Origin of the sequence: Streptomyces sp. NPDC052052 (assembly GCF_040680455.1) — a bacterium.
Classification (GTDB): domain Bacteria; phylum Actinomycetota; class Actinomycetes; order Streptomycetales; family Streptomycetaceae; genus Streptomyces.
On sequence record NZ_JBFAWU010000028.1, the window covers coordinates 53,245 to 94,632 of the forward strand.

63 protein-coding genes and 2 pseudogenes are annotated in these 41,388 nt (G+C 68.9%); 8 read left to right on the forward strand and 57 right to left on the reverse strand.

The features are described 5' to 3' along the window. Positions 1 to 139 precede the first annotated feature (139 nt). From AB0L71_RS28300 to AB0L71_RS28520, 45 genes and pseudogenes are all read right to left on the reverse strand, one after another. The gene (locus AB0L71_RS28300; RefSeq protein WP_365248162.1) at positions 140 to 649 is read right to left on the reverse strand and encodes a hypothetical protein; all 510 of its coding nucleotides are present in this window, start codon (positions 647 to 649) and stop codon (positions 140 to 142) included. 34 nt (positions 650 to 683) lie between these two features. After that, entirely contained in the window at positions 684 to 1,199 is a 516-nt protein-coding gene (locus AB0L71_RS28305; RefSeq protein ID WP_365248164.1) for a helix-turn-helix domain-containing protein, read from the reverse strand. A gap of 153 nt (positions 1,200 to 1,352) precedes the next feature. Further along, positions 1,353 to 2,009, reverse strand: coding sequence for a nuclease-related domain-containing protein (locus tag AB0L71_RS28310; protein ID WP_365248166.1), 657 nt, complete (start codon positions 2,007 to 2,009; stop codon positions 1,353 to 1,355). Continuing rightward, positions 2,006 to 2,191 (reverse strand): hypothetical protein, encoded by a 186-nt coding sequence (locus tag AB0L71_RS28315; protein ID WP_365248168.1) that lies wholly within the window; start codon positions 2,189 to 2,191, stop codon positions 2,006 to 2,008. Before AB0L71_RS28315 ends, AB0L71_RS28310 begins: the two co-directional genes overlap by 4 nt. Positions 2,192 to 2,240: 49 nt before the next feature. Continuing rightward, entirely contained in the window at positions 2,241 to 2,435 is a 195-nt protein-coding gene (locus tag AB0L71_RS28320) for a hypothetical protein (protein WP_365248170.1), read from the reverse strand. Between the two features lie 107 nt (positions 2,436 to 2,542). Then, on the reverse strand, positions 2,543 to 3,082 hold the full coding sequence (locus AB0L71_RS28325) for a helix-turn-helix domain-containing protein (RefSeq protein WP_365248172.1): 540 nt from the start codon (positions 3,080 to 3,082) through the stop codon (positions 2,543 to 2,545). Beyond that, complete coding sequence (locus AB0L71_RS28330) at positions 3,079 to 3,522, reverse strand: hypothetical protein (protein ID WP_365248174.1); 444 nt, start codon at positions 3,520 to 3,522, stop codon at positions 3,079 to 3,081. Before AB0L71_RS28330 ends, AB0L71_RS28325 begins: the two co-directional genes overlap by 4 nt. A gap of 2 nt (positions 3,523 to 3,524) precedes the next feature. After that, a complete protein-coding gene (locus AB0L71_RS28335; RefSeq protein ID WP_365248176.1) occupies positions 3,525 to 3,962 on the reverse strand; it encodes a hypothetical protein in 438 nt (145 codons plus the stop codon). A 2-nt stretch (positions 3,963 to 3,964) separates the two neighbouring features. Continuing rightward, the gene (locus tag AB0L71_RS28340) at positions 3,965 to 4,333 is read right to left on the reverse strand and encodes a DUF4326 domain-containing protein (RefSeq protein ID WP_365248177.1); all 369 of its coding nucleotides are present in this window, start codon (positions 4,331 to 4,333) and stop codon (positions 3,965 to 3,967) included. Between the two features lie 14 nt (positions 4,334 to 4,347). Next, a complete protein-coding gene (locus AB0L71_RS28345) occupies positions 4,348 to 4,905 on the reverse strand; it encodes a hypothetical protein (protein ID WP_365248179.1) in 558 nt (185 codons plus the stop codon). After that, positions 4,902 to 5,228 (reverse strand): hypothetical protein, encoded by a 327-nt coding sequence (locus AB0L71_RS28350; RefSeq protein ID WP_365248181.1) that lies wholly within the window; start codon positions 5,226 to 5,228, stop codon positions 4,902 to 4,904. The genes AB0L71_RS28345 and AB0L71_RS28350 overlap by 4 nt, the downstream gene beginning before the upstream one ends. Before the next feature lie 11 nt (positions 5,229 to 5,239). Beyond that, positions 5,240 to 5,548 carry a hypothetical protein gene (locus AB0L71_RS28355; protein ID WP_365248183.1) on the reverse strand — a complete coding sequence of 103 codons (309 nt, stop codon included), beginning with the start codon at positions 5,546 to 5,548 and terminating at the stop codon, positions 5,240 to 5,242. Continuing rightward, positions 5,545 to 5,844: a helix-turn-helix domain-containing protein gene (locus AB0L71_RS28360; protein ID WP_365248185.1), complete on the reverse strand. Its 300-nt coding sequence runs from the start codon at positions 5,842 to 5,844 to the stop codon at positions 5,545 to 5,547. The genes AB0L71_RS28355 and AB0L71_RS28360 overlap by 4 nt, the downstream gene beginning before the upstream one ends. A gap of 115 nt (positions 5,845 to 5,959) precedes the next feature. Then, positions 5,960 to 6,139, reverse strand: a complete 180-nt coding sequence (locus AB0L71_RS28365) for a hypothetical protein (protein WP_365248186.1) — start codon at positions 6,137 to 6,139, stop codon at positions 5,960 to 5,962. A gap of 152 nt (positions 6,140 to 6,291) precedes the next feature. Then, entirely contained in the window at positions 6,292 to 6,801 is a 510-nt protein-coding gene (locus tag AB0L71_RS28370) for a single-stranded DNA-binding protein (RefSeq protein ID WP_365248188.1), read from the reverse strand. After that, complete coding sequence (locus tag AB0L71_RS28375) at positions 6,798 to 7,652, reverse strand: helix-turn-helix transcriptional regulator (RefSeq protein ID WP_365248190.1); 855 nt, start codon at positions 7,650 to 7,652, stop codon at positions 6,798 to 6,800. The genes AB0L71_RS28370 and AB0L71_RS28375 overlap by 4 nt, the downstream gene beginning before the upstream one ends. 209 nt (positions 7,653 to 7,861) lie before the next feature. Beyond that, positions 7,862 to 8,113: pseudogene (locus AB0L71_RS28380) on the reverse strand (WhiB family transcriptional regulator); the annotation flags it as partial. A gap of 29 nt (positions 8,114 to 8,142) precedes the next feature. Beyond that, positions 8,143 to 8,742, reverse strand: a complete 600-nt coding sequence (locus AB0L71_RS28385) for a hypothetical protein (RefSeq protein WP_365248192.1) — start codon at positions 8,740 to 8,742, stop codon at positions 8,143 to 8,145. Between the two features lie 214 nt (positions 8,743 to 8,956). Next, positions 8,957 to 9,322 (reverse strand): hypothetical protein, encoded by a 366-nt coding sequence (locus AB0L71_RS28390; protein ID WP_365248194.1) that lies wholly within the window; start codon positions 9,320 to 9,322, stop codon positions 8,957 to 8,959. Next, positions 9,315 to 9,590, reverse strand: coding sequence for a hypothetical protein (locus tag AB0L71_RS28395; RefSeq protein WP_365248196.1), 276 nt, complete (start codon positions 9,588 to 9,590; stop codon positions 9,315 to 9,317). Before AB0L71_RS28395 ends, AB0L71_RS28390 begins: the two co-directional genes overlap by 8 nt. Continuing rightward, complete coding sequence (locus AB0L71_RS28400; RefSeq protein WP_365248198.1) at positions 9,587 to 10,087, reverse strand: hypothetical protein; 501 nt, start codon at positions 10,085 to 10,087, stop codon at positions 9,587 to 9,589. Before AB0L71_RS28400 ends, AB0L71_RS28395 begins: the two co-directional genes overlap by 4 nt. Beyond that, a complete protein-coding gene (locus tag AB0L71_RS28405; protein WP_365248200.1) occupies positions 10,084 to 10,224 on the reverse strand; it encodes a hypothetical protein in 141 nt (46 codons plus the stop codon). The genes AB0L71_RS28400 and AB0L71_RS28405 overlap by 4 nt, the downstream gene beginning before the upstream one ends. Further along, positions 10,221 to 10,664 carry a hypothetical protein gene (locus AB0L71_RS28410; protein WP_365248202.1) on the reverse strand — a complete coding sequence of 148 codons (444 nt, stop codon included), beginning with the start codon at positions 10,662 to 10,664 and terminating at the stop codon, positions 10,221 to 10,223. Before AB0L71_RS28410 ends, AB0L71_RS28405 begins: the two co-directional genes overlap by 4 nt. A gap of 83 nt (positions 10,665 to 10,747) precedes the next feature. Further along, positions 10,748 to 11,107, reverse strand: a complete 360-nt coding sequence (locus AB0L71_RS28415; protein WP_365248204.1) for a hypothetical protein — start codon at positions 11,105 to 11,107, stop codon at positions 10,748 to 10,750. Further along, complete coding sequence (locus AB0L71_RS28420; protein WP_365248206.1) at positions 11,104 to 11,388, reverse strand: hypothetical protein; 285 nt, start codon at positions 11,386 to 11,388, stop codon at positions 11,104 to 11,106. Before AB0L71_RS28420 ends, AB0L71_RS28415 begins: the two co-directional genes overlap by 4 nt. Positions 11,389 to 11,426: 38 nt before the next feature. Continuing rightward, on the reverse strand, positions 11,427 to 11,867 hold the full coding sequence (locus AB0L71_RS28425) for a hypothetical protein (RefSeq protein WP_365248208.1): 441 nt from the start codon (positions 11,865 to 11,867) through the stop codon (positions 11,427 to 11,429). Between the two features lie 106 nt (positions 11,868 to 11,973). Beyond that, complete coding sequence (locus AB0L71_RS28430) at positions 11,974 to 12,315, reverse strand: hypothetical protein (RefSeq protein WP_365248210.1); 342 nt, start codon at positions 12,313 to 12,315, stop codon at positions 11,974 to 11,976. Between the two features lie 166 nt (positions 12,316 to 12,481). Next, positions 12,482 to 12,715: a helix-turn-helix domain-containing protein gene (locus AB0L71_RS28435; RefSeq protein WP_365248212.1), complete on the reverse strand. Its 234-nt coding sequence runs from the start codon at positions 12,713 to 12,715 to the stop codon at positions 12,482 to 12,484. 139 nt (positions 12,716 to 12,854) lie between these two features. Next, positions 12,855 to 13,391, reverse strand: a complete 537-nt coding sequence (locus AB0L71_RS28440; RefSeq protein WP_365248214.1) for a hypothetical protein — start codon at positions 13,389 to 13,391, stop codon at positions 12,855 to 12,857. 219 nt (positions 13,392 to 13,610) lie between these two features. Then, positions 13,611 to 13,901: a hypothetical protein gene (locus AB0L71_RS28445; protein ID WP_365248216.1), complete on the reverse strand. Its 291-nt coding sequence runs from the start codon at positions 13,899 to 13,901 to the stop codon at positions 13,611 to 13,613. A 715-nt stretch (positions 13,902 to 14,616) separates the two neighbouring features. Then, entirely contained in the window at positions 14,617 to 15,816 is a 1,200-nt protein-coding gene (locus AB0L71_RS28450) for a hypothetical protein (RefSeq protein WP_365248218.1), read from the reverse strand. Then, positions 15,816 to 16,562, reverse strand: coding sequence for a ParA family protein (locus tag AB0L71_RS28455; RefSeq protein WP_365248220.1), 747 nt, complete (start codon positions 16,560 to 16,562; stop codon positions 15,816 to 15,818). The genes AB0L71_RS28450 and AB0L71_RS28455 overlap by 1 nt, the downstream gene beginning before the upstream one ends. A 215-nt stretch (positions 16,563 to 16,777) precedes the next feature. Then, entirely contained in the window at positions 16,778 to 16,912 is a 135-nt protein-coding gene (locus tag AB0L71_RS28460; RefSeq protein WP_365248222.1) for a hypothetical protein, read from the reverse strand. Between the two features lie 46 nt (positions 16,913 to 16,958). Beyond that, positions 16,959 to 17,990, reverse strand: a complete 1,032-nt coding sequence (locus AB0L71_RS28465) for a hypothetical protein (RefSeq protein WP_365248224.1) — start codon at positions 17,988 to 17,990, stop codon at positions 16,959 to 16,961. 80 nt (positions 17,991 to 18,070) lie between these two features. Next, positions 18,071 to 18,634 (reverse strand): hypothetical protein, encoded by a 564-nt coding sequence (locus AB0L71_RS28470; protein WP_365248226.1) that lies wholly within the window; start codon positions 18,632 to 18,634, stop codon positions 18,071 to 18,073. 226 nt (positions 18,635 to 18,860) lie between these two features. Then, positions 18,861 to 20,096 carry a hypothetical protein gene (locus tag AB0L71_RS28475; protein ID WP_365248228.1) on the reverse strand — a complete coding sequence of 412 codons (1,236 nt, stop codon included), beginning with the start codon at positions 20,094 to 20,096 and terminating at the stop codon, positions 18,861 to 18,863. 376 nt (positions 20,097 to 20,472) lie between these two features. Beyond that, positions 20,473 to 20,952 carry a hypothetical protein gene (locus tag AB0L71_RS28480; RefSeq protein WP_365248230.1) on the reverse strand — a complete coding sequence of 160 codons (480 nt, stop codon included), beginning with the start codon at positions 20,950 to 20,952 and terminating at the stop codon, positions 20,473 to 20,475. 435 nt (positions 20,953 to 21,387) lie between these two features. Beyond that, positions 21,388 to 21,810, reverse strand: a complete 423-nt coding sequence (locus tag AB0L71_RS28485) for a hypothetical protein (protein WP_365248232.1) — start codon at positions 21,808 to 21,810, stop codon at positions 21,388 to 21,390. Beyond that, the gene (locus AB0L71_RS28490) at positions 21,807 to 22,232 is read right to left on the reverse strand and encodes a hypothetical protein (protein WP_365248234.1); all 426 of its coding nucleotides are present in this window, start codon (positions 22,230 to 22,232) and stop codon (positions 21,807 to 21,809) included. The genes AB0L71_RS28485 and AB0L71_RS28490 overlap by 4 nt, the downstream gene beginning before the upstream one ends. Then, the gene (locus AB0L71_RS28495) at positions 22,229 to 23,107 is read right to left on the reverse strand and encodes a hypothetical protein (protein WP_365248236.1); all 879 of its coding nucleotides are present in this window, start codon (positions 23,105 to 23,107) and stop codon (positions 22,229 to 22,231) included. The genes AB0L71_RS28490 and AB0L71_RS28495 overlap by 4 nt, the downstream gene beginning before the upstream one ends. Continuing rightward, on the reverse strand, positions 23,104 to 23,379 hold the full coding sequence (locus AB0L71_RS28500; protein ID WP_365248238.1) for a hypothetical protein: 276 nt from the start codon (positions 23,377 to 23,379) through the stop codon (positions 23,104 to 23,106). The genes AB0L71_RS28495 and AB0L71_RS28500 overlap by 4 nt, the downstream gene beginning before the upstream one ends. A gap of 28 nt (positions 23,380 to 23,407) precedes the next feature. Continuing rightward, entirely contained in the window at positions 23,408 to 23,647 is a 240-nt protein-coding gene (locus AB0L71_RS28505; RefSeq protein ID WP_365248240.1) for a hypothetical protein, read from the reverse strand. A 54-nt stretch (positions 23,648 to 23,701) separates the two neighbouring features. Beyond that, entirely contained in the window at positions 23,702 to 25,348 is a 1,647-nt protein-coding gene (locus AB0L71_RS28510) for a DNA cytosine methyltransferase (protein WP_365248242.1), read from the reverse strand. Continuing rightward, positions 25,348 to 26,742 carry an ATP-binding protein gene (locus AB0L71_RS28515; RefSeq protein ID WP_365248244.1) on the reverse strand — a complete coding sequence of 465 codons (1,395 nt, stop codon included), beginning with the start codon at positions 26,740 to 26,742 and terminating at the stop codon, positions 25,348 to 25,350. Before AB0L71_RS28515 ends, AB0L71_RS28510 begins: the two co-directional genes overlap by 1 nt. Before the next feature lie 78 nt (positions 26,743 to 26,820). Next, the gene (locus AB0L71_RS28520) at positions 26,821 to 27,327 is read right to left on the reverse strand and encodes a hypothetical protein (protein ID WP_365248246.1); all 507 of its coding nucleotides are present in this window, start codon (positions 27,325 to 27,327) and stop codon (positions 26,821 to 26,823) included. 229 nt (positions 27,328 to 27,556) lie between these two features. Here AB0L71_RS28520 and AB0L71_RS28525 point away from each other — a divergent pair, with 229 nt between their 5' ends. The 4 genes from AB0L71_RS28525 (at position 27,557) to AB0L71_RS28540 (ending at position 28,858) form a co-directional block, all read left to right on the forward strand. Next, a complete protein-coding gene (locus AB0L71_RS28525; RefSeq protein WP_365248248.1) occupies positions 27,557 to 27,949 on the forward strand; it encodes a WYL domain-containing protein in 393 nt (130 codons plus the stop codon). 9 nt (positions 27,950 to 27,958) lie between these two features. Further along, the gene (locus tag AB0L71_RS28530) at positions 27,959 to 28,165 is read left to right on the forward strand and encodes a hypothetical protein (RefSeq protein ID WP_365248250.1); all 207 of its coding nucleotides are present in this window, start codon (positions 27,959 to 27,961) and stop codon (positions 28,163 to 28,165) included. Between the two features lie 122 nt (positions 28,166 to 28,287). Continuing rightward, complete coding sequence (locus tag AB0L71_RS28535) at positions 28,288 to 28,485, forward strand: DUF6011 domain-containing protein (protein ID WP_365248252.1); 198 nt, start codon at positions 28,288 to 28,290, stop codon at positions 28,483 to 28,485. A gap of 190 nt (positions 28,486 to 28,675) precedes the next feature. Then, positions 28,676 to 28,858 (forward strand): hypothetical protein, encoded by a 183-nt coding sequence (locus tag AB0L71_RS28540; protein WP_365248254.1) that lies wholly within the window; start codon positions 28,676 to 28,678, stop codon positions 28,856 to 28,858. 123 nt (positions 28,859 to 28,981) lie between these two features. Here the strand turns inward: AB0L71_RS28540 and AB0L71_RS28545 are convergent, their stop codons facing one another. Genes AB0L71_RS28545 through AB0L71_RS28555 form a run of 3 tightly spaced genes read right to left on the reverse strand, consistent with a single transcriptional unit; the run spans position 28,982 to position 31,847 of the window. Then, positions 28,982 to 30,184 carry a hypothetical protein gene (locus AB0L71_RS28545; protein ID WP_365248256.1) on the reverse strand — a complete coding sequence of 401 codons (1,203 nt, stop codon included), beginning with the start codon at positions 30,182 to 30,184 and terminating at the stop codon, positions 28,982 to 28,984. After that, positions 30,181 to 31,341: a tyrosine-type recombinase/integrase gene (locus AB0L71_RS28550; protein ID WP_365248258.1), complete on the reverse strand. Its 1,161-nt coding sequence runs from the start codon at positions 31,339 to 31,341 to the stop codon at positions 30,181 to 30,183. Before AB0L71_RS28550 ends, AB0L71_RS28545 begins: the two co-directional genes overlap by 4 nt. Next, positions 31,338 to 31,847, reverse strand: coding sequence for a hypothetical protein (locus AB0L71_RS28555; RefSeq protein WP_365248260.1), 510 nt, complete (start codon positions 31,845 to 31,847; stop codon positions 31,338 to 31,340). Before AB0L71_RS28555 ends, AB0L71_RS28550 begins: the two co-directional genes overlap by 4 nt. Positions 31,848 to 32,441: 594 nt before the next feature. Here AB0L71_RS28555 and AB0L71_RS28560 point away from each other — a divergent pair. From AB0L71_RS28560 to AB0L71_RS28575, 4 genes are read left to right on the forward strand one after another with little or no spacing between them, the layout of a single operon-like run. Beyond that, positions 32,442 to 32,963: a hypothetical protein gene (locus tag AB0L71_RS28560; protein WP_365248262.1), complete on the forward strand. Its 522-nt coding sequence runs from the start codon at positions 32,442 to 32,444 to the stop codon at positions 32,961 to 32,963. Positions 32,964 to 32,970: 7 nt separating this feature from the next. Beyond that, on the forward strand, positions 32,971 to 33,261 hold the full coding sequence (locus tag AB0L71_RS28565) for a hypothetical protein (protein WP_365248264.1): 291 nt from the start codon (positions 32,971 to 32,973) through the stop codon (positions 33,259 to 33,261). A gap of 11 nt (positions 33,262 to 33,272) precedes the next feature. Next, positions 33,273 to 33,593, forward strand: a complete 321-nt coding sequence (locus AB0L71_RS28570) for a hypothetical protein (RefSeq protein WP_365248266.1) — start codon at positions 33,273 to 33,275, stop codon at positions 33,591 to 33,593. Between the two features lie 11 nt (positions 33,594 to 33,604). Further along, on the forward strand, positions 33,605 to 33,847 hold the full coding sequence (locus tag AB0L71_RS28575) for a hypothetical protein (RefSeq protein WP_365248268.1): 243 nt from the start codon (positions 33,605 to 33,607) through the stop codon (positions 33,845 to 33,847). A 52-nt stretch (positions 33,848 to 33,899) separates the two neighbouring features. Here AB0L71_RS28575 and AB0L71_RS28580 read toward each other — a convergent pair whose 3' ends face one another. The 9 genes and pseudogenes from AB0L71_RS28580 to AB0L71_RS28620 form a co-directional block, all read right to left on the reverse strand. Continuing rightward, a complete protein-coding gene (locus tag AB0L71_RS28580) occupies positions 33,900 to 34,127 on the reverse strand; it encodes a DUF6207 family protein (RefSeq protein WP_365248270.1) in 228 nt (75 codons plus the stop codon). 155 nt (positions 34,128 to 34,282) lie between these two features. Next, positions 34,283 to 36,184: a glycerophosphodiester phosphodiesterase family protein gene (locus AB0L71_RS28585; protein WP_365248272.1), complete on the reverse strand. Its 1,902-nt coding sequence runs from the start codon at positions 36,182 to 36,184 to the stop codon at positions 34,283 to 34,285. Beyond that, positions 36,181 to 36,552, reverse strand: a complete 372-nt coding sequence (locus AB0L71_RS28590) for a hypothetical protein (RefSeq protein WP_365248274.1) — start codon at positions 36,550 to 36,552, stop codon at positions 36,181 to 36,183. The genes AB0L71_RS28585 and AB0L71_RS28590 overlap by 4 nt, the downstream gene beginning before the upstream one ends. A 208-nt stretch (positions 36,553 to 36,760) precedes the next feature. Next, positions 36,761 to 37,051 (reverse strand): hypothetical protein, encoded by a 291-nt coding sequence (locus AB0L71_RS28595; protein WP_365248276.1) that lies wholly within the window; start codon positions 37,049 to 37,051, stop codon positions 36,761 to 36,763. Positions 37,052 to 37,091: 40 nt separating this feature from the next. After that, positions 37,092 to 37,448, reverse strand: a complete 357-nt coding sequence (locus AB0L71_RS28600) for a hypothetical protein (protein WP_365248278.1) — start codon at positions 37,446 to 37,448, stop codon at positions 37,092 to 37,094. A 44-nt stretch (positions 37,449 to 37,492) separates the two neighbouring features. Beyond that, the gene (locus AB0L71_RS28605; protein WP_365248282.1) at positions 37,493 to 38,836 is read right to left on the reverse strand and encodes a peptidoglycan-binding protein; all 1,344 of its coding nucleotides are present in this window, start codon (positions 38,834 to 38,836) and stop codon (positions 37,493 to 37,495) included. Continuing rightward, positions 38,833 to 39,657, reverse strand: a complete 825-nt coding sequence (locus tag AB0L71_RS28610; protein WP_365248284.1) for a hypothetical protein — start codon at positions 39,655 to 39,657, stop codon at positions 38,833 to 38,835. Before AB0L71_RS28610 ends, AB0L71_RS28605 begins: the two co-directional genes overlap by 4 nt. 159 nt (positions 39,658 to 39,816) lie before the next feature. Next, positions 39,817 to 41,163, reverse strand: a complete 1,347-nt coding sequence (locus AB0L71_RS28615; RefSeq protein ID WP_365248285.1) for a hypothetical protein — start codon at positions 41,161 to 41,163, stop codon at positions 39,817 to 39,819. Beyond that, a pseudogene (locus tag AB0L71_RS28620) lies at positions 41,160 to 41,388 on the reverse strand (hypothetical protein); the annotation flags it as partial. The pseudogene AB0L71_RS28620 and the gene AB0L71_RS28615, both read right to left, overlap by 4 nt.

A 41,388-nucleotide genomic window follows, 5' to 3' on the forward strand; every position in this document is an offset into this window, starting at 1 on the left:
GCCCGCCGTGTCCCCCCGTCACGGCGGGCCCCCGAACGCACAAGAGCGGCCCACCATCCCCCAGGGACAGTGGGCCGCTCGCGGTTACGCGTACACCCGCACCGTACGGCTCAGGGCCGCTCCGCGCGCGTCTACCTGCTCAGGCACTCTCGGTGGAGGCCAGGCCCGCCACGATCAGATCGCGCAGCACGTCGGCCCGCTTCCGGCCGCCACCAACGAGCGCTTCGACTTGGGCGCGCGTCTCCTTGTCGAGGCGGACTTCCCACTTCGGCCCCACCCCCGGACGGCCCATGTTCGGGCCGGCCTCCTCGTCCAGCTGGCCAAACCACTCCTCGACGGCGGCGTCGTGCTGGTTGTGGAGCAGCCACGTCTTGGCGGCGTCGTCGTCGATGAACTCATAGCGCTCGGCAACGCCCTGGCGCTGCGACCAGTTGTTGAGGACCCACCGGCCGCTCTTGGCGCGGTACAGGGTCTGGTGGTCCCACTGGCTGTCGGTGTTGACGGAGATCTCGTTGCTGCCGTCCCAGTCATCGGCCTCCCGGTAGGCGGCCGCGGAGTCGGGGTTGAACCAGCCGGTGAGGGTGGTCTCGCCGGCGCCGTTGTAGAGCTCCTGCTCGGTCGGGTAGCGGTAGACGTTGATGCGGGCCATGAGGGGTCCAATCGGTGTCGGGTGCGGGTGGTGGTCAGCAGCAGGTGCAGACGCCGCCGTGGCGGCCGGACGGGCAGTCGCAGCGGTAGGAGCGGCGCTCGCCGCGGCCGCCGTGCTTGGCGTCGTCGATGAGGCGGGACGCCTCCGGCTTGGTCAGCCCCTGCAGGGCGGAAGCGGGCTTACCGGTGAGGGTGGCGAGGTAGCTGATCTGGCGGGCGGTCGCGCGCCCTCCGGCGGCTTCGATGGCGGCGGCCTTGGCGGCGCGCTCCTTGGACTCGGCCCGGCAGGCGGTGCAGATGGCAGTGCTGACCATGTTGCGGCGCAGGCTGCGGTCGGTCTCGGTGTGGCGGCACGCCCGGTAGTAGATGGTGTAGACGGGCGGGCGCTTCATGGCGCCGATGGTGATGCGGTGGGCGAGGGATGCGGTGTCGATGACCCAGCGGCCGGCCCGCTTGACCGCGGCGACGGCGCCGTTGCGGCACCAGGTGCGGATGGTGGCGACGGTGACGCGGGCCTCGGTGGCGGCTTCGGCGGTGGTGATGGCGGTCATCGGTCCCCCTTGCTCCCCCTGCGGACTTTCCGCATGTGTTAAGTATGGCACGACTAAGCGCATGCGTAAAGTCTGGTGATGGAGAATCCGCCCCGACACGCAAAAAAGGGCCCGCCGTCCCCTCCCAGAGACAGCGGGCCCAAATCCGGCAGGTCACCTGTACGGCAGCAGCACCGCATCCACCCTCTCGGCCAGGCCTGCCGCGCGCTGCGGATCCCGCGGGCCCCGGACCGCCCCAGCGAGACGGGGCACCAGCAGATCCGTCCCGAGCACCCACACCGTGCCACCCGGCACCGGCGCTTCGAACCCCCCGCCGGCCACCGGAGAGCCGTGGACGACGATGACCGGCACCACCAGCACCCCCGGCAGGACCGCACCGACCGCCTGCGCGTACCCGGCGACCTTCACGACCTGGTCGTGCCGGTCCTCCCGGTCGCGCCTGTCCTTCGTGCCGCAGTGCACACGACCCCCGACGAGTGCGGTGGTGCGCCCGCGGTGCCAGTTCTTCGTGTCGAGGACGACCAGGGCGGTACCGCACGGGGACACCAGCACGTGGTCCAAGTTGAACCGGCGCCCCGGTAATCGGAGGTCGTGCCGGACATGCCACCCGGCGGCCTCGAGATGGGCCAGTAATCGGGCGGTGGTCGCCTCCCCCGCAGCGCCGTGCGCCCACCGGGCCGCCTCGGCGTCCGCACGCCGCACCCGTGCCCCGCCGAGGCCGAGGAACGCCAGCATGCGCCGCCACGGGCCACGACGGGCCTCCGCACGAAGCGCCGCAGCACGGGTCGCAGCCGAGTTCCGGGCGTTCACCGGTCCCCCTTCTCCGACCGGTGCAGGGCGTTCACCGCGGCATCGGCGTGGGCGAGCCACTCGGAACGGGCGTGATCCCACGCCGTACCCGACTTCATGAACGCCTTCGACCCGGCATCCTTGGCCATGGCCTCGGCGAGATGCTGGCGCAGCCGCTCGGCAGGCTGCGGGATGGTGGTCATGCGGTGTTCTCCTTGGGGTTCCAGGTGTTGGGGATGGTGTGCCGGGACATCACGACGTCGGGGCCTGGTTTCGCCGGTCAACCCATGCTTCAACGCGCATCGCGACGGTCACGATGAGGGCGGCGACGAGGAGCGTTACCCATAGCGGCGGGTCCTGCCGGTTGGTGGCCGCGTCCCAGATGAGGCGGGCACCGACGCCTGCGACGGTGATGAAGACGATGAAGCCGCGGTGCTTGCGGAGCATGTGCCCTCCCAGGGCAGTGGTGTGACGGTGGGTTACGAACAGGTGGGGTGTACTGGCGGGTACGGGTCTCGGCCTCGGAATCAGGGAGACCCGGCACCCGGGAACAGTCACGCTGCGTGTGACTCAGGGATGGCGTCGAACAGTCCGCGTTCCTCAGCGACCCGCACCGCAGCAGCCCGGCGTTCGTCCCGCGGGAGATCCCACACCCCCAGCTCCCGGTACGTCTCCGACAACCGGGCCGCCACCACCTGCCGTGTAGTCCCCACCCGGGCAGCGACCTGCGGCAGCGACAAACCGGTCGATGCCGCCACCCGCAGGATCTGAACCTGTCGCGGCGTCAGTACCCGCGCCTCGGGCCTGGCCGGCATCACCCACGCGTCGGACAGCAGGTCGCTCATCGACATACCGAGACCGCGGCACAAGGCGGCAAGGCAGTGCAGGGGAAGGGTCGTCTGCCCGTTCTCGACGTGCGCAACGGTTTTGCGGGCCATGCCGGCGCGCTTCCCGAGCACGGACTGGGACCATCCGCGGGCATGCCGTTCGGCCCGGATACGGTCGCCGACGTCGGCGAGGAGCTCGTCACGGTCCTGGAAGGCCGTGGGCCCGCCACCAGCCGGTGACGGGCCCACCAGGGCGGGGGCGGTCATCCGTGCTGCCTCTGCTCGGGCGCGGCGGTGGCAGTGGGCTGCTGCACCCCGACGGCGTTGAGGCGATCGCGGAGATCCTTGGCGATGGCCGTGTACAACTCACGGTCGTCGACCCGGAGGGCGTTCTCCGCGAACTCCTCCAGCCGGGTAGCCAGCCCGCAAGCTCGCTGGACGGCAGCTTCCAGCTCGGCAACACGGTTCAGGAGGTACGGCACGTCCTTCCGGGCGCGGGCGATGAACGACCCGTTGCTGAACGCAGCCTGCTCGTCCCCGACCAGCACAGCCACGTCACCGTCCGAGCCGAACCCGTCCTCCCTGGTGATGCGGGTCCCGTGCTTGATGGTGTACGTGCCGTTCAGGTCGCGGCTTGTACCCCACGGGCCGGGTGTCGCGGCCTGCTCGCGGGCTCGGATCTCGTCGAGGCGGGTGGTGTCGGTCATGGTCAGTTCTCCTTCGTGGTGAGGGCGGTCGGGCGGGGCCGGCGGGGGAACGGGAGCCGTGCGGACGGGGAGATGAACCGGCGCTTCGGCATGACAGCCGGGGACGGGGCGGTTACCGGGGGCAGGTCGTGGTGCCACATCTCCACCCACACGCCGTTCGACCGCCACACGCACACGACCCGACCCGGCCGGAACTCGCACACCGGCCGCAGATCACCGGCACTGCCGAGGGCGAGCGGGTAGCCGGACGCGAAGTGGTGCAGGGCTTCCTGGGCGTGCTCCCCGATGACCTGGACGGTCAGGCGCGGCGCCCCGTCCTCCGCCGTACCAACCCGCCAGTCCGGAACCAGGGCGGACGGGTACCGGTCACGGACCGCCTGGTACCAGGAACGGACAGCGGACAACTTCGTCTCGATGAGAGCTTCAGCGATCTCAAGCATGGTCAGTTCTCCTTCGGGGCGTTGGCGAGTTCAAGCAGGACGGAGGCATGGCAGTGGTCCTGCTGGCCCTTGGCCGGGAGCGGGCAGTAGCAGGCAAGGTTCTTGCCGCGCAGCTCGGGCAGTCCGTCCAGGAGGCGCTTGCGGGTCGCGGCAGCCTCGGGGCCCATCCACCACTGGTCGGAGCCGCACACCCAGGACCGGAACGCCATGTGGCACGCCTCGCGGGCCTGCTCGGGGGTCTCGGCTCCGAGCCACTCGATGGCCCCGGCGAGCGTGAACGGGTTCCCGAAGCGGGAGGGCCTCGTGACGATGACGGTGTTGTCGGGCTTGCGCCATCCCTTGGTGCGGCGGCGCTGGATACGGATGGGCATGGCGTGGTGGCCTTTCAGGTGGTGGTCGGGGCGGTGCCGGTGAGGGCGGGGAACGTCTCCGGGTGCGCGGTTTTCCAGTTCAGCCAGTGCTTCATCGGCTCCTCGCTGCCAATCGTGTGGCGGCGGTCCATGACCTGCTCAAGCGTCAGCGGGCCCGGCTTTCGGTCGGCAAAGGTGGGCGGCTCCGGTACGAACGTCGGCCCGGAAATCCACGAGCAGAGGCGGTACCCCCAGTCGTTGGGCCCGTACTTGATGAAGACGGTGGTGTTGGCGCCGCTGTCGACGTCCAGGGCGCGTTCGGCGAGCTTGCGCTGGTATCCCTCACGGAACCAGTGCTGCAGGTACTCCTGGATGAACGAGGCGATCATGCGGGCCTCGTGGTCGGTGGGGCGTTCGTTGCTGCCGAAGGGCGGGCCCTTGAGGTAGTCCGGACCGCCGGTGACGGGCTTCAGGTAGGCGGCGATGTACTTCCACTGCGGGTTGAAGCTGCCGACTACCGGCACGCGCAGGGCGGTCAGCGGGTCGTCGCGGTCGGCGTCGGTGCCGAACGGCCAGGACTTGGGGGCGGTCATGAGGTCTCGTCCGTGATGTCGGTCCAGGAGCCTCCGCGCCAGTCGTCGAAGGTGCGAGGGTTGGGCGTCCAAATCCACTGCTGGTCGGCAGTTCGAAGCCTTCCGTGTTGACCGTGCGCCACGGGTTCGCCCGTGACTTCGTCGGTGGTGACGGACTCGCAGAGGAAGCGGGACCGTTCACGCCCTTCGGGACGCCCCACGCGAGCGGCATACAGGTGTCCGGGCTTGAAAAATGTCGGGGTTGCCATCTCGACGCGGTCGAGGTGCTCGCCACCGAGGTGGGCGTCGTCGGCGTAGTTGTACAGGTCGTCGCGCGCAGTCATGGGCTGGCCTTTCAGGTGGTGGGGCTGGGGCTGCCCGTTAGGGCGGTGAGGAACGTGGCGGTGAGGACGACGATCGCGAACGCGACCGCGAGCACGGCCCGTACAGCGGTGGCGGCTTCCTCAAGTGCGTCGTCGGGGTGCATGCGGAAGGCGAAGACGCCGACGGTCAGGACCGTGGTGAGGAAGGCGATGAGGCCGAGGCCGGCCTGCCACGCGAGCCCGTCAAGGGCCAGGGACAGGGCGTACGCGGCGGCCACACCCAGCACGGCAAGAACCAGGCCGCGGGCCTTCAGCCATATGTGGTGGGCGACCTTGCTCATGCCGCTTCCTCCCCGCGCAGCGCGGCCAGGAGCGTCGCCCGGTTCGCGGCCTGCTGAGCCTTCGACAGCGGCATGAGGCCCGACGGGGGCCGGTAGTCGTAGACACGGCCGGTGGGCACAGCCTCCGCGTACAGGCGCTCCAGGGCGGTCACGTCACGCCGTTCAGGGGCGTTGGGGCGCTGGAGTCGACGGCGCGCGGCCGTGACGTGCTGCCCGGACACCCCGCAGCGCTTCGTGATGTAGGCGTTGTTGAAGCCCTGGTGGATGAGCTCGGCAACGTCGGGGCGAATCCTCACGGTGCCCTCCTGGGCGGTCTGGTCAGTGGCGGGGTGGGGCCGCGGTCCCGAATGGGGGGCGGGACCGCGGCCCGGGGCCTCCCTGGGGGGGTGTGGGGAGACCGGTGAGGGTGGTTCAGGCGACGCGGTAGTTGCGGGCGTCGTAGCCGAAGTCCGCCCAGTCCTTGGCGTGCTGGGGGGCGACGTCGTTCAGCAGGTGGTCGCGAACCTTCTCGGCGTTAGCGTCCGGGACGTTGATCTGGACGGTGCCGGGGACGGTGTAGCCGTCGGGGTCGAGGAGTCGGATGTCCTGCATGGTGGCCCCCGTTGGTCTGGGTTGTTGTCGGCTCTGCCAGAGTACCCATACTCCATGGCATTCGCAATGGGATATGACGGATTGGCTGCCACCCCACCCACGACAAAGGGGCCCGACCCCGAAGGACCGGACCCCTGCCGCGTACGCCAGGCTCAGAACGGCGCCGCGTCCGAGTAGCCACCACCCCAGCCGCCGCCCTGCTGGCCACCAGCCGGCGCGCCCTGCGCCCACGGATCCTCAGCCGACACCGCACCCTGACGACGCGCCGCCTCCCGCACCTCCGGACGCTGACCGCTGGCCGCCTTCGTCACCTTCGCCGTAGCGTTCTTCAGGCTCGGCCCGACCTCTTCGACATCCAGCTCGTACACCGTGCGCTTCACGCCCTCACGGTCCTCGTACGACCGCTGCTTCAGCCGGCCCTGCACTATGACCCGCATGCCCTTCTGCAGGCTCTCCGCCGCGTTCTCGGCCGCCTGCCGCCACACCGAGCACGTCAGGAACAGGCCGTCCTTCGCGTCCTCCCACTGCTGCGTGTCCTTGTTGAACGTCCGCGGCACAGATGCCACCCGGAACTTCGCCACCGCGGCACCACCCGGAGTCCAGCGCAACTCCGGCTCGTCCACGAGATTGCCGCAAACAGTGATCACGGTCTCGCCGCTCATGCTGCTTCCTCCATCTGGTTCTGGGTCATGATTCGTTCACGCGTCACGTACGCGCCCGAGGCGCCAGGCTCCGACTGGGCGGCCCGGTAACGGTCCATGGACTTCTGCAGGGCGTCCTTCGTCACGCCGAGCCGTTCCGCGGCCTGTTCGCGGGTGTATCCCTGCCGCTGTTCCAGCTCGAACCCGTTCTCGGCAAGCTCAACGAACCGGGGCACCTCCTCGCCCAGGTCCGGTACCGCGGCCGGGGCATCGATCGTGTCGTCATCCCACGCCAACGGCGGCGCCCACCCCTGTCGCTCAGCCAACAACCGGGTCTTCGTCGACGAGCCGGTGCGCATCGACAACTGGTCGTACGCGGCCCGAATCCCGTTGTCAGCGCCGACCTTCAGCGTCTGCCACTTCCCGGCCGCCAGGTACGACACGGTGTCCCGTGACACCCCCGCACGCTTCGCGATCTCCCAGTTGAAGTGACCCAGCGCGTACAGGGCACGCACCCGACGCATCGCACCGAGGGCCGGCACATCCCCGAGACTCACCCGAACGGTGAGCGGAACCCGCAAGATCTTCTCGGCGTTCGCACGGCTCAGGTTGGCCTGGCCATTGATCAGGCGCCGTACCGTCGTGACCGAAACAGCACTCTCCCGGTCAATCTGCTCCATCGACAGTCCCCGCTCCAGGAGCTTGAGAATGTGCTCCCGAACAGGGCCCGCAGGAACCTTCCGGGGCCGACCAGCCATGCGGTCCAATCGCCGTTCAGCGTCAGCCCGCGAAGCCGCCTTCGTGCACGGCGTGCACCTGCACCCGTACGCGTACCGGTTGTGGTGCCCGTGAGGAGGAATCGCCCGGCTCATGCCGCCACCTCCTCGGATACCTTGTCGAGCTGCTCCCGCTCGGCCAGGACCGCGATGACGTTGTTCACCGTCTGCACGTTCGTCCCGAGCTCCCGCGCAATCTCGATCGGCGCCAACCCGCGCCCCTGGGCAGCCTCGAACAGGTCCATGCGCTCGGTCAGGATCTGCTCCAGCGCCGACACGTCACCCCGCCCGTACGACCGGTTCTTCCGGCGGTGAATGGCGCGCCGCTCCCGCTCCGACTTGCCACCCCACACCCCGGTGTCCTGCCGCGTCTCCAGCGCCCACGCCAGGCACTGCTGCTCGACGGGGCACTTCGCGCACACCGCCTTTGCCTGCTCGGCCTGCAGCCGGGCCGGCTTGCTCTCGCCCTTCGGCCAGAACAGTTCCGGATCGATCCACTGGCAGGCAGCCCGGACACGCCAGTTGAACTCAGGGGCGAGGCTGACGGCCTGCCTCATGAGACGGCGCTTCGTGGGGGTCTGGGTGGTCATGACGGGTCTCCGGTGAGGGTGTCGGGCCAGATGGCTTTGGTGATGGCGGCTCGGTGGGTCTGGGGCATGGGGGCGAGGGGGTGGCCGAGCCAGTCGCAGCCGGCGGCCATGAGGGCTACGGCGTCGGCGGCGTTGTCGTTGCCGTCGGTGGCCCAGTCGGGGAAGCGGCGGGCGATGGCGTCGATGACGGCGCCTTTGCCTGCGTTGCCTTTGCCGGTGGCGTAGAGGGCGCGCTGGTTGGGTGAGAGGAGGCCGGTGGGGATTTCGAGGGAGCCGAGGTAGTTGTAGATCTCCCACCAGAGCCAGCCGCGTTCGTGGGCTCCTCCTCCGGCGCGGGATACGGCGGGGAGTTCCATGACGACGAGGTCGGGTCGTCCGATGGTGTCGGTGACGAGTTGGCGGACTTCGTGTAGGGCTTCGCGGCGGGCCTGGTGCGGGAGGCCGGTGATGGGGTTCTTCTTGTCGGTCCAGCCGACGACTTGGCACCAGCCGTTGCTGCTGGCGATTCCGGTGGCGGTGAGGGAGGGGTCGATGCCGATGACGGTGTTCCAGGGATCTCGGGGCACGTATCGGACCTGTTCGGTCGTGAGGGTCATGGGGTGAGCTCCTGTATGGGGCGTGGTCCGTATGGGGTGTCGCGGGTGTAGGTGGCGTGGCCGGGTCTGTGGCCTAGGTGGACGCCGTTGCAGAAGTTGCAGCGGTAGTCGCGGAGGTTGGTTCCGCCTTGGCCGTGTATCTGCCGGGCTCGGCGGCGGGCTGTGCTTCGGCTGGGGAAGCGGGTTTTGCCGAGGCAGGAGATCTCGTACTCGGTCACCGGGGCTCGTTGTCCGGGCTGTGGATTTTGGCGAGGGCGACGGTGATGGGGATGGCTCCTTCAATGCCTTCGGGGCATCGGGTCCAGTTGCCTTGGTCGTCGAGTCGGGCGTACCGGTGTTCGGCGTGAGCGACGGACACATGGCCGGGGAGGATGGCGTCGGCTTCGAGGACGAACGGGTCGTGGTCGTGGTGGCCGACGCGGCAGAGGTTGCCGTTCCAGATGCGGTAGCCGGGGTGTTCGGGGTAGGGGCGGCCGAGCTGGTTGGTGCCGTTCTCGGCAAGCACGAGGGCGTTGCGGTTGGTCCGGGCGAGCTGGCCGCTGAGGATCGCGATGTACGTCTGGTCGTGGGTCTCAGCCATTGGTCGCGCCTCCCGTAGCCGCGCTGGTGGCCTTGTGGTGTCCGCAGCGTCCGAGGAGGCAGGGTTCGGCGCGGCGGGTCCACTCGTCGCGGCCGATGAGTTCGTGTCGCCAGCCGGCGGCTGCTTCCTTGCGCCGGTTGGCGATGCGGGGGGTGAACTCCTTGTGGGCGTCCTCGGCGAGGGGGCCGACGGCGCTCTCTCGCACCGAGCCGGTGACGCAGCCTGTGGGGTCGATGCGGATCCAGAATTCGCGGGGTGTGTCGATCACGGCTCGGGGTGCTCCTTCGGCTGGTCGTCGGCGGCCTTGTTGCGGAGGGCTGTGGTGTCGAGGGTTTGGGTGTCGGCGTTGGTGGTGGCGGCTTGGTGGAGGGTGAGGGTGCGGGGCCGGCCGTGGAGGTCGGTGCAGTGGGCGGCGGCCTGGGCGGCGTGGTCGAGGTGGGCGCGGGTGCTGATGGGGGTGGTGTGGGTGGCGCCTTGGGCGCAGGGGGTGAGGACGGTGAAGGGGATGTCGGTGCCGGGGAGGTGCTGGAGGCGGGTGCCGGACGAGAGCAGGAGGTGGGCGCCGCCGCCGGGGGTGGGGGCCCAGTCCTGTATGCGGCGCTGGGGAAGGTTGGCGAGGAGGGCGGCGTGGTAGGCGGCGGTCTGGGCTTCGGCGAGGAAGTCGGGCCGTGCGGGTCGGACGGGGAGGACCGCTGGGGTGGGCTTGGTGGTGGCCAGCTTCGGGGCGGTGCGGGTGCGGGTTTTGGTGCTGGACTTGCGGCTCACGGGTGTTCTCCGTCCGGCGGGTCCTGCGGGTTGGGGTTGGTGGTGCCGTGGCCGTGCTGGGAGGCGCAGATCATGGCGAGTGCGATGAGCCCGAGCACGGCGGCGATGAGTGCGGGTGCGGTGGGCGGCCAGGTCACGAGGTGGTGGTCTCCTCGGGGAAGGGGCTGTCGGGCTGGATGGCGCGGCGTGCGGCCTCGGCGTAGCCGGCGCGGATCGCGGCTTTCGCCTTGTCGGGGTCCTTGCGTGAGACGACGCCCCCGCTGTGCATGGACTTGATGTCGCGGTCGGCGCGGTACTGATCGAGCCAGCCCTGCTGTTCGTTCTCCTTGATGCGCCGGTCGCGCAGGTCGCGCAGGGCGAGGAGAAGGTCGTCGAAGGCGCTCTCGGGGATGAGGGCTTCTTCGAGGACGATGGGCTGTCCGTTGACGTCGTAGAACCGGATCTGGATGGCGTGCTGGCGGCCGTGGCGGATGAAGTATTGGGCGCCGATGGTCCTGAAGGTGGCCCAGAGCTGCAGGATGGGGGTTCGTTGTCCGCGCCATAGGTCGCTGATCCGCGGGTCGTTTTCGTCCGTCATGGGTCCTCCTCTCGGGTTCGGGTGTGTGGGCTGTCCGGCTCCCCTCGGCCCTGCCCGTGCGAGACGGGCGGGGGAGGCAGCTGTCAGTCCTGGGGGGCGTCCGTCCACTTGCCGTGACGCACGGTCCGCTGGAGCAGGTGTGCGTCCGGGTAGCCGGTACGGTGGCGCGCCAGTCTGTCCTCGACGACCGCGCGGCTAGCGCTTGCGTAGTTGAGGACCTCGGCTTCGGGTCCGTCGGGGGTCAGGCGGATGCCGTACTCGGTCTCGATGGGGTCGGCCAGCACCTCGGCGCGGGGTGCCCATCCGGCTGCGCGAAGGGCGGCCGCGTACCGCTGGTAGCAGCGCTCACAGTCTGGGCAGGTCCGGTCGCCGGGCTCGTCGCCGCAGTTGCCGCAGACGGCCCCGGCGTCGGACAGGGCCTGCATCGCCTCGTTGTCGCTCATCGGGTGGCCTCGTTCCAGTAGTCGGTGTTGTGGGTGATGGCGGTGCGCATCGCGTATTCGTAGGCCCGCCAGTCGGTGATCTGGGCGCGGTAGCCGGCGAGGTAGGCGGCGGTGTAGGTGGTGCCGGAGACGGTGGGGTCTTCCATCCAGGCGAGGCGATCTTCGAGGGTGTTGAGGGGGGTGCCGTCGTGGATGGCGTCGTAGGCGGTGGCGCGGCCGTGGGCGTGGTCGGGGTCGCGGGGGTCGTCGAGGGTGTTGAGGGCGATGGTGAGGATGCTCATGGCGGTGCTCCGATCTGGGCGATGGTGCGGGCGGGTGGTCAGGCGGCTTCGCGCTGGGCGGGTACGGCGGTGAGCGTCTCGGCGGCCTGCTTGGCGCGGTCCAGGACTCGGAGGACCTCGAAGGGCTCGGGAAGGGCGCCGGTGAAGAAGTCGGCGGTCGTCACCCAGGTGCGGATGTGCTCGAGGTGGTCGTCGATGCCGGTGTCCGGGTCGTGGGGGGCGTTGGTGGGGAGTACGGCCGAGATCCAGCGGAGGGCGTCCTGGGTGGGCTCGTTCGTCTCGAGGAGGAGTTCGGCGGTCTTCGGGTCGCGGGTGAAGGCGGTGGGGATGCGTCCGGTGACGGCGCGGAACAGGGCGGCTTCGATGCTGAGGGCTTCGCGGGCCGGGGTGACGAGGCTGTCGCGCTCGAGTCCGAAGTAGCTGAGGAGCTGGCCGGCGACGTCGAGGATGGTTCCGGTGCTGGTACGGGGCAGGTTCATGGGGTGCCTCCGGGTTCGGCGTGCGTGGTGGCTGGGCACCCGGCCCCGGGGAGCTACTGCGCACCCATCAGGTGTGGTGCTCGACTCGGGGCCGGGGAGTTGAGGGTCAGTCCTCGATGGGCCGGGGGTGGGCGTCGGCGCAGTCGGGGCACTGGAGGCGGCCGAGGTTGTAGCCGTCGGGCTGTTCGGTGGGGAGGGCGTCGGGGTCGTGGGCGTCGAAGATGCAGCCGCAGGTGCAGGGGCAGGCGCAGAGGAGGATTTCGCTGTGCCGGGGGGTGCGGATGCCGGTTATGGCGATGGCGGCTGCCATGAGTGCGTCGTACGTGGTGGCGGAGGCGGTGTTGTCGGCCTGGTCCATGAGGTCGTCGAAGCGGGTCTGCTGGTCCGCGGTGAGGTCGCCGTAGTTGATGGTGGCGGGGTGTGTGCGGGCATGGCTGATCACGCTCATGGCGGCGCTCCTGGGATGGGTAACTCCGGCCTTCCCTTTGGGGGTTGGCCGTTGTCGGCTACGCCAGACTAACTCATATTCCATTGCGCACGCAATAGATTCAGAGTGAGGGCATGAGAAAGCCCCCCACCTCCGGGCTGGAGAGTGAGGGGCTACGGGGCCGGCGTCAGCCTTCGCGCTGGGCGACGGCCTTCCGGTGTGCCATCAAGATGTCGGAGTACGACACGTACAAGACCCGCTTGCGGCCCCAGTGCTGGACCGGGATCTCCTCCTGCTCGATCCACCTGCGGACAGTGGACTGCGAGAAGGGGTGGCCCGTCCCCTTGAGGAGTTCACAGATCTCCTTGAGGTTCATCAGGTCGCTGGGCGCGCTGTAGGGGGTGAGGCTGGTGATGGCCATGCAGGACTCCGCTCTCGACGGCCATCGTTCGCAGCTCCGGCGGCCGATTACGGGTGGACGCACTAGTGGAGGTAGTGAGTCCGGCTATGGGGGATGTGATGAATGTGTGGTGACGGGTGGTAGACCTGCCGGAGGGTGGTCAGGTTGCTTGACTTTTCAAACTCTTTAGCCGGGCAACGTGCTGCTGGGCGATGTGCGCGAGCGACCAGGTACGGGACAGTCCGGCATCGTCCACGCAATACCGATTCACGCAGAACGCCTCCCCTTCATTCCGGTCCCAGTACATTCCCCAGCAGCCGCAGCCGGGGCAGGGGTGGCGGGTGACGACGTCGGTGTCTCCGGCGGCAATGGCGTGCTCAAGTCCCTGCCGGTAGATCAGGGCCTCGCGGACGGCCTGGCGTTCGGGTTCGAGGTGGGCGGTGTGCTGGCGGGCCCAGTCGTAGACACGTTCAGCCTCGCCGGTGAAGCGGCCGGCTTCGGGCGCGGAAGCCCGTGTGTGGGTCTCGACTTCGTACACGGCGGCACGGATGCGGTCGACGATGCCGATATTCAGCGGCGCGGGGGCGTGGACTTGTGTGGCTGTGCGCCCGTCCCCGGGGCCGCGGCTGCCGGGCTGGACGAACTCGCGCTGGAGGAGGCGGAGTCGTTGTGCGGTGGTGTCGTCTGCCTGGCCCATGGTGTCCCCGTCCGTATTCCGGCCTGGGGGCGCGGTACGTGACGGTGTGCACGTGCGGGCGCGCGCCGGTGGCCGGAGGTTGTCACTCCGGGTGATTCCGGACGCCCCAGTTTGGCACGGGAATTACCTGAGTTGAACAGAAAGTGCCAAGTGATCAACGATGCGTGCGGGACTGTTGCGGACTCGTCACGCAATGTCCGATCTTCGTGGCCGGCGCGCTCACAGCATGTTCGGTGAGTCAGCCATTCCCCCGATCATGCCGCGCAGGGACTCATGCGCCGGCTCCCCCACCACGCCCTCGGCGAGTGCCCCATCAAGCATCAGGAGCACCGCTTCGAGAGTGATGGCGTACGCGTCCGCGGTCTGCGGGTCCGTGAGCGTACGCCCGCGCGCAAGGAACATCGCTTCCATCGTTTCGGCGAGCTGCTGCTGCGGGGTGGGCGGCCCCGCGGGTTCGGGAACGGGGGCCGATCTCCGGCGCCCGCGTACTCGGCTGAGTGGCTTGCGCATCGAGATGACTCTGGCGTACGAGGGGGACTGTGCCCCCGGGGGGCCGGATCCGGGGCGGGTGGGTTCTGCTGCTGAGGGCATGGGGCGTCTCCGCTCCTCCGGCATCGGGAAGGGCGGCCGCGCACTCGCAGTATGTGCAGCCTCCCCCGGGTGGCTGCCGGTAGCCGTACCGGGGAGTACCACTGTGGCACCTGCAGAAGATCCCTAGTAAGGCGAGGCGAAGTTTTGATTCGGCTGTGACTCGCGGGGGAGTAGTACCGGCCAGTTTCTGGGCGGGTATTGCCGGGCCTGGGTGACGGTATGGAAGTGCCCCCGGGGCGTGGCCAGGGGGCGGAGTTTGCCGACAACATCCCGTGGCCGGCCGCGGGGGCCGAGACCTCACGGGCGTGCCCGTCAGATACGGGGATTGTAGGCCGCGGTCTCACCGCGCCGGGAGGGCTTTGGTGTTTCTGGTGGTGAGGGGTGCGGGGGCAGGGTGCTGCGACTCCCGGGTGGGAAGACCCGTGCCCCCGCTGCCGGCCTGCCCGTGTGGGCGTCAGCTCTTCCACCCAACCCACAGAATGCGTGTATGGGGAAGACGTCTGCTTGAGGATCACTCGGACGTGTGACCGAAAAACCCGGGCAGGGTACGGGAATTCGGCCGGAACTGGCCGGATATGCCAGCGGCCCCATTCCCCACCGGTGGGGCGGAAAACGGGGCCGCGGGTCAGCAGGGCTACAGACCGTCTATGAGGTGCTCGCCCAGCAGGGTCCGGAACTGGGGACTGGCTGCTGCCTTGAAGTCGGCAGCCGCTGCCTCGGCTCCCCCGACGAGCTCGAAGTACCGGCTCAGAGCTGCTCGGCGCTCCGCCGTGTCCAGCTTCCGAAAAATTATGTCCATGGCTTCCCGGCCGTCGGTCCACGGCATCTTGACCTGGCGACGTTCCGCGACCGGCACCTCAACCGGACCGGCGGGGGCGGTCTCAGGGGTGACGGAGGCTCGAGGTTCCGGCAGCGACTGGCTCGGCACCTCGGGCACCGGTACCGGCTCGGCGACAACAGGACCGGCCACGGGGCTGGGAGCTGCGGGGGACGGCTGCGCGTGCGCCGCGGCATACGCGAGCTCGGCGACCGGAACCTCTACAGGAATCTGCTGTGCGCTCAGCGGTTCTGCAGGAGCGCTCTCCGAGTTGGCGGCAGTCCTCTGCTTGGCTGCCTTGCGGGCGGCTGCTCGGGCCGCTGCGGCAGTAGCCCGGCGTTCCTGCTCCGCCTCCCACCATGCCAACTGATCAGCCGCGCCCCACTCATGGTCGCGAGCCAGCTTGCCCAGCGAGCGGGCCACCTCGAGCGGGATGGTCTTCTTCCGCACCAGGCCCTGTACTTCTCCGGTCAGGTGCGTGAGCAGCACCCGCTGTGTGACCCACCCGTCGACGCGTTCGAAGTGCTGGGCAACGGCCCGGTTGGAGCCGAACTCTGCAACGAGGGCCTTCACGGCGTATGCCTCTTCGACAGGGTCGAAGTTCTGCCGGTCGACGTTCTCGGAGACGACAGCCTCCATGAACGTCTTGCGGTCCTTCGCGAAAGCGTCGTCGACGACGCAGTTGAGACTGGCGAGGCCAACTGCGGTAGCGGCGCGGTAGCGGCGTTCGCCGCTGACGAGGACGTAGTCGACGTTCCCGACCTTGTCGGCGTGGTCGGGCCACAGCTTCAGGTAGGCGATGCGGCTGACCACGGGGCACGGCTGGTTCTGCCGTCGTTGGAGGCTCTTCCCGAAGTCGATCAGGTCGTCTTCGGTGCCGAAGTCTTCTCGTGGGTTGACCAGGTTCGGGGCGAGCCTGGTGACAGGTACTCGGTACAGCCGGCCGTCGGCCCGGGTGTCCGGTACTGACGTAGTGTCGTCGTCGCCGAAGAAGTCATCGAATTCGTCGCGGGCCATTACCGTGCCCCTGCGTACTTCTGGCGACGCAGCTGGTGCTCGAGAGCAAGGGCTACGAAGTCCTGCTTGGCCTTGGTCGAGGCGTGGTTGGGCTCGTACTGGGTGCAGAAGCGGCCGTTGATGATGCCTCGGGCGTGCTGCTTGTAGTGGCGGATGTTGGTGTTGTACAAGTCCCATCCGCGTCGCTTCACCATGCTGATGGTGCGGTCGCGGTCTGCTGTGCCGTCCCTGGGGTCCCAGTTGTTGATGAGTACGCCGTAGGGAATCTGCCGCGGGATGAGGACGCGCTCGATGGTGACCTTCGTGGGTGTGAAGGCGGCCCCTTCGGCTTCGAGGGGGACGATGACGTCGTCGGCCACGTCGAGGATGGCTCGCAGGGCGTCGCCTACAGCGCCGTCGCCGAGCGGGTCGATGGACTCGTCGTCGTCGTCGTCGTCTTCGTTGAGGGGCATAAAGCCGGGGGTGTCCACGAGGATGTGGTCGGCCTTGGCTCGCCGCAGGCGACGGAGTTGCTCGATGTTGCGGACGCTGGCGTTGACGACGCGGAAGGGGACTTCGCGACCGGCTGCCCGGACCTTCTCTGCGTGTTCCACGCTGGTGGCCTGGGGGTCGATCGACACGACTGCGACGGTGGGGTCCTCGCTGGTGCTGCCGGTGGTCTCGGCGAGAACTGCGCCCATGTTGGCAGTGATGAGGCTTTTGCCCACCCCGCCCTTCCTGTTCAAGAGCACGGTGATGTGAGGCATCTTGCTGTCTCCGATTACTTCCCGATGGTGCTGGTACTCCGGACGGAGGGAAGTCTCTCAGACGAGCGGATCGGAGTCGGACAAGGCCGAGGGAGAGTCGGAGCTGTTTTACGGCCGTAAAACTCGGTGCCGCGCGTTCGGCTGCCGCGGCTGTCCGGGCGCCCGGCTGGTGCTGTGCATGAGGTCAGTTTTACGGCCGTAAAACAGCCGCTGCCTTACTCGTCGTCCTCGGGCTCGGTCATCTGGTCGGGCAAGGACGGCTCGAGGAACAAGCCGCGGTAGGCGGGCTTCGGGGCCTGCGGCTGCATCTTCCTGGACTTGATGGTCTGCTGCTGGGGCAGTTCGGGCATGGCAGGTTCCATTCGTGCGGTGCTGCGGTGCATGGGTATCCCAGCCTCAGATCGCGGAAGCGATGTAGCCGTAGCGGATCCGATCGGCAATGCACTGGGCGGCGATGGCGGCGCATGCTTCCTGTGCCCAGTGCTCAGAGGTGGCCGCCTCCTCGCTTATCTCAATGCTGGCCCCGTAGACGGACCGGTCGAACCGCACCGGGATGCCTTCGCTGCAGGACCAGTCAGCTTCCCAGGTAACGGTCTTCTTTCCGCGGGCACGCCCGCGCACCCAGCGCTCGAGGGTCAGCGTGACGTCGTGCTGGGTATCATCGGGCAGGTAGACCACCGCTGTGGTCTTGTCACTGCGTTCAGTTCGGTTGCCGCCGTGCGGGCCGTACAGGTAGTGCCGGGGGTCGACGTGCAGGTCTCCTCGCATCCACCACGGGTCGTGGATGCTGCTGGTGTCCCGAGGCGCCCATACCCGCCAGCTGAAGCGTCCGTTGTCCAGTCGCAGCCCGGTCTCTCGGGATTCCCACTTCTTATGGTTGAGACGGCGTTGGATCCAGCGGCCGTGGTCCTCGGTGTGCACGTAGAGGGCGCCAAGCGGTCCGAGGCTGATGTGGGCAGCGAAACCCTGCTCGCTCGCTGGATTGCCTACCTTGAACTGGATGCTGAGGCCGCCCAGGCCGCGGCCGATGATGAGCTGGGCACCGATAGCACTGGTGGGGCGCTCCGGCCATGGGCCGGGCTCGGGCGCCGGCAGTGGGACTGAGGTCGCGTCCTCGAGCTGTGTCGTGGTCTTAACCCCCCGAGGGCGGGTTTTGGTGAAGTGGCCCGTGTATCGCTGTCCGAGGGTCCACTCGTCGGGGTCCAGAGTTCCTTGCGGCTGAGGTCGGATGCCGCACCGGTCGCAGATCACCCACCGTGCACGGTCACGGGTTCTGTACTCAGAGTCGTATCCGTCCACGATCGGCCGGTGCCCACGCAGGCGGCAGAGGGCAATGAGCCGGGGCAGGTCGTACAGGAAGTAGCCGCGATTCAGGAGGGCCCTGGCCTGGGGTTGGTCCTTGCTGTAGTCGACGGTGAAGCGGTGCACGTCGGTCTCCTCTGGGGGGGAGGTGGGGAGTTGCAGTCCACGTTTCCGCAGGTTCGGTCGTTCGTTGCCCCTGGTCTCTGTCATGCGGCGTCGAAGGCGCGGCGGACGGGCTGGGCGCCGCCGTGCTTCCGGTCAAGGGCGGCGCGGATGCTGGCCTGGAGGCCGTCGGCGGCCTGGCCCGCGGTGAGCGCTTCGAGCGCGGCCACGGCGTCCGTGAACGCGGCCTCGGGCTCGCGGCGGTGAGGGTCAGCGAGCGCCTGGTCCTGCCGGTCGATGGCTGCTCGGACGTGGGGGTTGGTGACGGTGTCGGGCTTGTGGGCGCGGGCTGCGGCCAGGGCCCGGTGATAGCCGGGGGAGGCGGTCTCGCGGGTACGGACCGGGCCGCCGGGTGCCGGGGTCGGCTCGGCCGGGACGGGATCGACGGCCGGGGTGCCGGTCGTCACCGCCCCCACGGGCAGGATGCGGATGGACCGGACGACGACCGTGCCGACCTTGTCGTTGATCTGCTTCGCGAGCTGGCCGCCGAGGATCCGGAGCTGGGCGGCGTAGGCGTGGGAGCCGGGGCGGAGGTCGAGCCGACCGCGCTCGGGGTCGAAGCCGGCGGGTTCGATGTGGCCGACGTACTGGGGCACAGTTCCGCCCACCGGTCGAGAATGCTCCCGCCGGACAGGCCAATGCCCCAGCCCTGTTCGGCATTCAGTTGGCCGAGAAGGGCGCCGAAGCCGACCGGGTCGCGGCCGGTGCCGCGGTCTGTACGGCGGGTGCGGCGGCGCTGCTTCGGCTTGGCTGCCGGTGCCGTGGGGGCGGTGGCTTTGTACGCGGCAAGGGCCTGGCGGGCGAGGTCGCGGCCGGACCCGGTGGGCTGCTCGGTCATGCCCAGCTCTCCTCTCGGGAGTCCATGCGGACGGCGTAGGTGCACAGGCGCACCCCGTACAGGTCGAGGGCGTCGTCGGGGTCGGTGGCGTAGTGGTGGGCGACCTCGGGCCACAGGTTCCAGTCGGTGCGGGCGCGGAGGCGGTCTTCGTCGGTCCGTTCCGGCTGCTGCTGGGCGGGGATGGCGGCGAAGAGGGCGGCGAGGCGGGCGGCTTCCTTGCCCGCGGTGCTGTCCTCCCACGCAACGAACTGCACCTCGTCGACCTCCACGACGGTGGGCTCCTGGTCCTCGAGGACGCTGTCGGTCGCGGTACGGAGAGCGGCGGCAATGAGGCGGTGCGGGCGGTCCGGCTGCCAGGCGTACCCGGCAGCGTGCTGGTGCCCGGTCTCGGCGGCGAACCGGACGGCCTGGTCGTCGGTCCACTGCTGCTCGCCCATGTCGGCGCACACCCACCGCAGCTGGTCGTGGGTGGCTTTGCGGGTCCAGGGGACGTGCCGGCGGATGGTGCGGGCGAGTTTGTCGCCAAGCTGCATACCGGCGGCAGTGATGGTCGCGCCGAGGATGGTGGCCCGCTTCTTGTCGCTGCCTGCTTGTGCCGGGATCTTCGAGGAGGAGGTGGGAGCGGTCTTGTTCGGCCGCTCTGCGGTAGTAGTTACACCCCCCACCATCTGAACCTGACTCTCTTCATCAGCTGAGGTAAGGGAAGGGGTCGCAAGAGATCGTTTAGCCGGGTTGTCCACAGGTCCCGAAGAGGCGTTATCCACAGGGCGGTCGGGGGCGGCCGTGGGGCGGGTGTCGGGCATCTGCCGATAGTCGCGAACGATGCGCGCCCCGTACCCGGTGCCGATGATCTGGTGGCCGAGGGCGTGGTCGTACACGGCGGGGATGATAGCGGCGTACACGGTGGCGGTGGCCGCGTATCCGCCGAGCCCGTGGGTGCGGCGGACGTTGCGGCGGGTACCGCGCTCTGCCCAGGCGAGGGAGCCGAGCTGGCGCAGGTACTTCACGTGCCGGGCGACGTTGGACCGGTGGATGTTGAGGCGGACGGCGGTGCCTTCGAGGTCGTACCGGACGTGCCCGGTCGAGTAGTCCATCCGCTTCGCGAGGTCGCGGGCGACGGCAAGGGTGGTCTGGTTGGCCTTCGGGTGGAGGCCGGCCGCGATGAGCCACTCCACCGAGCGGAGCCAGTTCCGGGGTCCGGTGTGCCGGGAGGCGGTGGTGTCGACCTCCATGTGGTTGGCACTGACGGGCGCCCAAGTAGCAGTTTCGGGGCACTGCGTGCCGACTTCTGGGGTGGACTTTTGCCGCGAATCGCCCATCTGGGCGCGCTCAAGCTGACAAGCAGGGGTGCGGTACTGCACTATGTAGCTGCCTTCCTTGGTTGATGGAAATGCAGAAGCCCGTCTCGACGGGTGGTGGTTCGCCAGAACCTGTTGTTCGCTCGACCTGCTCGGCCCCGGTCGCCAAACCGGATCTGAGAGTCGGGCCTTAGCTCGGTCGCCAAACCGAGCCGTAGGAAGTGGCCGCGCACGATGCGCCAACATCAGCGGCCAGCGGTAGAGGAAGTGCCCCCGCCAAGGGGCCAAGGACCTCCCGCCTAGGAAGTCACTACGTCATCTGATCCCCCTTGCTGGGCGAGGTCTGCTCCTGCGCCTGCTCGGCGAGGAAGTCATTACGGAACCCGCCCCGTTCGGCGACGCGCAGCATGTCCTGCGTCCAGTTGCTCGGGCCCGTGGCCTGATCCCAGGTCTCGTTCCACCCGGGCCGGTAGGCGGGGTGGTGACGCCACATGCGCGTGAAGAAGCGCATCGTGGAGCAGGGGAAGCCGTTCGAGCCGTGGCAGGTGAAGCAGCGAGCCCAGCTCTTGCCGTCTTTGCCGACGTACGTGGCGTGCTGCGTGACGGCCATCCGGAGAGAGAGGACTCGATCCACGGCCTGATCCCGGGCGGGGCCGGCCGGAAGTTCCTTGGCGGCGGTCAGCTCTTCCTGGAGTCGCGCGTACACGAAGTCCTCGGCGTAGAACTCCCAGCCGAAGTCCGGGTCGGTCTTGCGCAGGTACTGGGCGGGGTGTTCGCCCTGGGCGCTCATGCGCTGGTGTGGGTAGTGGTGACAGGGCTCCTGCGCTGCGTCGGCGGTGTGATGTTCACGCCGGTCTGCGAGGTCCCACTGTCCGTATCCCCGGGAGGCCGGGTACGCTTCGCCATAGAACTGGCACCTTCATTCTCGCGAGTGTGGTGTCGGTCGGCCCCCGCACCAGATGCGGCAAACATCTGGAGAACTGCGGGGGCTTTCCTGTTGTCTTGGTGGCCCCGTCCGACCGGACCCATTCCTGAGTGGTCGTCTGGCGCCAGGCTGAGCCTACCGGTTGAACCCGCCACTTGTCCCACCCCTTGCCGAACGTGTCTTTGATCGGACTTGTCGTCAGATAGGCAGGTCGTCGCCCAGAGTGGGCTGACCTGCGGTTGTGTCCTATAAAAATGCACCTGAAATAAGGTGATCTTGCTCGGAGTGGTCGCCATCACTTCACGACGCAATCCGCAGCAGCAAAGGAATAGGGGACTCCGCGCCGGTTCGGAGGTCGAGGACCTGCCCCGACTCGCCTACCTCCTCCTCGGGTTGGGTCTCTGCCCGGCGGCCGGCCCGCCCCTTGGCCGCAGCCCGGGTGCACTTCCGGCACCGGCAGGCGTAGTTGTTGTACCGGGCCTCGCCATGCGCGAGATCCTCCACCCGGGCCTTCCTCCCCTCGGCCTTCGCGTCCGTGAGGGCCTGGCCAAACTCGCTGTCCGTGCGGGCGGCCCGCGCGGGGATGTTGCGGTGGATGCCGATGTGGTCGGCTGCGGCGCCGAGGTACATGCCGGACCGGACCGCGTCCAGGTACAGGGTGCGCAGGGCGGTGTCGAACACGGTCGGACGGCCACGGCCGCGCGTGGGGCGGGTGTTGGTCACCGGTCGCCCCCGCGGGTGGTGTGGGTGTCGTCGTCGGCGGGGTGTCGGGGTGGGTGGACGGTGCGGGACCGGGCGGCGAGGCCGGCCATGGCCGTGTACCCGGCGTCCTGCAGCTCGGCCCGGAGCCGGTCGAGGGCTTCGGGTGTCCAGCGGGGGCGTGCGGCGAGTTTCCCGGCCCGGTACCCGACGGGCAGGGCGGCGTCCCAGATCCGGCGGACGACGTCGGGGTCGATGTCGGGGAAGAGGAGCTCGGGCAGTTTCTTCGGGGCGCCGACGGCGTCGAGCATGCCCTTGGCGACGATTCCGGCGAGGTAGTCCCCGGAGGACTGGCAGCGTGCGGTGAGGGCCAGGTCGGCGGCGGCCTCGGCAGCGTCGACTGCCGGGTTGGTGGCCGGGGGGCGGGTGTCGGGTGTGGTGGTCATGCGGCGGGCTCCAGCGTGGTGGGGAGGGGCAGGGCGGGGGCAGTCGGGGTGGTGACGAGACGCAGGCGCCTGCCACCGGTGTGGGTGGCCGGGTCGGTGCCGGCGGGCCCGGTGCGGGAGGTGCTGCGCCTGCGGGGGCGGCGGGTTCGCGGGGCGGGGGTGAGGAGCGTGAGCGGGAAGCCGGGGGCGACACGGCGCTGCCTGGACCCGTCGGTGTTCGGGGCGGCGGCGATCGGCCAGAGCCCGTCCCACACGATCCGGTGATTCGCCGGGAGCAGCCCGTGGTGGACGGCGGCCAGGAGGAGTTCGTCGCGGGTCGCGGTGTCCTTGTCCAGGCCAAGGAGCGAGCACAGCGCGGAGCGGTGCCAGTTGGTGCGGCGGACGTCCATCCCAGCCCGTCGGGCCACCCTCGACTCGTACAACTCCGTGGCCAGGGCCCGCAGCACGGCCTGCTTCTGCGGCGACCGTGCCTCGGTCAACGCCTGCTCGGTCACAGCCGGAGCACTGGCCCGGCGGGCGATCAGGGCCCGGTGCCGTTCGAGGGCTATCTGCCCGCCCCACACCCCTTCCGGCTCCGCCAAGCGCACCACATCCGGGGCCCCGCCCGAACCCGGCTCCACGATCTCCGTGTTTGCGTACGCGCGGCACTCCAGCTGTACCGGGCACCATCCGCAGATGCGTTTCGCCGCCTTCTCCCGGGCGATCCGGTCCTTCTGCGGCTCCGCACCATCCCCTGTGTACGGGGCCCACGCATCCACGGACACGTCCGGGTCGCCGGCCGCGGCGCGCGGGTTGTCCGGGTCGGGGGCGCAGCCGCGGTACCGGTAGTGCGGGTGGTCGGTCAGGGCCTGCCGGGCAATCAGCGGCGTCGTCATGGTGTGTCCCCCTCCTTCGGGTTGTGGCGGATCGTGCGGGCCAGCTCGTCGTCGACGATCCGGTCGGCGGCGGCAAGGACCCGCTGCTCCGCGATCGCGGCGTCGATACGGCGGCGGAACGCCTGCATGTCCCGGTGCTGGGCGGCCTCGGTTAAACGGCGTGCGGCGCGCTCCCTGGTGAGAGCGCGCCGCACGGTTCGGATCTGCTGCCAGGCATACGCGCCGGCGGCCACAGCCACGGTGGTGAGCACCGCGGCGAGGACAGGAATCACGGTGCTCACCTCCTGAACGGATGTCTGGTCACGGGGCGGGCCGCGGGTCGGTGGTGGGCTGTACGTACAAGTCCCCGATCCGCTGGTACGTGTCGGCGACCAGGTGCTCGGCCGAGACGACCGCAGGGTGCTGGTCCGGCCGGTACCGGACGAACGCGGCCGGGTTACTCCCCGGGCGCCGGTTCCGGTACCGCAGTGCGGCAACCGCCACCACGGCGACGTTCAGCGCCAGAACGGTGTAGAGGAAGGGCATGACGACGTTGCCCACGGCGGGGCCTCCTTCAGAGGTGAGTTGGCCCCGCGGTGGGGTCAGGCAGAGGAACTAGGCGGCGGTCGCCAGGTTGCGATCCTGAGCGGTGTGGACGATGGCCCGCAGCCGGGACCCGATCCAGGCTCCGACCTGCGGAGAGACAGCGTTCCCGAACCCGTCCACCTGGTTCCGGGCGGAACCCCAGACGATGAACTTCCCCTTGTGGTTGGCGAAGTCGACGTCGAAGCCGCAACCGCGGCCGACCTCGGGCGCCTTCATCATCCGGAAGAAGCAGTTCTCCAGCGGCAGGTCCGAGAGCGCGGCCCGCCACTGGGCGGCGAGCTGAGCCTCGAATGCGCTCCGGTCGATCGTGCCCGCGGCCGTGAGCAGCCCCGGGATCTGGTCCGACGTGAACGTCGGCATCGCCTCACCGTGCACCGTCGGCAGGGTGTTCTTCCGGAACGGGACGATGCCGGAGGACACCACAGCAAGGGTCTCCGAACCGACCTGGGTCGGCAGAGGCTCGTCGGCACCACGCGGGACGCCCTGGTAGTTGTCCACCGCCAACGCCATCGACGGCGTCCACAGCGGTTGCGTGACCGGGCCCGTCGACAGGATCGAGGTCTCCTGCTGGCTCGTCTGCGTCGACATCGGCTGCCACGGATGCCGCTCCGAGCCGTGCACGGCCTTCGCCGGCATCAGCACCGCGGGGAAGTCGGCGAACCGCTGGCGGCAGCGCTCCGCGCGAGCCATGGTCGCGGCGGCAAGCGGCCCAGTCGTGCCGTCCTTGAACGTCTTCACCGGCTTGTCGCCGATCCGGGTCCCGAGGTCAGTCAGGTCGAGCGCAGCCAACGACGGCGTCATCGGCGGAACCACCGGAGTCCGGCACGACGGGCACCGATACTCGTACTGCTTGCCGTACCGCACCGACCCGGTGGGTGGGATGCCCGTCTTCCACGTCCAGACTGCCTCGACGTCCTTGTCGCAGCGGTGGCAACGCGACACCGGCCGGTGGTCCAGGTCCGGGGCGGGCAGGGACCTGTCCCAGAACGCCCAGTAGGCCCGGTCCCGTGACTGCGGGACTCCGAAGAACTGGCTGTTGAGGTACAGCACCTTGTGGTTGTAGTTGATCAGGTCGAACTGCTTCAGCCACCACCGGTAAGTACTGCCGTCTCCGACCTTCGGCCGGCCAGGGATCGCGGGACCCCAAGAGGTGAGCTCCGTCGTGCACTCAACGAGGATCAGCCGCGGACGGTGCTGGGCGGCGTAGTGCAAGACGCAATTCGCGGTGGCCCGGTCCCGCTCGGACTTCGTGACACGGGCCTCGTAGTCGGGGTCCTCCAGATCGAAGAGGGTCGCGCCCTGCTCGTAGGCCTTGACCGTGTTGGCCTGCGAGTGGTTGACGCAACTGACGCCCGCGACCAACAGATCCGCGGCGGGAAGATCCCGGGCGGAGTGGTAATCCGCCGCCTCCGGGTCGACGAGGTCGGCGATCCAGTGCTCTGCATCCGGGTGGTTTGCCTCGTGAACCTCGACCTTGTAGCTGTTGTGGTTCGCGGCCATGATCGTGGTGAATCCGGCCATCTCGATACCGCGGGTCAGGCCGCCGAAGCCGGAGAACAGGTCGACCGCAACCAGGTCGTCGTGACGGAACCGGCGACGCCGCACGGCCGGCCGATGCGTGGCGGTCCGGGCCTTCTTTTTCGAGGCAGTAGACATCAGGCGGCGCTCCTCTCTGTGCCGTTCAGCTCGGCCTGGCGGGCCTTCTCCTTCAGCTCCGTGATGCGGGCGGTCACCATCTCGCCGAACTTGACCATCCCTCCGAGCGGCCCATCGACCTCACGCATCACCACGTTGCGACGACCGGCCTCGGCCATGTCCTTCGTCAGCTCGGTCGAGTCGTTCCAGTGCCGCTGCACCTGCGCCAGCAGCTGGTCCACGGGGTCCGGTCCGGCAGCGGGATCGGTGTTGTGCTTGTCGCCTCCCTGGGCGTTCTGCTGTCGGGCCTGGTGCTGGACGAAGGAGATGAGGTCGCCGAGGGTGGTGGGCGACCCGTCCATGCCGGGAACAAGGAGGCCGAGCTGGTTACTCTGCTCCATGCGCAGACGCAGGGCGCGGATGCCATCCGGGTCCGTAGCGGGGTCCTTCACCCGTGCGGCAGCCCCCATCAGCCGGATCAGGGTTCCCAGCGAGGTGGCCTGCCGGGACAGGTCCAGCACGGCCGCCCCGAGAAGTCCGCGGCCCTCGGCGTCGGCAAGGAGGTTGAGGAGCTGCTGAGGTGTCTGCTCCGGGTCTACGGCCAGGCGCGCGTAGTCCATGACGCCCAGGGCGTTGCCCTCACCGTCATCAAGCCACTGAGCGATCGTCTGCCCGAAGGAGAAGTCCGGCTTGTCGTGCAGGGACCCGACCTCGATCGTCGGGTACCGGGACTTATCGACGGACATGACGTGCGACTGATCCAGGGCTCCCACGAGGTCGAACTCGTAGTCGATGCCATCCCGCTGGTCGAGCTTCATCCCGACCTTCGTCGGCTCCTTCTTTCCCCGGTCGTTCTCCTGGATGACCCACTCGGTCTTCACCCGCATCGTCGTGATGACGTGCCCGGGGTAGGACAGGATCGCGTCAAGCATGTCCAGCAGCAGCGGGGAGACGTCCTTCCACCCGGTGGTGAAGGCGTTCTTCGAGCTGGAGTTCTTCGTCTTCTGGTCGACCTGCGCGAGGGCACCACCGCGGCCAGACCAGAAGTGCGTCAGGGAGTCGATGACGACGACGTCAATCCCGCGTGCTGCAGCAACGGCCAGTGCCCGGATCAGGGCCTGCGGCTCGAAGCTGGGAAGCTTCATCGTCTTGAACGTGAACAGGCCGGCGTACTTCGATGCGGAACCCCGCTCGGTGTCAATGACCCCAAGTGTTCCGCCCTCGGGAAGGAGCCCGGTTCCGATGCTCAGCGCGGTGTAAGTCTTGCCTGACCCGGACGGTCCGGTGAGGGCGATCCGGGCCTTCTCTGCGGCGCGTACGGCGTCCTCAAAGTCGAGTCCGTCGAGCTGGTTGAGGGTGTGCGAGGTCCGGCCCGCCGCCATGTTGCTGGCGGGGGCCCCGTTGGCCGTGGCCATGAGGTCTCCTATGGGGTTGTCCTGTGGGGGCGGTGCGGCGGCCCGGTTGTCGGCGCCCAGGCCGCCCCGCCCGCCGGCCTACTTGGCCTGAGCGGCCTCAGAGATTCGGTACTTGCGCATCAGGTACGCGGACGCGACCCGGGCCGGCGTGACCGTCCACCCGTACTCGGCGGACTTCTGCTCGGCGAGGTCCTTCACCTGCTGCAGCAGGTCGGCGTCCGGGCGGACGTTCAGGTTGCCCTTCTCGGCGCCGGAGTTGCGGCGGGAGCGGATCGGGGCGTCTGGCACGAACTCGCCGGCCACGAACTTCCGGAACGCCTCGGTGACGTCCGCGGTCAGCGTGGTGCCCTTCGCCTCCGCCTTGGCCTTGAGGGATTCGCGGATCTCCTTGTTCATGAAGATCGCAAGGTTCGGGTTGGTGTCGGCGTTCTCTTCGGTGCGGCGCAGCAGGCCCCACCCGTTCGGGGCGAGGACCTCGTCGACTGCGGCCGCCAGGTCGGGGGAGCCGGCCTCGGTGAGCTTCGCGCTGGCGGCGGCGAGCCGGGCGCGGATCGTGCGGGCGGGGCTGGTGGGGGTGCGGGCCACGGTGGTGGGTCCTTTCGGCGGGCGCCGATCGGACCGTCGGGTCGTCGGGCGCGTGGTGGGGGCGTTGACCACGCCAGTGTCCTCCCTTTTCTATTGCAGGCGCCATGGGGTATGGCCTGCGGGTTTTCCGGGGGTGGTGCGTCCCGGTGGAACCAGCATACGCATAACCTCTTGCTAGTGCAATGGGTTACGGCTACTGTGGGGACCACACCGCACCAAGGGGGACACCGTGAAGCACACCGCGAAGCAGCCGACCACCCGCACACTGGCCGACCTCTACCGGGCCCTCGACCGCCAGAACGCCATCACCATCACCTACGTAGACGCCGACGGCACGGAGACGGTCCGAACCGTGGAGCCATGGGACATCCGCACCACCAAGTCCGGCCGCATCCAGCTCCGCGCCGGCTGCCGCCTCCGCGGCGACGCCCGCTCCTTCTACGTGGACCAGATCAAGGCGTACTCGCTGCATCGGATCGGCTTCGTCCTCGACCGACCGGAGGCAACAACCCCCGCCGGACACGTCATCGTGGTCCGTAGCCCCGCACAGCTCATCGCCCGTGAACTCGGCCGCGACTACCTCCCGCGCGTCACCCGCACCGACACCACCCTCGCCGCCTAGGAGCTCCATATGGGCAAGCCTGTGACGATCCACCCGAAGTGCAACTCCAGCCGCCCCTGCGTCACACCGCCCACCTGGAAGGTGCGACAGAAGGGTGACTCGCTGGAAAGGAACTGGCTGTTTACCTGTGGCCGTCATCTTCACCAGGTAGCCATCGCCGATGCGCTGGATGCAGGAGTGGAACTGGACCTGGTCCGGATCCGATCTGACGAGTAGAACGCAGAAGGCCACCGCCCTGACGGGCGGTGGCCTTTCAAGTCATAGTGAACGCGCACACGCAGTGTATCCCGCCGACTCGCCGCGCTACCAGCGAACTTCACAACCAGGACACTGACCCCATGGACCGAGACGCGCACCAGCCGACCCTCGTCGACACCCCGACCGGCTACCGGCACCGGTACTGCCGACGCTGCGGACGCCCTCTCACCCGACCCGAGTCACGCATGAACGGCTACGGCGAGACCTGCGACCCCAACCGACACCCCCAGCCGGCGCCCGAGCACCACGTCGACCAGGACCCGCTCCCCGGAACCTGACCCCCTGTCACGCTCCGCGCACCCGCGACCATACAAGTAGGGCTTGCGCCGCTAACCCCCTGACGTGATAACGCGCGCACGATCCGACAAAACCGCAGGTCAGAAGCGACTTGCGCGGCTAACCCCCCGCTGCTCCAAAGTGCTGCCACACGCCACACACCCCGTGTGGCACAAGCACCGAAGGACACCCATGAGCAAGCGCACCACAGCCCGACAGCAGCGCGCGAAGCAGGAAGAAGAGTCCCGGCCGGACATCGAGTTCAGGGCCCGCAGCTTCCACGTCCGCGTAGGCAAGATCCCGTGGAAGGTCATCACCATGCTCGCGACCGCCGCCGTCACGAAGCTGGCCATCAGTCACTTCTCGCTGCTTTGACCTGACAAAAGGGGGTGGCCCTGCGGAACGTGCGAAGTGACCGCAGGGCCATCCCAGGGGCACCGTCCTGTCCAGGCACCCACGCCCGACCGTACGACCATCAGCAGTCCCCCGCCCGGTCAGTTACTCCGGCCGGGCGCGGGACACGGTCAAAGTCGCCCTCCTGCGCCGGGCCGCCCGACCCTTCCGCGAAGCTGCCGCACAATCAGCGCACCCGCACACCGAGTTCGTGTACCCCGACTCACACCCATGCCGCACCGGCCCCGGCGGACGCCCCAAAGGAACAACCGGGCGCTCCGCCGCCTCACGCTCGGCCCGCACCCTGCGCACCTCCTCCTCCGCCTCCGGAATCAGCGCCCGCCGCAACCCCTCCAACCGGGCCGGCAACGGCTCCCACCCCGGAGCCCCCGCCATCGCCCCATTCAACTGCCGCACACCCCGCACATACGACGCCCCCAACGACTGCGCACTCAACGGAATCCCCGGCGGCTCCCCCCGATTCGAAGCCGCCACCGACACCCACAACGCCGTCGCCGCCCCCTCCAGCGAGTACACCAACCGCTCCCGCACCTCCAACCACCGACGCAGCGCCACCCGCGTCCCCTCCTGCAGCGGCAACAGCACCTCCACCGGCTCCAAATGAGCCCCGTTCTGCTGCCGGCGCCGCACCCGCACCGACTCCAACCCCTCCCCCAGATCCGCCACCCGCATCGCCGCCAGCTCACCCAGCCGCGACCGCGTATCCAGCACCACAGCCGTCACCGCCAGCAACCGAACCCGGTAATCCGCGTTCACCTGCTTGGACTGCCCGTCATGACCGACCGGGACCTGCCCCGCCAAGTCCACCAAGAACCGGAACAGCTTCAGCTCCTGCACAGGAGTCGTCGTAGCCCGCGCGTCCGGGGCTGTCACCACCGGCAGTCGAACATCCTTGCCCGGCAACACGACCCCGGCCAGAAGCGCAAGGCAGTCGCGAACCACCCGCTGCGTCGCCACAGGCAGAGGAACACCCCGATCCCGTGCGCGAGCACGCAGCTCGCCGGCCACCGCCAACTCCCAGAACGCTTCCAAGACCTGCCACGTGAACAGCTTCCGGGCCACCCGCCCCACCGGGCCGACGACCTCCGTCTGCTGCACCGCCCGGTCCATCATCCCGACGACCATCCACAGCTGATCCGCGCGCTGGCGGGACACCTGGATCAGCACACCGCCCGCCCCCGGCACCCGCTGCCGACCATCCCACCGGGCCGGATCCCGCGGCGCGATCCGCTCGACCAGAGCAGCCAACTGCCGCACGGACGACGCGCTGTACGGCTTTGAGGTCACCCTTGCTCCTCTGCTGCGGCGCGGCGCTTCGCCTGCACCTTCAGCCATGGATTCTCCGCCCTGGACTGGGCGCGGTCCAGGTATTCACGCTTCACCACCGCCGAGCCCGCCTTCCACCGGCCCTGCTTCGTCGGGTCACCGCCGGCGTCCGCGATGGCCTGGGCGCCACCGCGGCGTAGCCCGTGTGCGGTGATCTGCTGCCAGTTCTTTGCCCCGGCCTTGTGGGCCCGGCTGCGGACCCAGTCGTTGATGGCGTCACCGGTGACGTAGTCGCCCCGCTCCGTGGCGGCGGCCCGGTTCTGCAGGGTGCCGCGGGAGGTGAGGGCCCGGAAGAACGCCCCTTCGCGGACGCCGAGGTAGTGGAGGGCGGTGAGCCAGTCCCGTACGGCCGCCACGGGGTCGAGGAGCGGGTCGTCGTCGGCTGGGATGTCGGTGTGCTCGCCCTTGGCTTCCTGGTCGGTCTTGGACGACCGGATGTGGAGGGTGACGAAGTCGTTGTCGACTGCGACATCGGCAATGGACAGGTCAGCGAGTTCAATGCGGCGGTTGAGGGCTCCGCGGCCGAGGAGGAGCATGCACCGGTCGCGAAGCCCTGCCGGGGTGCGCAGGTCGCACGTGGCGACCATGGCCCGCAGCAGTTCGTCGGTGACCGGGGGCGCCTTACGGACGGCAGTGCGCTTCGCCCACGCCTTCTTGTACTCGTTGAGCATGCCCCGGGCCTGTCTCGTGCCGGGCTTTTTGTCCTCGGGCATCCAGGTGCGGATGGCGGACATGGCGGCGTTGATGGCGTTCGGGGACCGGCCGAGCTCGATGAGGTGGGCGACGTACTCGACGTACGTGGCGGTGGTGCACGGGCGGGCAACACGACCCTGCTCCGTACACCACCGTTCGAAAATGCCGCGCTGGGCCTTGTAGTTGACGCTGGTGTTCTTCGGCGCGGAGTGCTTCTCCAGCCGCACCTTGGTCCGCTCGGAGACGTACAGGTCGCGTTCGGTGTAGGTGGGGGCGTCGGCCTCGGTGGGCAGGCCCTCGCCGGGCATGAGGATCGTGTGCCGGTCCACCAACGGGCGTGCGGCCGGGCGCGGTTCGACTACGGCGGGCAGGTGGCCGTCGTCCACCAGCTCGGCGTCGACCACCTCCACGTCGCGCTCTGTCATTCCGCCCACTCCGCAGAGTCTGCGGGACTGCTCTTCCAGTTCCGTCGCTCTTCGTCCAGAAGCTTTCGGTACTCCTCCGGGTGAGCGTCGATGAGCCGCTGGATCGCCGCGTCTCCGGCCGTATTCCGCTGCTGCTTGTTGCGCTCCTGGTTGACCTTGCCCTCGTAAACCCACACCTCATGCTGCTCGCGCTTTAGCCGCTTGGTCTCCATCAAGCGGGTGCGCACCAGATGCTCTCTACGGGCCAGCTTGTTCCGCTGCTCTACCGCTTGCGGCTCCTGTACCCCGCGTACCTTGTCGAGACCGGACTGCACAGTGCCCAGGATCAGCTTGAGAGCATCGTCCCAGCGCCGGAGGACAGACGGCGCGCGCAGGGCGGCTGCCGTCGGCGGATCCACCACGCTGCGGGTTTCGGCGAACACCAGCTGAACGAACTCCTCGTCCGGCAGAGCGCGCACACGGTTCACTTCCTGCTCGTCGTAGTCCTCTGCCGCCGTCGGGCGCATAGTCAGATGCCACTGTCCGCACATGCAGAGGTATGGCCCCAGCTTCACGCCAGAGGTCGCGGCTCCGGCGAACGCCTCGCTCCTGGATGCGTAGCTTCTCTTCTTCGGGGTGGGGCAGACCGACGACACGTAGATCCCTTCTCAGGCAAGCACTGACGTACAAGGGAAATTATAGGTGGGTGATCTCGAATCGTTCCGTCTGGCTTCTCTGGTGTCGATCCGGGTAGGCGGCCATAGCGCGCAGGCGAGCCGGGTCATCCCAGGAAGAAGAGGCGCGAGAAGGCGTAGGCGCCGCGAGCCTTGAACACCACGAAGCGCGGTCCCGCACCCTCGCCAAAGGGACTGCTTCTGCGGAACCGCGCTCTCGAACCAGTTGGAGCCAGCCTCAGGAGAAGCGGACGCCTCTACGGTAGGGCGCCGCATGCTCTGCGCGCCAGGTGTGGCGGGTGAGTTGGGACGATGATGTACCAATCCCCCTGCTCGTCAACCTCCCTGCATCTAACGTGAGTTAACGGCTGACAGACGAGTCGGGGTGCTGTACCGTCTCTCACGTAAGGCCAACGTTCATCCTCGTTAGTTGTAACGGGAGCACTGATGAAGATCACCGTCACGATCGACCAACCCACTGGAGACTTCCAGGACCGCCTCCTGGCCCTCCTTGCCGAGCACGCTGCCACCGTCGAACTGGACGCAACGTGGACCGTGGAGCGAGCGGAGAGCTACTACCGGTGCCTCCCGGCCCGAGCCCGACGCATCGTCAGGGAAGCCGTAACCCGCGACGGGTACGTGCCCGCCGACGAACTCCGCGACGACGAGAACTCCAGCCTCCGAGGACACAGCGCCGCTCTCAGCCGCGCACTGCGCCGGGGCTTCAGGCGCGGTGAGTGGCCGGAGAACATGCAGTCCCCCATCGAGGCCCAGGGGCCGGGCTTCGGCAAGGTCGTCGGCTACCGCATGCCGGACGACCTCGTGCAGATCTTCCACACCGCCATCAAGAAGACCGACGACTCCGGCCCTTTCGACCCGCGCGACATCAACGAGGCCGTCGACTCGTTCCAGGCGCTCGGAGACGCGATCAACAGCCCCATCCCCAAGAAGTCCGCCACCGAGAAGTGAGGACGCAATGCCCGCCAAGTTTCTTACGCAGCACTGCACCATCAACTGGCACGGCACCGACGACGACACCCCGCCCGGCCACACCACCGCCATCGGCACCGACGCGTTCGGCGTCGCCTACCTGTGGCTGTTCAAGGGCGACCAGCCCACTGACGACGCGTTCATCGGCTCCATCCTGATCCCTGACCAGGCCGGACAGATGCCGGTCGCGTACGGGCCTGGGGGCGGGCTTGTTGGAGATGCCTCCGACGCCAAGGCCGCGCTCGCCCGGCTCGCCGACCGCGCCACCGAGAAGTGAGGACCACGACCATGCTCACCGCACGCCTGTCTCACGTGGAATACGCCACCGCCGAGGAAATCGGCGAGGACAATGTCAGCTGGATGGCAGAGTTGGTCGGGCTGCCGAACTGGCCGGCCGACCGAGACTTCGCAATCGTCTGCGTCACCACCAGCGAAGGCCCGGTCGGCTACCTCGCCGAAGACACCAACTACGCCCGCATGCTGGAAGAAGCCCACACCATGGGACTTCCCTTGAACCTCTCCGACGAGGTCACCAAAGAGAAACTCCCGATCAACCGCCCTGGCTGGCCTGGGGACTGGATCGGGATTGCCCCCACCACCGAGCAGTGAGGACCACGACCATGGCCGACACCAACTTCACCTCCCTACCGGAGGCTCCCCCGGGATTCATCTGGGTGGACGGAGCCTCATGTGTTCGAGTCGCCGACATCCAAGCCGTACGGGACGAGTTCCTGTCGGTCTCAGTGTTCGTCCGCGGGTGGGAGGAGCCCATCGAGATCGGCACCCCGGGTGGCACGGGCCCGGACGTGACAGCCGCGCTGCTTGACCGCATGCGCGCCGCCGACCGCACCGACGAGAAGTGAACCAGACAGCACTGGTGCCCCGCCTGAGGTAAGCAGGCGGGGCACCGTCGCGTCAGCCTACGGCAGCCCCTCGTCGGAGGACGCAAGGGTGCGGGTGTGCGCGTACGTCCGTACCCGTACCCCTGGTTCGCCTGGCCCGCCATGGTGCGGACGGGCCCGACGTCGCCCACCACTCACCCAGTTCCGCGACCGCAGCCAAGGCGGTCTCCTCGTCGCCGGCCACCACCTCCACCACGACCAGGCCCGGCTCGGACACATGCACAGCATCGATCGGTCTCACACCCGTACAAGGGCCGGGGGCTAAGACCGGTTCCGCTGCTGCGGGTTGTTCACCCGGACGAGCAGAGGCGACCGAGAGGGCTGAGCCCAGGCGGAGCGCTCACGCGAGCAAGATCACCTTATTTTTGGTGCATTTCTATAGGACACCACCGCAGGTCAGAGCTGCGTGATCACGAGGTTCCTCCAATACGGCCTCGTGGCCACATCGGTGACCGACCCGTTCGACAGGCCCAGGTACCCGTACCGGGGGTCGGACGCCATGATGCCGACGACGCCGAGCCCGGTGAGGCGTGCGACCTGGGAGCGCCGGTAGACAGGCCAGCAGAAGACGGGCTTCCCGCGGGCGACGACCTGCTGGATCCGGGTGTCGGTGAACGTGGTCTGGACACCCCAGTAGTCGACCATGGAGTCCTTGCCGTCCATCGTGGCGTCCGTCGTGCCCGAGTCCAGGTAGACCCAGGTCCGGTACCCGGCCGCTTTCGCCCACGGCAGCGACGCCGTCCCGATGTGGGCCTTCCAGACCACCGAACGCGGGGCGTGCGGGTAGTACGTCGACAGGAGGTTCTCCAGGGGGACGACGGCGTCGTTGCCCTTGGCCTCCAGCAGGATGATGACCCGCCCGAGGAACTCATCCAGCACCTGCCTCAGGGGCACCATCGGCTGATCCGTCCACCCGGGCCCGAGCATGACGCGGCCGTTGGTCAGGACCTGCTGCCCGATCTCCTCCGTCGTGTACGTGTTCACGTTGCCGGTGCGGTACGTGGTGCGGTCCATCGTCATGTCATGGATGCACCACAGCTCACCGGACGCGTCGACGTTCACGGACACCTCGAGCGGGAAGCCCTGCGCAGCACTGGCCCGGTAGGCGGCCAGGGTGTGCTCCGGGCGGACCATGCCGCCGCCGCGGTGCGCGAAGAACCGCGGGTCGGCCGCGGTCGCGCCGGCGAAGTACTGGTCGACGGTCTGGATCGCGTTCGGCAGGTACAGGGTGGCGGCGCTCGTGGCGGCTGCGGAGACAGCTGCCGTCTGTGCGTTGTTCGCTTTCGTGGTGGCGTCCGCCGCGGCCGTGCTGATCGCGGCCGTCTGCGCGTTGCCCGCCTTCGTCGTCGCGTCTGCGGCAGCGGTGCTCACGGCCGCGGCGCGGGCGGCGTCGGCCTTCGTGGTGGCGTCGGACGCTGCGGCCGAGATTGCTGCGGACTGTGCCGAGTTCGCCTTCCCCGACGCGTCGGTAGCGGCAGCGCTGATGGCCGCGGTCTGGGCTGCGGCTGCGGCCCCCGCGGCGTCGAACGCCGATGCCGGCTGCGTGGCGGCGCTGCCCAGGCCCAGGTTGGTTCGGGCCGTTGCCGCCGATGCGAGGTCGGAGAGGTTCGACGCTTTGGCGAGTTTGTTGTCGGCGTAGGCGCGGTCACCGTGCGGGTCTGCTGCTGTGACGTGGGCGGACACGGCGGTCGTGGCGGCCCCGGCCTGGTCGGCGCCGACGTCTGCCGCGGTGAGTACGTCACTGCCCCCGGCACGGTGGCTGGCCGCATGCGCGGTCGGGGTGCGGGCATTTGTCGTGCTGGGGTCCGTGGACTTCAGGGCGATGGTGGCTCCGGCGCCGGTCGCGCCGAGTGCGGGCTGCGGGCCGGTAGCGCCGGTCGGTCCGGCAGGGCCTTGGGCGCCTTCCGGACCTGCTGGTCCTGCAGGGCCCGGCACGTACACGATGGTGGAGCCGCCGGTCGGGGCGTCCCCCAGGTCGACGCGCAGGTCGCCCATCCAGTGCGGACCAGGCGTCTCCGGGACCAGGATGTACGTCATCACCGGGGTACCGTCCAGGGACCGGCCCTCCATCACCGCCCACACCGTGTCCCCGGCCGTGGAGTCGACGAGCGCGTTCGGGACGAGTTCCGCCGACCAAGTACCGTCCGACTGCGGGCGCACAGTCACCGGGCGCACGATCTCCGCCCGCGCGTCCGCGACATACCCGACCGCCCGCTCCCCCGTGACGTCAACCAGAGTGCACGTCACCTCGGTCCGGGCCGGAGTACCGCCGATGACCTTGCCGGTGACCGTCGTCATCGCGTCTCCTCCTTGCCGGGCCCGCCACCATCGGCGGTCGTGGTCTCTCGGGTGCGGTCGGGCTGGTGGTCGGGGTGCTGGGCGGCCCACACCATCCACGTCCGCTGCACGATCAGCCCCGCGACGAACAGCAGAATCACGGTGCGGGCGTACCGCAGGACCATGGCCGGTGTGCCGTCCAGCCCCGTGATGGTGACGACGATGGTGTACAGGCCGAGGCAGCCGATCGCCCCGGTGAACAGCATGAGATGCCAGCCCATGATGGTGCGGCGCCACGGGGCGAGCAGCTGGTACGTGATGATGAACGCGGCCGCGGTGACGGCGACCAGGCCACTGGCCGCCAGGTTGAGGATCTGCGCGATGCTCACGCCGATCTCCCCTCAATGGATGCGCGGAACCGCGCTGCGAAGTGGTTCTCCTGCCGGAAATCCCGCAGGATGCCTGCCGCTTCGGACACGGCGGGCTGTCGTTCCTCGGCCTCTCGCCGGTCTGCCTGAGCCCGTCGCAGCGCGGACTCGGCAGCCTCCTGCCCCTCAGGAGAGGCAGACGGCCAGAGCAGCCACCGGAACAACCGCCTCACCGGACATCCACCTCCGTTTCCTCCTCGAACCCCATCCGTGGCAGCGCCTGCAGCGCATGCGCCGACGTCCGGGACAGCTCCAACAGCTCCTGGGTCTGGGCCCGCTCCGAAGCCCGCGCAGCTTCGGACTCGGTGTGGGCCTCTCTCCAGGTGTCGCGCTCTTTCAGCAGGTCGTCGTAGGTTCGCCGGGGCACGAGGCGCCCGGTGAGGACCATGAGGACCACGAGGGTGAGGAGAGCAACGGCACCGCCTTGGGCGACGTTGATACCCATCAGCTCAGCGGGCACGGGGCTTCTCCTCTGCGGGTAACTGCACGCGCTTCGTCGATCAGTGCGGCAGGGCGGCCTCGGGGGCCTCTGCCGGTACGGGTGCGGTGATCTGGGTGCGGTCCCACATCGCGACGACCGCGGCGGCCACGGACAGGACGACGGCCTGCTGCTCCGCGGACCAGTCCAGCCCGAAGCCGACCGCGAGAGCGACGGCGGCCTGGATGAAGCCGACGAGGGCGGCGCCGACACCGTCGGACGCCATGACGGCGAGGGTGAGACCGACTGCAGCGGCGGCGACCGCGTTGATGACAGCCTGCTGCTCACCGGACACCTCGATGCCGAACGCGGCGACGAGCTTCACGACGACAGCAACGAGTCCGAGGAGCGCAGCAGGCTCACGGCCGATGATCTTCACGAGGGTTCTCCTTGATAAGAGATGAGACGGGTGTCAGGGGTGAGTCAGGACTTCGGGACCTTGAGCGCTGCCCAGGTCTTCGGGCCGGGAATGCCGTCGGCGTCGCCCCTGAGGTCGGCCCGCGACAGCTGGAAGTCCCGGACGTTGCGCTTGTCGGCATTCGTCCAGTCCGGGCCGGGCCCGCTGGTGTAGTGCCTTCCGAACCCGAGGACAACGAGGCGGCGGCCGAGAGCGGTGATGATCGGGCTGTGCCGGCCGCCGTGGAAGAACCCCTCGCCAGGGAACGGCTCGTACTGCGGGGCCTTCGGATTCGACGCCGCACCAGGGACCTTCAGCTTCTGGCCGACACTCAGCTTGTCCGGGTTCTTGAGCCCGTTGAGCTTCACCAGGGCGGCGACGGTCGTCTCGTACGCGGTGGCGATGGCGGACAGGGTGTCGCCCTTCTTCACTGTGTACGTCGTGGTGCTCGAGGACCCGCCGGTTGACGAACCGCCGCCAGACCCAGATCCCGAGTCGGTCGACTTACCCGGGACGATGCCGGTGTCGATCGCGCCCGGATCCCAGTGGTCGTTGCCGGGGACCTGGGCGTGGGCGTAGTGGCCGCCCTTGGTCTGCCACGTCGCACGGTCCCGCCCGGCCTTGACCGCGGCAGCCGACGACGGCGGCGGGCTCCCGGCCGGCCAGAGGTCGGGGATGCCGTGGGCGCGCATCGCGGCGAGCAGCTTGCGGTAGTTCGGCTTGTCGGCCGGGTCGAAGCTCTTCGTCCACGGGGAGGCGGCGCGGCCGAGTACCTCGACCTGGATGCACGCCTTGCCCTCGCGGTTGGTGCGCCGAGAGCCGTCGTTCTTCAGTGCACGGCCACTGAGGTTCAGTGGCCCGAACTGGCCGATCCTGTCGGACACGGGGTCGTAGATGACCTGCGGCTCGGCGCCCACCCGGATGAGGTAGGCGGCGATCGATGTGAAGTAGTCGGCGCCTGCCGGGGACTCGGTGGTGTGCCAGACGGCGCGGGGCGGGTTGCCTGGGGTGTCCATGGCGCCGCCAATGGACTGGGCACCGAAGAGAACGGCACCGTCGATGTACGCAGGGCCGGATGCTCCACGAGGCAGGCCCTCGGCACTGCTGGTCTTCGCGTCCGGGTCGGGCGGGTACACCCGGAACTCGGGGGCGTCGACCGGGACGTACACGTCGAGGTCGCCGTCGTCACGCAGGACGCAGAACGCTCCGTCCTGGCGGGGGTGCTCCACGATGTGGCGCCCGGACGCATCGAGGCCCGCGATCGCGCGGACTTCGTCGACATGCGCCTGATCGACGGTGCCGAGATAGGTGGTGATCGAGTTGAGGATGCCAGGGTCTACGCGGTCGACCGCGACGTGGAAGAGGGTCACAGGAGGACTCCGTCTCGGCGGGGCTGGATAAGGTCGATCTGGTCACGTAGGGCCAGGTAGGTGGATAGGCGGAGCCGGCCGTCGCCGTGGTCTCCCCAGGAAGCGCCCCAGGACTGGCGGAAGCGCAGGACGGTGTGGTCGGGGATCAGCGCCCCGTCCTGGACGGCGACGTCGTCGAGGGCGGTGAGGCAGACCTCGTGTCCGCCCTCGATCGGGGAGGTGGCCCAGTCGGGGTCGGCGTCGATGAACCCGTCCGGGCCCGGGTCCGAGAAGCCGCTGAACCACGGCATGCCCATCAGGACGGGGCCGGACTGCAGGAGCGTGCACAGCTCTTCAGCGGTGGTGGCGTGCCCGTACTGATCGATGAGGCCGCGCGCCCGCATGGCCTTGGCGACACCGAGACCGGACGACCCGACGTCCTGCGTGGGCCAGGCCATATCTGACCACTGGTCGCAGCTGGTGGCGTCGGCGTACAGGCCGATCGCGAAGTGCTCGGCCTCGGCGGCATCGGCTGTGTTCAGGGAGGCGGCGTAGGCCTGTTCGGGGGTGAGGAGGATCGACAGGAGCGCGGTGGCCGCGTTGCCGGTGCACGACGACAAGGCGTCGACATCGGCCTCGAGGCCGTACGACTGTGCGGTGTGAATGCCCTGGGACAGGAGGTTGGTCTGGTCGAGGACGGGGATCCGCGGCTCCCACGCCGTGGCGCGGAGCGGCTGCCCGTCGTACGGGCGCCGGTACGCGAGGCTGCGCGGGTCCAGCACCTGGTGTCTGCCCAGGTGCGGGGCCGCGTCGTACGTACGGATCGTGAGATCGGTGGGCATTCGCCCGTTCTCCTGCACTGTCCCCGCGCCCAGAGCTGATGGCTGGTGTGCTGCGCCGGCCGGAGCCGGGTGGCAGTCCCTCGGGGGTGATGCGGGGCGGAGGGTCGCCCTATGAGTCAGCGTACGGGTGTGCGGGTCCGGTGTTGCCCCTGCTCGGGGCTACGCCTCCCGGTACCAGCCGTTGATGGTGAACGTGCTGGTCGCACCAATGTTGTTGCCGCGGAGCTGAATGTCGGTGGCTCCTCGCACCTGGTCGAGTTGAGCCCCAGAACCGTCGGGCTGGATAAGGCCAACGGCGTGGCCGCCGACAGCGGAGTTGGTGCCTGCTGCGATGCCTCCGGCGTAGATGCCGAAGTACTGGCGCCGGTTCGCTGAACCGCGCCAAGGCGTGCTGGGGAGGGAGATCGTGATTCCGGTGGTGCCGGACCCGGCGGCGGAAGCGACCAGGTATGCCTGGAAGAAGACCATGGTTCCGAGCTTGTAGTACCAGCCGTCGCGGGTAGACCAGGTGGCTGTTCCGGCGTTCCCGACGGTCGGCGTGTAGGTCTCGTATGCGGTGTTCGTTACCGCGAGGCGCCCGGTGACGGAAACGTCACCTGCGATGTAGGTGTACCCGTTCCCTCCTTCAGCGAGGAGAGTGAGGGGGCCCGCGTACCACTGCTGTTCGCCGGACGGGCCGACCGCAAGGGTGATCTCAGGCGGGGTCGGCCCGTGCGTCGGCGGCTTGAGGACGAGGTATCCGAGCTGCATCTCACCGTCGGAATTGATGCCGGACTCAAGGCTGCCAGGTGTCTCTCCGCCTGTGCGGCCGGAGTAGAGGGCCATCGTGCCGTCGGGAAGCAGCGCGATGCGTTTACCGGTGGTGGCGGTTTGCACGGTGGAGCCAGTGACGGTGCCACCGGTGATGGTTGTTCCGTTGATCGTGCCGCCGGTGATGGTCTTGCCGGTGAGGGCGTCGACTGCGATGAGGTCGGCGGTGACAATGCCCGCCGTCAGGTCCGTGGTGGCGGCCTTCCGCGGCGTCCCGGACACCCCTGTGGTGGCGGCGGACGCGGCTCCGCTACTGGTCCGCGACCGGAGCTTCACGAACCATTCCGTGTACGGGAGCGGGATGGTGACCATGCCGCCCTGCGGTGACTCGATCGTGTCCCGCAGTGTCCCCTGCGACGGGGTGAACCCGGCGGTGGCTCCGACGTGGACTTCGCACCGCATCCAGTCGAGAGGGGCGGCCACGGTATTGGCGAAGGTGCCGTCCCAGGTGACGGCCAGCCCTGCGAGGGCGGGCGCGACGGTCGGGACGGACGGGGTGGGCGGCGGTGGCCCGTTGACGATGTTGACGGCGGTGGTGCCGTCGCCCTGCTGCCCGACGAGGGCGCGCAGGGATCCGCTGTCGTCGCGGACTTGCAGAGCCGCGTTGTCCAGGGACGCGGACGACAGCCGGGACTCCCGCTGGAGAGCGGCTACGTCCTTCTGCAGCTTGGCAACGATGGCGCCGAGGTCGGTCATGAGACTCCTCCGTATTTGTAAGCGTCGGCGGGCTTGAGGGTGATGACGGCCTGCGGTCCGCCAGGGGCGTCGGGCTTGATGGTCCAGCCGGTGATGCGGCGCCAGCCGACGTAGTCGACCCACGCGTTGTGGACGCGGACGTAAACGTCGTCGCCGACCTGCCAGGCTCCGAACGGGGCTGCGAGGGTGTCGCGGATGGTGATCTGGTCGACGGAGCCGAGGACT

Excerpts from the sequence above, each read along its gene's own strand:
- AB0L71_RS28475 (WP_365248228.1), bottom strand. The coding sequence starts at position 20,096 with ATGGAGGTCGACACCACCGCCTCCCGGCACACCGGACCCCGGAACTGG.
- AB0L71_RS28430 (WP_365248210.1), bottom strand. The coding sequence starts at position 12,315 with ATGAGCGTGATCAGCCATGCCCGCACACACCCCGCCACCATCAACTAC.
- AB0L71_RS28370 (WP_365248188.1), bottom strand. The coding sequence starts at position 6,801 with ATGAGCGGCGAGACCGTGATCACTGTTTGCGGCAATCTCGTGGACGAG.
- AB0L71_RS28490 (WP_365248234.1), bottom strand. The coding sequence starts at position 22,232 with ATGACCACCACACCCGACACCCGCCCCCCGGCCACCAACCCGGCAGTC.
- AB0L71_RS28415 (WP_365248204.1), bottom strand. The coding sequence starts at position 11,107 with ATGAGCGACAACGAGGCGATGCAGGCCCTGTCCGACGCCGGGGCCGTC.
- AB0L71_RS28345 (WP_365248179.1), bottom strand. The coding sequence starts at position 4,905 with ATGACCGCCCCCAAGTCCTGGCCGTTCGGCACCGACGCCGACCGCGAC.
- AB0L71_RS28515 (WP_365248244.1), bottom strand. The coding sequence starts at position 26,742 with ATGGCCACGGCCAACGGGGCCCCCGCCAGCAACATGGCGGCGGGCCGG.
- AB0L71_RS28535 (WP_365248252.1), top strand. The coding sequence starts at position 28,288 with ATGGACCGAGACGCGCACCAGCCGACCCTCGTCGACACCCCGACCGGC.
- AB0L71_RS28420 (WP_365248206.1), bottom strand. The coding sequence starts at position 11,388 with ATGAGCATCCTCACCATCGCCCTCAACACCCTCGACGACCCCCGCGAC.
- AB0L71_RS28550 (WP_365248258.1), bottom strand. The coding sequence starts at position 31,341 with ATGACAGAGCGCGACGTGGAGGTGGTCGACGCCGAGCTGGTGGACGAC.
- AB0L71_RS28320 (WP_365248170.1), bottom strand. The coding sequence starts at position 2,435 with ATGCTCCGCAAGCACCGCGGCTTCATCGTCTTCATCACCGTCGCAGGC.
- AB0L71_RS28365 (WP_365248186.1), bottom strand. The coding sequence starts at position 6,139 with ATGCAGGACATCCGACTCCTCGACCCCGACGGCTACACCGTCCCCGGC.
- AB0L71_RS28340 (WP_365248177.1), bottom strand. The coding sequence starts at position 4,333 with ATGCCCATCCGTATCCAGCGCCGCCGCACCAAGGGATGGCGCAAGCCC.
- AB0L71_RS28455 (WP_365248220.1), bottom strand. The coding sequence starts at position 16,562 with ATGCCTCACATCACCGTGCTCTTGAACAGGAAGGGCGGGGTGGGCAAA.
- AB0L71_RS28565 (WP_365248264.1), top strand. The coding sequence starts at position 32,971 with ATGCCCGCCAAGTTTCTTACGCAGCACTGCACCATCAACTGGCACGGC.
- AB0L71_RS28350 (WP_365248181.1), bottom strand. The coding sequence starts at position 5,228 with ATGACTGCGCGCGACGACCTGTACAACTACGCCGACGACGCCCACCTC.
- AB0L71_RS28410 (WP_365248202.1), bottom strand. The coding sequence starts at position 10,664 with ATGACGGACGAAAACGACCCGCGGATCAGCGACCTATGGCGCGGACAA.
- AB0L71_RS28530 (WP_365248250.1), top strand. The coding sequence starts at position 27,959 with ATGGGCAAGCCTGTGACGATCCACCCGAAGTGCAACTCCAGCCGCCCC.
- AB0L71_RS28385 (WP_365248192.1), bottom strand. The coding sequence starts at position 8,742 with ATGACCCTCACGACCGAACAGGTCCGATACGTGCCCCGAGATCCCTGG.
- AB0L71_RS28445 (WP_365248216.1), bottom strand. The coding sequence starts at position 13,901 with ATGCGCAAGCCACTCAGCCGAGTACGCGGGCGCCGGAGATCGGCCCCC.
- AB0L71_RS28355 (WP_365248183.1), bottom strand. The coding sequence starts at position 5,548 with ATGAGCAAGGTCGCCCACCACATATGGCTGAAGGCCCGCGGCCTGGTT.
- AB0L71_RS28300 (WP_365248162.1), bottom strand. The coding sequence starts at position 649 with ATGGCCCGCATCAACGTCTACCGCTACCCGACCGAGCAGGAGCTCTAC.
- AB0L71_RS28315 (WP_365248168.1), bottom strand. The coding sequence starts at position 2,191 with ATGACCACCATCCCGCAGCCTGCCGAGCGGCTGCGCCAGCATCTCGCC.
- AB0L71_RS28425 (WP_365248208.1), bottom strand. The coding sequence starts at position 11,867 with ATGAACCTGCCCCGTACCAGCACCGGAACCATCCTCGACGTCGCCGGC.
- AB0L71_RS28510 (WP_365248242.1), bottom strand. The coding sequence starts at position 25,348 with ATGTCTACTGCCTCGAAAAAGAAGGCCCGGACCGCCACGCATCGGCCG.
- AB0L71_RS28325 (WP_365248172.1), bottom strand. The coding sequence starts at position 3,082 with ATGACCGCCCCCGCCCTGGTGGGCCCGTCACCGGCTGGTGGCGGGCCC.
- AB0L71_RS28610 (WP_365248284.1), bottom strand. The coding sequence starts at position 39,657 with ATGCCCACCGATCTCACGATCCGTACGTACGACGCGGCCCCGCACCTG.
- AB0L71_RS28575 (WP_365248268.1), top strand. The coding sequence starts at position 33,605 with ATGGCCGACACCAACTTCACCTCCCTACCGGAGGCTCCCCCGGGATTC.
- AB0L71_RS28435 (WP_365248212.1), bottom strand. The coding sequence starts at position 12,715 with ATGGCCATCACCAGCCTCACCCCCTACAGCGCGCCCAGCGACCTGATG.
- AB0L71_RS28540 (WP_365248254.1), top strand. The coding sequence starts at position 28,676 with ATGAGCAAGCGCACCACAGCCCGACAGCAGCGCGCGAAGCAGGAAGAA.
- AB0L71_RS28585 (WP_365248272.1), bottom strand. The coding sequence starts at position 36,184 with ATGACGACGGTCACCGGCAAGGTCATCGGCGGTACTCCGGCCCGGACC.
- AB0L71_RS28615 (WP_365248285.1), bottom strand. The coding sequence starts at position 41,163 with ATGACCGACCTCGGCGCCATCGTTGCCAAGCTGCAGAAGGACGTAGCC.
- AB0L71_RS28560 (WP_365248262.1), top strand. The coding sequence starts at position 32,442 with ATGAAGATCACCGTCACGATCGACCAACCCACTGGAGACTTCCAGGAC.
- AB0L71_RS28440 (WP_365248214.1), bottom strand. The coding sequence starts at position 13,391 with ATGGGCCAGGCAGACGACACCACCGCACAACGACTCCGCCTCCTCCAG.
- AB0L71_RS28330 (WP_365248174.1), bottom strand. The coding sequence starts at position 3,522 with ATGACCGACACCACCCGCCTCGACGAGATCCGAGCCCGCGAGCAGGCC.
- AB0L71_RS28495 (WP_365248236.1), bottom strand. The coding sequence starts at position 23,107 with ATGACGACGCCGCTGATTGCCCGGCAGGCCCTGACCGACCACCCGCAC.
- AB0L71_RS28450 (WP_365248218.1), bottom strand. The coding sequence starts at position 15,816 with ATGGCCCGCGACGAATTCGATGACTTCTTCGGCGACGACGACACTACG.
- AB0L71_RS28390 (WP_365248194.1), bottom strand. The coding sequence starts at position 9,322 with ATGGCTGAGACCCACGACCAGACGTACATCGCGATCCTCAGCGGCCAG.
- AB0L71_RS28305 (WP_365248164.1), bottom strand. The coding sequence starts at position 1,199 with ATGACCGCCATCACCACCGCCGAAGCCGCCACCGAGGCCCGCGTCACC.
- AB0L71_RS28335 (WP_365248176.1), bottom strand. The coding sequence starts at position 3,962 with ATGCTTGAGATCGCTGAAGCTCTCATCGAGACGAAGTTGTCCGCTGTC.
- AB0L71_RS28480 (WP_365248230.1), bottom strand. The coding sequence starts at position 20,952 with ATGAGCGCCCAGGGCGAACACCCCGCCCAGTACCTGCGCAAGACCGAC.
- AB0L71_RS28375 (WP_365248190.1), bottom strand. The coding sequence starts at position 7,652 with ATGAGCCGGGCGATTCCTCCTCACGGGCACCACAACCGGTACGCGTAC.
- AB0L71_RS28460 (WP_365248222.1), bottom strand. The coding sequence starts at position 16,912 with ATGCCCGAACTGCCCCAGCAGCAGACCATCAAGTCCAGGAAGATGCAG.
- AB0L71_RS28555 (WP_365248260.1), bottom strand. The coding sequence starts at position 31,847 with ATGCGCCCGACGGCGGCAGAGGACTACGACGAGCAGGAAGTGAACCGT.
- AB0L71_RS28570 (WP_365248266.1), top strand. The coding sequence starts at position 33,273 with ATGCTCACCGCACGCCTGTCTCACGTGGAATACGCCACCGCCGAGGAA.